63 protein-coding genes, 1 tRNA gene and 1 rRNA gene (1 of these 65 only partly in view) are annotated in these 53190 nt (G+C 54.8%); 31 read left to right on the top strand and 34 right to left on the bottom strand.

Translation table 11 applies throughout. The features are described 5' to 3' along the window. From porA to MVC73_RS01600, 4 genes are all read left to right on the top strand, one after another. Window positions 1-1030 carry the 3' portion of a pyruvate synthase subunit PorA gene (porA, locus tag MVC73_RS01615; RefSeq protein WP_297506237.1) on the top strand. Its footprint begins 155 nt before the window's first position, so the window shows 1030 of its 1185 coding nt (coding positions 156-1185); its start codon lies off the left edge, out of view; the stop codon is at window positions 1028-1030. A gap of 10 nt (window positions 1031-1040) precedes the next feature. Then, window positions 1041-2036, top strand: a complete 996-nt coding sequence (gene porB / locus MVC73_RS01610) for a pyruvate synthase subunit PorB (RefSeq protein ID WP_297506235.1) — start codon at window positions 1041-1043, stop codon at window positions 2034-2036. Window positions 2037-2131: 95 nt separating this feature from the next. Next, complete coding sequence (locus tag MVC73_RS01605; protein WP_297506233.1) at window positions 2132-3022, top strand: Mrp/NBP35 family ATP-binding protein; 891 nt, start codon at window positions 2132-2134, stop codon at window positions 3020-3022. 120 nt (window positions 3023-3142) lie between these two features. Further along, complete coding sequence (locus MVC73_RS01600) at window positions 3143-4477, top strand: hypothetical protein (protein WP_297506231.1); 1335 nt, start codon at window positions 3143-3145, stop codon at window positions 4475-4477. Here MVC73_RS01600 and MVC73_RS01595 read toward each other — a convergent pair. The 4 genes from MVC73_RS01595 to MVC73_RS01580 all read right to left on the bottom strand — a co-directional run bounded on the left by MVC73_RS01595 (window position 4474) and on the right by MVC73_RS01580 (window position 7165). After that, window positions 4474-5208: a DUF2110 family protein gene (locus MVC73_RS01595; RefSeq protein ID WP_297506229.1), complete on the bottom strand. Its 735-nt coding sequence runs from the start codon at window positions 5206-5208 to the stop codon at window positions 4474-4476. The two genes, MVC73_RS01600 and MVC73_RS01595, sit on opposite strands and share 4 nt — an antisense overlap. Before the next feature lie 39 nt (window positions 5209-5247). Next, the gene (gene tfe, locus MVC73_RS01590; RefSeq protein WP_297506227.1) at window positions 5248-5808 is read right to left on the bottom strand and encodes a transcription factor E; all 561 of its coding nucleotides are present in this window, start codon (window positions 5806-5808) and stop codon (window positions 5248-5250) included. 122 nt (window positions 5809-5930) lie between these two features. Then, window positions 5931-6218 (bottom strand): hypothetical protein, encoded by a 288-nt coding sequence (locus MVC73_RS01585; protein WP_297506225.1) that lies wholly within the window; start codon window positions 6216-6218, stop codon window positions 5931-5933. 74 nt (window positions 6219-6292) lie between these two features. Further along, window positions 6293-7165 carry an ADP-dependent ribose-1-phosphate kinase gene (locus tag MVC73_RS01580; protein ID WP_297506264.1) on the bottom strand — a complete coding sequence of 291 codons (873 nt, stop codon included), beginning with the start codon at window positions 7163-7165 and terminating at the stop codon, window positions 6293-6295. Window positions 7166-7266: 101 nt separating this feature from the next. On the opposite strand from MVC73_RS01580, the gene MVC73_RS01575 reads away from it, so the two are divergent. Beyond that, complete coding sequence (locus MVC73_RS01575) at window positions 7267-7863, top strand: regulator of amino acid metabolism, contains ACT domain protein (protein ID WP_297506223.1); 597 nt, start codon at window positions 7267-7269, stop codon at window positions 7861-7863. Here the strand turns inward: MVC73_RS01575 and MVC73_RS01570 are convergent. After that, window positions 7847-8122 carry an acylphosphatase gene (locus MVC73_RS01570; RefSeq protein ID WP_297506221.1) on the bottom strand — a complete coding sequence of 92 codons (276 nt, stop codon included), beginning with the start codon at window positions 8120-8122 and terminating at the stop codon, window positions 7847-7849. The genes MVC73_RS01575 and MVC73_RS01570 overlap by 17 nt on opposite strands. Window positions 8123-8191: 69 nt before the next feature. On the opposite strand from MVC73_RS01570, the gene cutA reads away from it, so the two are divergent. Both cutA and MVC73_RS01560 read left to right on the top strand, forming a co-directional pair. Then, entirely contained in the window at window positions 8192-8506 is a 315-nt protein-coding gene (gene cutA / locus MVC73_RS01565; protein ID WP_297506219.1) for a divalent-cation tolerance protein CutA, read from the top strand. Next, window positions 8503-9090 (top strand): DUF99 family protein, encoded by a 588-nt coding sequence (locus MVC73_RS01560; protein WP_297506218.1) that lies wholly within the window; start codon window positions 8503-8505, stop codon window positions 9088-9090. Before cutA ends, MVC73_RS01560 begins: the two co-directional genes overlap by 4 nt. 89 nt (window positions 9091-9179) lie before the next feature. On the opposite strand, the gene MVC73_RS01555 is transcribed toward MVC73_RS01560, so the two are convergent. Then, window positions 9180-10016 (bottom strand): universal stress protein, encoded by an 837-nt coding sequence (locus MVC73_RS01555; protein ID WP_297506262.1) that lies wholly within the window; start codon window positions 10014-10016, stop codon window positions 9180-9182. A 61-nt stretch (window positions 10017-10077) separates the two neighbouring features. Between MVC73_RS01555 and MVC73_RS01550 the strand changes: the two genes are divergently transcribed. The 7 genes from MVC73_RS01550 (at window position 10078) to MVC73_RS01520 (ending at window position 17632) form a co-directional block, all read left to right on the top strand. Next, window positions 10078-10776 (top strand): ABC transporter ATP-binding protein, encoded by a 699-nt coding sequence (locus MVC73_RS01550; protein ID WP_297506216.1) that lies wholly within the window; start codon window positions 10078-10080, stop codon window positions 10774-10776. Next, entirely contained in the window at window positions 10773-12611 is a 1839-nt protein-coding gene (locus tag MVC73_RS01545; protein WP_297506215.1) for a hypothetical protein, read from the top strand. Before MVC73_RS01550 ends, MVC73_RS01545 begins: the two co-directional genes overlap by 4 nt. Further along, complete coding sequence (locus tag MVC73_RS01540; protein WP_297506214.1) at window positions 12604-13827, top strand: ABC transporter permease; 1224 nt, start codon at window positions 12604-12606, stop codon at window positions 13825-13827. Before MVC73_RS01545 ends, MVC73_RS01540 begins: the two co-directional genes overlap by 8 nt. Before the next feature lie 43 nt (window positions 13828-13870). Continuing rightward, window positions 13871-15067: a glycine cleavage system aminomethyltransferase GcvT gene (gene gcvT, locus MVC73_RS01535; RefSeq protein ID WP_297506260.1), complete on the top strand. Its 1197-nt coding sequence runs from the start codon at window positions 13871-13873 to the stop codon at window positions 15065-15067. 87 nt (window positions 15068-15154) lie between these two features. Then, window positions 15155-16234: an ATP-binding protein gene (locus MVC73_RS01530; protein ID WP_297506213.1), complete on the top strand. Its 1080-nt coding sequence runs from the start codon at window positions 15155-15157 to the stop codon at window positions 16232-16234. A 30-nt stretch (window positions 16235-16264) separates the two neighbouring features. Continuing rightward, the gene (locus MVC73_RS01525) at window positions 16265-17089 is read left to right on the top strand and encodes a DMT family transporter (protein WP_297506212.1); all 825 of its coding nucleotides are present in this window, start codon (window positions 16265-16267) and stop codon (window positions 17087-17089) included. Window positions 17090-17407: 318 nt separating this feature from the next. Next, window positions 17408-17632, top strand: coding sequence for a hypothetical protein (locus tag MVC73_RS01520; RefSeq protein WP_297506211.1), 225 nt, complete (start codon window positions 17408-17410; stop codon window positions 17630-17632). Between the two features lie 281 nt (window positions 17633-17913). On the opposite strand, the gene MVC73_RS01515 is transcribed toward MVC73_RS01520, so the two are convergent. Continuing rightward, window positions 17914-17991: transfer RNA gene (locus MVC73_RS01515), tRNA-Pro, on the bottom strand. Window positions 17992-18061: 70 nt separating this feature from the next. Here MVC73_RS01515 and MVC73_RS01510 point away from each other — a divergent pair. Beyond that, the gene (locus MVC73_RS01510) at window positions 18062-19117 is read left to right on the top strand and encodes a glycosyltransferase family 2 protein (RefSeq protein WP_297506210.1); all 1056 of its coding nucleotides are present in this window, start codon (window positions 18062-18064) and stop codon (window positions 19115-19117) included. Between the two features lie 38 nt (window positions 19118-19155). Next, window positions 19156-20841, top strand: coding sequence for a DUF4910 domain-containing protein (locus MVC73_RS01505; RefSeq protein WP_297506209.1), 1686 nt, complete (start codon window positions 19156-19158; stop codon window positions 20839-20841). On the opposite strand, the gene MVC73_RS01500 is transcribed toward MVC73_RS01505, so the two are convergent. The 4 genes from MVC73_RS01500 to MVC73_RS01485 form a co-directional block, all read right to left on the bottom strand. Further along, window positions 20822-21154 carry a transcriptional regulator gene (locus MVC73_RS01500; protein ID WP_297506208.1) on the bottom strand — a complete coding sequence of 111 codons (333 nt, stop codon included), beginning with the start codon at window positions 21152-21154 and terminating at the stop codon, window positions 20822-20824. The two genes, MVC73_RS01505 and MVC73_RS01500, sit on opposite strands and share 20 nt — an antisense overlap. Before the next feature lie 68 nt (window positions 21155-21222). Further along, the gene (locus tag MVC73_RS01495) at window positions 21223-22698 is read right to left on the bottom strand and encodes a TrkH family potassium uptake protein (RefSeq protein ID WP_297506207.1); all 1476 of its coding nucleotides are present in this window, start codon (window positions 22696-22698) and stop codon (window positions 21223-21225) included. Further along, window positions 22695-23882: an NAD-binding protein gene (locus MVC73_RS01490; protein WP_297506206.1), complete on the bottom strand. Its 1188-nt coding sequence runs from the start codon at window positions 23880-23882 to the stop codon at window positions 22695-22697. The genes MVC73_RS01495 and MVC73_RS01490 overlap by 4 nt, the downstream gene beginning before the upstream one ends. A gap of 24 nt (window positions 23883-23906) precedes the next feature. Next, window positions 23907-24548: a metallophosphoesterase gene (locus tag MVC73_RS01485; RefSeq protein ID WP_297506205.1), complete on the bottom strand. Its 642-nt coding sequence runs from the start codon at window positions 24546-24548 to the stop codon at window positions 23907-23909. A 457-nt stretch (window positions 24549-25005) separates the two neighbouring features. On the opposite strand from MVC73_RS01485, the gene MVC73_RS01480 reads away from it, so the two are divergent. Then, window positions 25006-25800, top strand: a complete 795-nt coding sequence (locus MVC73_RS01480) for a nitrilase (protein ID WP_297506204.1) — start codon at window positions 25006-25008, stop codon at window positions 25798-25800. Here MVC73_RS01480 and MVC73_RS01475 read toward each other — a convergent pair. Beyond that, window positions 25793-26572 carry a class I SAM-dependent methyltransferase gene (locus MVC73_RS01475; RefSeq protein WP_297506203.1) on the bottom strand — a complete coding sequence of 260 codons (780 nt, stop codon included), beginning with the start codon at window positions 26570-26572 and terminating at the stop codon, window positions 25793-25795. The two genes, MVC73_RS01480 and MVC73_RS01475, sit on opposite strands and share 8 nt — an antisense overlap. 85 nt (window positions 26573-26657) lie before the next feature. On the opposite strand from MVC73_RS01475, the gene MVC73_RS01470 reads away from it, so the two are divergent. From MVC73_RS01470 to MVC73_RS01460, 3 genes are read left to right on the top strand one after another with little or no spacing between them, the layout of a single operon-like run. After that, on the top strand, window positions 26658-26912 hold the full coding sequence (locus MVC73_RS01470; protein WP_297506202.1) for a hypothetical protein: 255 nt from the start codon (window positions 26658-26660) through the stop codon (window positions 26910-26912). Beyond that, window positions 26903-27598, top strand: a complete 696-nt coding sequence (locus MVC73_RS01465) for a hypothetical protein (protein ID WP_297506201.1) — start codon at window positions 26903-26905, stop codon at window positions 27596-27598. The genes MVC73_RS01470 and MVC73_RS01465 overlap by 10 nt, the downstream gene beginning before the upstream one ends. Next, window positions 27582-27971 (top strand): hypothetical protein, encoded by a 390-nt coding sequence (locus MVC73_RS01460; protein ID WP_297506200.1) that lies wholly within the window; start codon window positions 27582-27584, stop codon window positions 27969-27971. Before MVC73_RS01465 ends, MVC73_RS01460 begins: the two co-directional genes overlap by 17 nt. On the opposite strand, the gene MVC73_RS01455 is transcribed toward MVC73_RS01460, so the two are convergent. The 6 genes from MVC73_RS01455 to MVC73_RS01430 all read right to left on the bottom strand — a co-directional run bounded on the left by MVC73_RS01455 (window position 27968) and on the right by MVC73_RS01430 (window position 31606). Next, window positions 27968-28708, bottom strand: a complete 741-nt coding sequence (locus tag MVC73_RS01455) for a hypothetical protein (RefSeq protein ID WP_297506199.1) — start codon at window positions 28706-28708, stop codon at window positions 27968-27970. The two genes, MVC73_RS01460 and MVC73_RS01455, sit on opposite strands and share 4 nt — an antisense overlap. Then, window positions 28695-29501: a DUF1648 domain-containing protein gene (locus MVC73_RS01450; RefSeq protein ID WP_297506198.1), complete on the bottom strand. Its 807-nt coding sequence runs from the start codon at window positions 29499-29501 to the stop codon at window positions 28695-28697. The genes MVC73_RS01455 and MVC73_RS01450 overlap by 14 nt, the downstream gene beginning before the upstream one ends. Next, window positions 29479-29862 (bottom strand): PadR family transcriptional regulator, encoded by a 384-nt coding sequence (locus MVC73_RS01445; protein ID WP_297506197.1) that lies wholly within the window; start codon window positions 29860-29862, stop codon window positions 29479-29481. The genes MVC73_RS01450 and MVC73_RS01445 overlap by 23 nt, the downstream gene beginning before the upstream one ends. Window positions 29863-29867: 5 nt before the next feature. Beyond that, complete coding sequence (locus tag MVC73_RS01440; RefSeq protein ID WP_366938911.1) at window positions 29868-30590, bottom strand: YhfC family intramembrane metalloprotease; 723 nt, start codon at window positions 30588-30590, stop codon at window positions 29868-29870. Beyond that, entirely contained in the window at window positions 30590-30928 is a 339-nt protein-coding gene (locus MVC73_RS01435; protein WP_297506196.1) for a heavy metal-binding domain-containing protein, read from the bottom strand. Before MVC73_RS01435 ends, MVC73_RS01440 begins: the two co-directional genes overlap by 1 nt. A gap of 87 nt (window positions 30929-31015) precedes the next feature. Beyond that, entirely contained in the window at window positions 31016-31606 is a 591-nt protein-coding gene (locus MVC73_RS01430) for a YiiX/YebB-like N1pC/P60 family cysteine hydrolase (protein WP_297506195.1), read from the bottom strand. Window positions 31607-31790: 184 nt separating this feature from the next. On the opposite strand from MVC73_RS01430, the gene dph2 reads away from it, so the two are divergent. From dph2 to MVC73_RS01405, 5 genes are read left to right on the top strand one after another with little or no spacing between them, the layout of a single operon-like run. After that, window positions 31791-32831 (top strand): diphthamide biosynthesis enzyme Dph2, encoded by a 1041-nt coding sequence (gene dph2, locus MVC73_RS01425; RefSeq protein ID WP_297506194.1) that lies wholly within the window; start codon window positions 31791-31793, stop codon window positions 32829-32831. Next, window positions 32809-33180, top strand: a complete 372-nt coding sequence (locus MVC73_RS01420; RefSeq protein ID WP_297506193.1) for a hypothetical protein — start codon at window positions 32809-32811, stop codon at window positions 33178-33180. The genes dph2 and MVC73_RS01420 overlap by 23 nt, the downstream gene beginning before the upstream one ends. Before the next feature lie 4 nt (window positions 33181-33184). Further along, complete coding sequence (locus tag MVC73_RS01415; RefSeq protein WP_297506192.1) at window positions 33185-33817, top strand: METTL5 family protein; 633 nt, start codon at window positions 33185-33187, stop codon at window positions 33815-33817. Between the two features lie 58 nt (window positions 33818-33875). After that, window positions 33876-34793, top strand: a complete 918-nt coding sequence (locus MVC73_RS01410) for a hypothetical protein (RefSeq protein ID WP_297506191.1) — start codon at window positions 33876-33878, stop codon at window positions 34791-34793. 11 nt (window positions 34794-34804) lie between these two features. Continuing rightward, window positions 34805-36133 carry an RsmB/NOP family class I SAM-dependent RNA methyltransferase gene (locus MVC73_RS01405; protein WP_297506190.1) on the top strand — a complete coding sequence of 443 codons (1329 nt, stop codon included), beginning with the start codon at window positions 34805-34807 and terminating at the stop codon, window positions 36131-36133. Here MVC73_RS01405 and MVC73_RS01400 read toward each other — a convergent pair. The 10 genes from MVC73_RS01400 to MVC73_RS01355 all read right to left on the bottom strand — a co-directional run bounded on the left by MVC73_RS01400 (window position 36128) and on the right by MVC73_RS01355 (window position 45529). Next, a complete protein-coding gene (locus MVC73_RS01400) occupies window positions 36128-36919 on the bottom strand; it encodes a DUF2226 domain-containing protein (protein ID WP_366938912.1) in 792 nt (263 codons plus the stop codon). The genes MVC73_RS01405 and MVC73_RS01400 overlap by 6 nt on opposite strands. Before the next feature lie 77 nt (window positions 36920-36996). Further along, entirely contained in the window at window positions 36997-38085 is a 1089-nt protein-coding gene (locus MVC73_RS01395) for a mechanosensitive ion channel family protein (protein ID WP_297506256.1), read from the bottom strand. A 2-nt stretch (window positions 38086-38087) separates the two neighbouring features. After that, on the bottom strand, window positions 38088-38726 hold the full coding sequence (locus MVC73_RS01390; protein ID WP_297506188.1) for a DUF432 domain-containing protein: 639 nt from the start codon (window positions 38724-38726) through the stop codon (window positions 38088-38090). Between the two features lie 31 nt (window positions 38727-38757). After that, window positions 38758-40590, bottom strand: coding sequence for a hypothetical protein (locus MVC73_RS01385; protein WP_297506187.1), 1833 nt, complete (start codon window positions 40588-40590; stop codon window positions 38758-38760). A gap of 21 nt (window positions 40591-40611) precedes the next feature. Continuing rightward, a complete protein-coding gene (locus MVC73_RS01380) occupies window positions 40612-41760 on the bottom strand; it encodes a hypothetical protein (protein ID WP_297506186.1) in 1149 nt (382 codons plus the stop codon). A gap of 147 nt (window positions 41761-41907) precedes the next feature. Beyond that, complete coding sequence (locus tag MVC73_RS01375) at window positions 41908-42555, bottom strand: DUF434 domain-containing protein (RefSeq protein WP_297506185.1); 648 nt, start codon at window positions 42553-42555, stop codon at window positions 41908-41910. Window positions 42556-42575: 20 nt separating this feature from the next. Continuing rightward, window positions 42576-43352, bottom strand: coding sequence for an HD domain-containing protein (locus tag MVC73_RS01370; RefSeq protein WP_297506253.1), 777 nt, complete (start codon window positions 43350-43352; stop codon window positions 42576-42578). 46 nt (window positions 43353-43398) lie between these two features. After that, on the bottom strand, window positions 43399-43812 hold the full coding sequence (locus MVC73_RS01365; protein ID WP_297506184.1) for a PIN domain-containing protein: 414 nt from the start codon (window positions 43810-43812) through the stop codon (window positions 43399-43401). A gap of 32 nt (window positions 43813-43844) precedes the next feature. After that, complete coding sequence (gene eif2g, locus MVC73_RS01360) at window positions 43845-45077, bottom strand: translation initiation factor IF-2 subunit gamma (protein ID WP_297506183.1); 1233 nt, start codon at window positions 45075-45077, stop codon at window positions 43845-43847. A 71-nt stretch (window positions 45078-45148) separates the two neighbouring features. After that, complete coding sequence (locus MVC73_RS01355) at window positions 45149-45529, bottom strand: 30S ribosomal protein S6e (RefSeq protein ID WP_297506182.1); 381 nt, start codon at window positions 45527-45529, stop codon at window positions 45149-45151. 132 nt (window positions 45530-45661) lie between these two features. Here MVC73_RS01355 and MVC73_RS01350 point away from each other — a divergent pair, with 132 nt between their 5' ends. After that, window positions 45662-45832 carry a preprotein translocase subunit Sec61beta gene (locus tag MVC73_RS01350; RefSeq protein ID WP_297501038.1) on the top strand — a complete coding sequence of 57 codons (171 nt, stop codon included), beginning with the start codon at window positions 45662-45664 and terminating at the stop codon, window positions 45830-45832. Here MVC73_RS01350 and MVC73_RS01345 read toward each other — a convergent pair. Next, window positions 45829-46482: a hypothetical protein gene (locus MVC73_RS01345; RefSeq protein ID WP_297506251.1), complete on the bottom strand. Its 654-nt coding sequence runs from the start codon at window positions 46480-46482 to the stop codon at window positions 45829-45831. The genes MVC73_RS01350 and MVC73_RS01345 overlap by 4 nt on opposite strands. Window positions 46483-46572: 90 nt before the next feature. Between MVC73_RS01345 and engB the strand changes: the two genes are divergently transcribed. After that, window positions 46573-47142 carry a GTP-binding protein EngB gene (gene engB / locus MVC73_RS01340; RefSeq protein ID WP_297506181.1) on the top strand — a complete coding sequence of 190 codons (570 nt, stop codon included), beginning with the start codon at window positions 46573-46575 and terminating at the stop codon, window positions 47140-47142. On the opposite strand, the gene MVC73_RS01335 is transcribed toward engB, so the two are convergent. After that, the gene (locus MVC73_RS01335; protein ID WP_297506180.1) at window positions 47111-47575 is read right to left on the bottom strand and encodes an Lrp/AsnC family transcriptional regulator; all 465 of its coding nucleotides are present in this window, start codon (window positions 47573-47575) and stop codon (window positions 47111-47113) included. The two genes, engB and MVC73_RS01335, sit on opposite strands and share 32 nt — an antisense overlap. A gap of 147 nt (window positions 47576-47722) precedes the next feature. Between MVC73_RS01335 and MVC73_RS01330 the strand changes: the two genes are divergently transcribed. Genes MVC73_RS01330 through MVC73_RS01320 form a run of 3 tightly spaced genes read left to right on the top strand, consistent with a single transcriptional unit; the run spans window position 47723 to window position 50041 of the window. Beyond that, a complete protein-coding gene (locus MVC73_RS01330) occupies window positions 47723-48778 on the top strand; it encodes a Clp1/GlmU family protein (protein WP_297506179.1) in 1056 nt (351 codons plus the stop codon). Between the two features lie 43 nt (window positions 48779-48821). Next, entirely contained in the window at window positions 48822-49655 is an 834-nt protein-coding gene (locus MVC73_RS01325) for a geranylgeranylglycerol-phosphate geranylgeranyltransferase (RefSeq protein ID WP_297506249.1), read from the top strand. 5 nt (window positions 49656-49660) lie between these two features. Beyond that, window positions 49661-50041 carry a ribonucleoside-triphosphate reductase gene (locus MVC73_RS01320; RefSeq protein WP_297506178.1) on the top strand — a complete coding sequence of 127 codons (381 nt, stop codon included), beginning with the start codon at window positions 49661-49663 and terminating at the stop codon, window positions 50039-50041. 4 nt (window positions 50042-50045) lie between these two features. On the opposite strand, the gene MVC73_RS01315 is transcribed toward MVC73_RS01320, so the two are convergent. The 4 genes from MVC73_RS01315 to scpB form a co-directional block, all read right to left on the bottom strand. Further along, entirely contained in the window at window positions 50046-50846 is an 801-nt protein-coding gene (locus MVC73_RS01315; RefSeq protein WP_297506177.1) for an OB-fold nucleic acid binding domain-containing protein, read from the bottom strand. Then, window positions 50843-51220 (bottom strand): replication protein RepA, encoded by a 378-nt coding sequence (locus tag MVC73_RS01310; protein ID WP_297506247.1) that lies wholly within the window; start codon window positions 51218-51220, stop codon window positions 50843-50845. The genes MVC73_RS01315 and MVC73_RS01310 overlap by 4 nt, the downstream gene beginning before the upstream one ends. A 1-nt stretch (window position 51221) precedes the next feature. Beyond that, window positions 51222-52295, bottom strand: coding sequence for an OB-fold nucleic acid binding domain-containing protein (locus MVC73_RS01305; RefSeq protein ID WP_297506245.1), 1074 nt, complete (start codon window positions 52293-52295; stop codon window positions 51222-51224). Between the two features lie 135 nt (window positions 52296-52430). Then, window positions 52431-53003 carry an SMC-Scp complex subunit ScpB gene (gene scpB / locus MVC73_RS01300; protein ID WP_297506176.1) on the bottom strand — a complete coding sequence of 191 codons (573 nt, stop codon included), beginning with the start codon at window positions 53001-53003 and terminating at the stop codon, window positions 52431-52433. A gap of 91 nt (window positions 53004-53094) precedes the next feature. Here scpB and rrf point away from each other — a divergent pair. Beyond that, window positions 53095-53190, top strand: a 5S ribosomal RNA gene (rrf, locus tag MVC73_RS01295); the annotation flags it as partial.

Raw genomic sequence — 53190 nt, 5'->3', positions numbered from 1 at the left:
GTTCATAAAGGTCGAGAGCGAGCACTCAGCTATCTCTGCCTGTGTTGGAGCTTCAGCGGCTGGAGTTAGAACCTTCACGGCAACGGCATCACAGGGTCTGGCTCTGATGCACGAGGTTCTCTTCATCGCCGCAGGAATGCGCCTCCCCATAGTTATGGCCATTGGAAACCGCTCACTCAGCGCTCCAATCAACATCTGGAACGACTGGCAGGACAGCATAAGCCAGCGTGACACCGGATGGCTCCAGTTCTACGCTGAAAACAACCAGGAGGCACTCGATTTAATCCTAATAGCCTTCAAAGTCGCTGAAGACGAGAGGGTTCTCCTCCCGGCAATGGTCGGCTTCGACGCGTTCATATTGACCCACACGGTCGAACCTGTTGAGATTCCCGACCAGGAGGTCGTCGACGAGTTCCTCGGCGAGTACGTTCCCAAGCACGCCTACCTCGACCCGGCCAGACCGATAACCCAGGGTACACTTGCCTTCCCGGCCCACTACATGGAGGCAAGATACACCGTCTGGGAAGCCAACGAGAACGCCAAGAAGGTCATCGACGAGGTCTTTGAGGAGTTCGAGAAGCGCTTTGGTAGGAAGTACAGCAAGGTGGAGGAGTACAGAACTGACGATGCTGAGATAATCTTCGTCACAATGGGTTCCCTCGCCGGAACCGTCAAGGAGTACGTCGACCACCTCCGCGAGAAGGGAATCAAGGCCGGTGCCGCGAAGCTCACCGTTTACAGGCCGTTCCCCGTTGAGGAGGTTCGCGAGCTGGCCAAGAAGGCGAAGGTTCTTGCTTTACTGGAGAAGAACGTCACCTTCAGCGTCGGCGGAGCGCTCTTCCAGGACTTCAGCAGGGCCCTCGTAAACTGCAAGGAGAAGCCCATACTGATAGACTTCATCCTCGGCCTCGGCGGCAGGGACGTCACCTTCAAGAACCTTGACGAAGTCCTTGAGATCAGCAAGAAAGCCCTCGCCGGAGAGGAGTTTGATGAGGTTAACTGGATCGGCCTGAGGAAGGAGATACTGTGAGGTGAGGAAGATGGCCGTTAGGAAACCCCCGATTACCACTCGCGAGTACTGGGCACCCGGACACGCCGCCTGTGCCGGCTGCGGTTGTGCCACCGCTCTCAAGCTCGCCACCAAGGCCTTCAGCGAGGCCATGGAGGAGAAGTACGGCGATCCAAACGCCTTCGCCATAGCCCAGGCAACGGGATGTATGGAGGTTGTTTCGGCGGTATTCCCGTACACCGCCTGGAAGGCCCCGTGGGTTCACGTGGCTTTCGAGAACGCCGCCGCGGCAGCCAGCGGTGTTGAAGCTGCCTGGAAGAAGCTCGGCAGGAAGGGTAAGATACTGGCGATAGGCGGTGACGGCGGTACCGCTGATATAGGCCTTCAGGCTTTAAGCGGTATGCTCGAGAGGCGCCACAACGTGGTCTATTTAATGTACGACAACGAGGCCTACATGAACACAGGAATCCAGCGCTCAAGCTCAACCCCCTATGGTGCCTGGACAACAACTTCACCGCCCGGAAAGTACTCCATCGGTGAGGACAAGCCCAAGAAGTGGGTGGCTTTAATCGCTGCGGCCCACCAGATACCCTACGTGGCAACGGCTAGTATAGGGAACGCCTTCGACTTTGTCAGGAAGATGAAGAAGGCAGCAAAGGTCGATGGCCCAGCCTTCGTGCAGGTTCACTGCACCTGCCCGACCGGATGGAAGAGCCCGCTTGAGAAGGGCGTTGAGATAGCCCGCTTAGCTATCGAGACCGGAATGTGGCCACTCTTCGAGATTGAAAACGGCGACTTCTTCAACATCAAGATACAGTCACCGGGAGGAGGTGCTAAGGTCAAGCGCGAGGGAGGAAAGGTAGTGGCAATAGAGTTCAAGAAGCCCATCGAGGAGTACCTCAAGTTGCAGGGCAGGTTCAAGCACCTCTTCAAGAGGCCCGAGGCAATAGACGAGCTCAGGGAGCAGATCAAGGCCATGTGGAAGGTTCTTGGTGTTGACGTATACCTCCCCAAGCCCGGGGAGTGACCTTTTCTTTTCCATCATTTCCCATAATTGGGTACTGTTACCAACTTTCTAAACATTTTTAAGCGCTTAGGTAAACCTAAGTCGGAGGTGGTTTTATGACTATCAAAGCTCCGACCCTCAACATAGGCGGACTGGGCGCAGACCCCCTCGAACAGAGGATAAAGGAGAAGCAGACCAAGTGGAAGTACAAGATAGCGGTTTTAAGCGGTAAGGGCGGTGTTGGAAAGAGCACTGTCGCTGTAAACCTCGCCACAGCACTGGCGAAGATGGGATACTTCGTCGGAGTGCTGGATGCAGACATACACGGGCCGAACGTCGCCAAGATGCTCGGCGTCGAGAAGGCCGACGTTCTGGCCGAGAGGATGGAGGACGGACGCTTCGAGATGCTCCCACCGATGGCAGACTTCATGGGTCAGGTGACCCCGATAAAGGTAATGAGCATGGGTTTTCTAGTTCCAGAGGACCAGCCCGTAATCTGGCGTGGGGCACTCGTGACCAAGGCAATAAAACAGCTCCTCGGCGATGTTAAGTGGGGCGAGCTGGACTTTATGATAATCGACTTCCCGCCCGGAACCGGGGATGAAATACTCACAGTTGTTCAGAACGTTCAGCTTGATGCGGCCATAATTGTCACAACTCCCCAGGAGGTAGCTCTGCTCGACACAGGGAAGGCAGTTAACATGATGAAGAAGATGGAGGTTCCCTACATAACTGTCGTTGAGAACATGAGCTATCTAATCTGCCCGTACTGCGGGAATGAGATTGATGTCTTTGGAAAGGGCGGTGGAAGAAAGCTCGCCGAGAAGGAGGGCGTTGAGTTTTTGGGAGAAATCCCAATAGACCTAAAGGCGAGAGAGGCAAGCGACACGGGAATACCAATAGTCTTATACGGAGATACTCCAGCGGCAAAGGCTTTCATGGAGTTGGCGAAGAGGCTCGTCGAGAGGCTCAAGGAACTGAAGGGCGAGGATTCTGGGGAGGAGTAATCCCCTCAAAACGAAAAGCCCTTAAGCTCTTTTCTCCTATTTTCTCCGGCACGGCTCAGGCCGGGAAGTCCCGAGGCGATGGGGCCGTGCTGGGCCAGGCTACGTTGAGGGAGGGAGAGCATGAAAAGGGCCCTCACGGCTTTGCTCCTGTTGCTGCTTTTCGTCCCCCACGTTTCTGCCACGGGGGTACACTACTATCCGAACAGGGAGGCTTTTGAGGCCTTTCTCTCCTCGAACTCCACCTATACCGTCATTCCGGGAGAGGACTACTGGTCAAAGGGGTGGGCCCACTACGTTGACTCCAAGCTGGGCCTAGTAAAAAAGAGGGGAAACGGAGTAAGGGTTCTCGTCGGGAACGTTAAGGACAACCCCGAGATAGCAAGACTCTGGAACAGGACGGGTCTTCCGACTTCCCTCTCCTTTTCGCCCTCGATAATAGTTCTCAACGGCACGGTAATTATTACCGGAACGGAGGATAACATCTACCTAACCGAGAGGGCCTTTGCCGGACTCTGGAGCCCCTCAGCGAATTCACTTGCAATCTTCGGCCTGCTGTTCCTCGGGGTGTTCCTTCTCTTCCTGGCCTCCTTCGCCAGCTCCAGAGATCACACGGCAAAGTTCTTTACCCTGTCGGGGGCGCTGGTCTTCACGTGGCTCGCGCTCTCCAAGCCATCACCAATCCCGGACAGCTTCGGCCCTCTCTTCTTGAGGGGACTTGAGGTCTGGGCCGGGGCAGGCCCGGAAACCCCGCTTGAAGCCTTCCTGGGAAAGGCCTTCTCACTCGTTCCCCCTGTGGAAGAGAACCTCTGGTTTGCACACTGGGTCCTAATAATAACCGCGACCGGGCTCTTCTTTTACACCGCCCCCAAGAGGGAGAGGGAGCTGGGCTTCATAGCCTTCGGCTCGGCCTTTACGGCCCCCCTCCTGAGGGATGCAATTTCATCTCTGGACGTCTCCGCTCTCGCGGTAACGGCCCTCCTAACTGTTCTAGCAATAGCCGTTAACTCCGCTTTCTCCCCCGAATCGGGGAGCTTCCACATCCTCCTGATGGCCATCGCAACCCTCTTTGCCTCCATCTTCAACCCCCTCTTCCTCCTGCTCCCGCTGGTCTTCGTGGCCACCTTCCCGAAGAGGATGAAGAGAAACGCACTCTACCTGCTCCTCGTCATTCTGGGAGCCGTCGCCCTTGCCGAGCAGTTTCCCCTGTGGCTCGGGCTTCCTCAGGTTGGCTTTCCGGCCCTTGAGTTCGCGAAGGAGTCAGCACTCCCCCTCTTGGTGGTTGCCTACCTCTCCACCGGCTGGAAAAAAGGGTTCAGGATGAAGGGGCCGACTGCATTCCTAACGCTTCTCTCGGTCGTTTTCATCATACTGACTTCAGCCGGCCTCTGCGGTGCCCACTATGCCTACCTCTTTCTGGCCCTCCTCGTTCCGAGGGCTATCCATTCGCTCTCTTAGTCCCCGAACTTTATTGCCCCGAAGAGGGCCCCCTTCAGGTGTGGGCCAAGGGCCTTTATTATGCCGGGAGCTTGAGTGCCCTTCTTGAGGACGAGCAGGGTCTCCATGAGGCCGAGCTCCTCCATCCTCTTGACGTCCCTTCCGTGGCCGGTTTTCACGAGGGCCTCCTCGACTTTCTCGCTTATCGTCCCCGTTACGAAAAGCTTGTCTAGGCCATCGCTGATCCACGACTTTATGCGCTTCAGCTGGCTTTCCGTGAAGGCAACCTCCACTTCCCTCGCCCCGAACTCAACCTCCGTGACCCTGACATCAACCGGCAGGTTGTCAACCCAGCCGAACTTCCTTATCATCTGCCTGACGGGAATATCACCGAACTGCTCCTTGAGGTAGTAGAGGGGAAGGAGTGCGTCCTTTGGCCTGGGGCTGAATATCCCAATGTCCACGTAGGCCCCGTAGCCCACCTTTCCGAGGTCAGTAAAGCGCCCCCGGTAAGATTTGCCAGCTTCCACCGCGCTCAGTTTGTAGGGAACTTCCCCGAACTCCTGCCTGACAAGGTTCGCGCTTACCTCCTCGTCCTCGCCGTTGAGGGTAATCCTGACCCAGTTCTTCTTAACGGCTGAGAGCTTCCACTCCACCTCAAGGTCTCCGATGAGCGCTCTGAGCTTTCTATCGAGCTTTGAAAAACCGCTCCTGTCACCGTAAACCTTCTCCAGAATAACAACTTCCCTCATTCAAACCATCCCCGAAGTTCATTAAGAGGCCGTTCACCCTCAGGATTCCTTCTTTTTGCCCTTCTTTGAGCGGGACTTCTTGGGCTTCTTTCTCAGGCCGAGTTCCTCCTCCAGCTTGGCTATGCGCTCCTTCAGCTCCTCGACTATCTTGGTGTTGTCGTACTGCATGAGCATCTTGCCACATATCGGGCACTGGAACTCGTATTCCATGGCCTCGTCAAAGGTGAGCCTTGGATGCCCCTCAGTGCCACACCAGTAGTAGATTTCGCTGGTTTCCTCCTCCAGCATCTCCTTGAGCTTCTTGAGCTCGGCCATCTTCTTGGCCCGTATAATCTCGGGCAACTTCTTGGTCTCAAGTCGCCAGTAGTAGTAATACCAGCCGGTTTCCGGGTCTCTGATTCTCTTGAAGTCAGCGAGCCCCTGGTCGTTGAGGGCGTAGAGGATTCTCCTGACGGTGTTAATCCTTATCCCGGTCTTCTCTGCGAGCTCTTCGTCGGTTGCCTCCTTGACCTTTTCGAGAGCCTTAACTACCTCAACGGCCTCCTCACCGCCGATGTCCCGTGCGATTTCGATGAGTTCTTTGTTCTTCCTCCTCGCCACTGCGACGACCTCCGAGAATTCGAAGGAATCCTTAACGGACAAACCCCAATAGAAGTCTATGTCTCAACGGTTATATATACCTTTCCTGTCAAAATGACAACTATGATGAACAGAAAAGGGCGTCAATCGCTAAAGTATTCATTAAGCAGTTCCTTGGCAGAGGGTTTGTAGAGTTCTATGACCTCTATATCCTCTATGACGTTCCCCTCCCTCAGTTTGAGCTTGACCTTTCCTCCATAGACCTGGAGGTCATCAAGCATGCCGTATACTGCATCCTCTGCTTCCAGTGGCGTTTTGAACTTCATAATGTACTCCTCTCCGTTTTGGAGGATTAGCTTTACCCAGTACTCGTTCTTCCTCTTGAAGGGCCGGGTAATCTTCGGTTTGAAGTTATCAATGACAATCTCCAAGAGCTTCACCTCCACCCTAAGGACTTTTGGACTCTCTAAGGCTTTTAGGCCGTTGGCTTTTAAGGATTTTCCTGTCACCACGGGAGCTCAAGCCCCAGCTCATCGGCCTCCTCCTTAACCCTCTCAAGGGGAACTATCGCGCTCCTAGCGCCGACCTTCTGGACGGTGAGATAGGCCAGCAACATTCCGAGCTTCGCTGAGTCGAAGAGCGACCACCCCTTTAAGAGGCCGTATATGACGCCGGCATCGAAGGAATCGCCTGCTCCTGTAGAGTCAACGACCTCCGCGCTCAGCCCCCTGACTTCCCTCACCTCTTTTCCCGCCCTGACGATTGCACCGCCACCGTTGAGGGTTATTATCAGGTTTTTGGCGTTGCTGAGGAACGGGTCAAGGGAGCCGTACTTCCTGCGGTACTCGTCCTCGTTCATCAAGAGGTAGTCTATCATTCCCTCCACATCCCGGGGAACGGTCGCCTCGCCGATGTCAACGGAAATCCTTATTCCCTCGGTGTTCGCGAAGCGGACGGCCTCTTCTATGAGCTCCGGCGGATTCGAGGACAGGTGGAGAAACCTCGCCTCGCGCGCATAATCGGGCTTGAACCTCCTGAGGGAATTGGCTCCCAAGTGTTTGACTATCCTCTTGTCGTCCCCATGAACCATCGCAACTGCAACTCCTGAGGGAAGGCTCACAACGTCAATCCCCCGGGTGTCAACGCCCAGGGACTTGAAGTAGTTGAGGTGGGCCCTCCCTATCTCATCATCTCCAACGACCCCGATGAAACCTGTTCTGAGGCCAAAGGTGGCCAGCCAGCTTATCGTGTTTCCGGCAGCACCGCCGAGGCCAAAGTGGGCATCTCTGGCAACGACCTTCTCGTGGAACTCGGGAAACCTGTCGAGGAGGAATATTATGTCGTAGTTGAGGTTTCCCATACCGATGACGTCCAGCATGCTCATCCCCCCATACCAGTAGACGCCGGTCGTTATAACCTTTGCCGGGGAAAGATTTAAATATTCACTCCTACCCATAAATGAGTAAGAGGTGAACAAAAATGATGCTTATACTTGAGGCCTACTTCAAGAATTACCCCGCCAGAAAGAAGGTCGCCGAGTTCCTCTTCGAGAACGGGCTCAGCGTGAGGAACGGCAAGATATACCTGAAGAACGTCGAGATACCGATAAGCGAGCTGGCCAGGGCCATAGGCGTCAACAGGAAGATAATCTACCACACGATTGAATACATCGAGAAGACGTACCCGCTAAGGCTGATATTCCAGAAGCTCAGCCCTCTCCCGGGACTGATAAACGTGGCACCGCTCATGGGCTGGGAAGTCCTTGAGATAGAGGTGGAGAAGGGCTTCTACGAGAGTGCCTTCGGCGATGTGATGACGCTAATAGCAAAGAACAGTGTCCCTGTTATGGAAATCTTCGGAAGGAACCTCAGGGAAGAGCCCAGCAAAATATTCATCGTCATAGACGGAACCCTGCCGGTTGAGACCTTCGCCAAGATAAAGGAGATAAGGGGCTTCCAGAAGCTCATACTGCACACGCCGGAGAAGGAGAAGGAAAAGCTGGTCTGCAACTACTGTGAGGTCAAGTACTGCCCGAAGAGGATTCTCCTCGACAAGCTGACTACCCGATCACCCTGAAGCCCTCAAGTCCCTCCGGTTCTTCCCACTCCACCTTTACCCTCGTCACCCTCGCCAGAGGCGGTCCCTGATGTGCCCAGCCAATTAGTGCCTCCACCCTCTCGGGATCGCCCTCTATGACGGCCTCGACGCTTCCATCCGGAAGGTTCCTAACCCAGCCACTCACCCCGAGCTTTCTAGCTTCCCTCTGCATGCTCCACCTGAAACCAACTCCCTGAACCCTACCGTATATCCTCAGATGGGCCCTTACCCTCTCCATACCACACCCCGGCGAGTTTATTCCACAAGTGATTTAAGCTTTACCCGCCTACCAACTGGGGGATGGCCTATGGAGGCGATAATCGTTTACACGACCTTCCCGGACTGGGAGAGCGCAAGGAAAGTTGTGAGGGAGCTCCTCAAGAGGAAGCTCATAGTCTGCGCAAACCTCAGAGAGCACGAAGCGATGTACTGGTGGGAGGGTAAGATTGAGGAGGAAAAGGAAGTCGGGGCAATCCTCAAGACAGAGGTCAGTAAGTGGAAGGAGCTCAGGGATGCCTTGCTTGAGCTCCACCCCTATGATGTCCCGATGATTGCAAGGATAGACCTCGACAAGCTCAACAGGGAGTACTCGGAGTGGATGGCGAGGGTGCTTTTCGGATGATACGGAAGGTCAAGCCCCAGATAAGGGTTGTGGGCTTTGACGACGGCACTTTTTCCTTTTCTTCAAAGCTCATCCGCGGTAAAACGATTCTCATCGGGGTCGTGATGAAAGGAGCGGTTGAGGTAGTTGGAGTCCTGGCCCGCTGGATAACTGTGGACGGGAAAGATGCAACCGAGGCGATGATCAGCGCCGTCACCGAGTCCCGCTTCAAAGACCTCCGCGTAATCCTCCTGAAAGGCATAACCTACGCGGGCTTCAACGTAGTCGATGTCGAGAGGCTTTACAGAGAGACTGGACTGCCAGTCGTCGTCGTTGTGAGGAAGAGGCCGGACGTAGATGCCATGGAGAGCGCCCTGAGAAAGCACTTTCCTGATGCAGTGGAGAGGATAGGGCTCATAAGGAAGGCCCCGCCCCTCGTGGAGGTCATCCCGGAAAAGCTCTACCTCCAGGCAATTGGAGTTGACGAGAAAACCGCGCGGGAGATAGTCAGGGTGACCACCAGAAGTGGTCTCATTCCGGAGCCCCTCAGGCTGGCCCACATGATAGCCTCGGCCGTGATGACCGGGGAGAGCAAGAGGGAGTAGCTTTATAAAACGTGGGGAAAAAGAAGGAGAGGCCGATGATGCCAACAGGGTAGCTACCGAGTTGATGAGGAAGCCGTTCCAGTCTGAGGCTAGTCACATGGAACGAGGAGCACCGGCAGTTTGGAGTCCCTTATGACCCTCTCAGCCGTTGAGCCGAGGATTAGATCCTTGAGAACGCTCCTGCCCTTCTTGCCCAGCACTATGAGGGTAGCACCCTTCGCCAGGGCGGTTCCTATTATCGCCTGACTGGCGGTGCCCACCATAACCTCAAGGCTGAACTTACCGTCAAGCCCGCGAGAGAGCTTCTCCAGGTTCTTCTTGGCGACCTCTATGTTGTGCTCCAGCTCCTTTATCCCTCCGTAGTCGACAGAGTGAAGGAGTACTCCGCTCTCAACGTGCTCAAGGAACCTTTTGACCACCTGGGCAACCCTCAGGGAGCACTTCGAGAAGTCAACCGCCACGAGGGGCTTCCTGAAGAGGCCGGAGCACTCGACCGGCAACTTAAAGGACTCCCCCTCCCTGACGTATTTGAGGAGAAGTACTGGCTTCTTCGTTGTTCTCGCGAGGTTTGAGGCCGTGCTCCCCATGAACATCTGCCTCCAGGCGTTCTCCCCTATGCTTGGGGTCACGATGAGGTCAACGTTCTCCCTCTGGGCGGTCTCTGCAATCTCTATGGAGGGTATCCCTATGGTGACGTGGGTCTTCACGTTGATGCCCATCTCCCTCAGTTCCCTGGCTATGTCCTCCAGCTTCTCCCTGAAGACTCCCTCAAGCTCAAAGGCCTCGAACTCCGTCACTGTTATGTCGATGACGTGAATCAGATGGAGTTCCCTGGCGCCGAGCTTGAAGAGCTCGGGGATGCAGTGCCTGAGCGCGTGAAGGGAAACGTCCGAAAAGTCCGTGGGGTAGAGAACCCTCTCGAACATGGAGCCCACCATGGGATAATACGGCAGGAAACTATATTAGGGTTTTCTGGAAGTATGGGCGATGGAGATGAAGAAAGCAGTGCTGAGGGCGATCAACCTCCACAAGGTTTACAGGATGGGCAAGGGGGTAAGGGTTCACGCCCTCAGGGGAGCGAGCATAGAGGTCTACGAAGGGGACTTCGTGGCGATAATCGGGCCGAGCGGGAGCGGTAAGACGACGCTCCTCAACATACTCGGGCTCCTCGACGTTCCTGACTCCGGAGAGGTGTTCATAGACGGCATCCCCGTTGTAGGTCTCGACGATGACGAGTTGAGCGAGATAAGGCTGAGGAAGATAGGCTTCGTGTTCCAGCACTACAACCTCATCCCAATCCTCACGGCCCTTGAGAACGTCGAACTACCGATGATCCTCGCGGGAGTTCCGCCGAAGAAGAGGGTCGAGAGAGCCAGAGAGCTCCTCAGGATGGTCGGCATTCCCGAGATGGAGGAGCACAAACCAAACGAGATGAGCGGTGGGCAACAGCAGAGGGTTGCGATAGCTAGAGCTCTGGCAAACGAGCCGAGCATCGTTCTTGCGGACGAGCCAACTGGAAACCTCGACACCAAGTCCTCGGAGGAGATAGTGAACCTCATGCTGAGGCTCAACAGGGAAAGAAACATTACCTTCGTTGTGGTCACCCACGATATGGATGTGGCAAAAAAGGCCGATAGGGTTTTGAGGATAAGGGACGGAAAGCTCTACGAGGTGAAAGAACTTTGAAGAGGCTCGTGGTCATCCTGATAGTCCTGCTCACCCTGATTCCCCCCGTTCACGCCTCATCTCTTGCCGAGCCGGACTACATGAAGACATTCCAGGGCTACCTGGGACTAGGAGAGTCCGTAATAATCGGCAACTACACTATAACCGTCGTCAACTTCCTCTACAACCCGAACACATGGCCACCGCTGGTTCTCTTTGAGATAAGGGACAACAGGAACTTCAGGAGGGAGACTTTCTCCCTATCTCCCGGCGAGAGCTACCCCTACGAGGATATAAAGGTCTCGCTGATATACATAGAGAACCCCCTCTCGAACAGCCCGAGGGCTCTCGTGGCGGTCTACTCAAAGCCCGCAACTGTCTTCTACGGTGTCGCCCACGAGAACACCACCTTTTCCTACGGCCCTCTCCAGCTCTCGGTGCTTGAAATCAAAAACGAGAGCGTTTTGATGCGCTACCACAGGAACGGAACTACTGACTACGCCTACTTTGGAAAGGGGGCCCATTTATGGTACAGCACGGACATACTGATATACAACATCACCAACGATAGCGCCACGATGAAGATACTCGTGCCCAAGTACATAACCTACTCGATAGTCGAAGGCACCGTGGTTATTGTGAAAAACGTCAGCTTCTCGCCCGTCGAGGTCGGTGGACCCTTCCAGCTCAACGTCACCGTGGAGAACATCGGGAACAGGGTGGCGAGATACGTTAAGGTCTACCTCTACTCGAAGTCCTACCTGCAGGGACAGGAGAACGTCCAGATGGTTCTCCTCCCGACGGTTAACGTGCCCACATTTGAAAGGGAGATACCCTTCGCATCCTACCGCCAGGGACCCATCCAGTACACCGGAATGCTCCAGCCAGGCCACGAGAAGACGCTTCACTTCACGCTCATAGCCTCGAAGGCCATAAAGCCCGACGTTTATCCGCTCTACATCAGCGTCGAGTACAGCGATGAGAACGGGGTCACCAAGAGAGAGGAGTTTGAGATCGGGATACCCGTAAACGACATCATGAGGCCAAAGGTGGTAATCGAGAACTTCACAACCGAGCCCAACCCGGTAGAGCCTGCATCGAACTTCACCGTTCTCCTGAAGGTAAGAAACGCCGGCAACGCTCCTGCATATCACGTCAGGGTCGAGCTCCTACCAACTAAGCCGAAGGAGGGAAGGCAGACATACACCCTCTTTCCAACAGGGGAGACGGAGGAGCAGGCCAGCATATACCCAATCAGAAAGCAGAGCGTCATCTACTTCGACGAGCTACCCGTGAACGGAACCGGTGAAGGGGTTCTGGTCTTCGCCGTCAAGGAGGTCCCGACGGGGGTTTACCCCCTCTACGCTGTGATAACCTACGAGGACGAGAACAGCGTCTCCTACAAAGAGGAAGCAACCTTTGGAGTGCAGGTCGAGGGAAGACCGAGGCTTAAGGTCTACATCGGCAACGTCTGGATAAGCGACGGAAAGTACAACTTCGAGATTGACGTCGCGAACGACGGGAAGGCACCGGCGAGGGGCGTAACCGTATCGGTAAGCTCCCCGGTTTTAAGCCTCTTCCCCCTCGGCGAGCGCTACGTCGGTAGCGTCGAGTCAATGGACTACGACAGCGTGAACTTCGTGGTTCTGAACTCAACCGTCAGCGCGGGCCGTTACCCGATAGTCGTTAAAGTTACCTATATGACGATAAACGGGAGCTTTACGAGTTTCAACCAGACCATAAGCCTCCAGCTACCGGCCAACATCTCGGCCAGAAGGAAGTACGACTACTACTACATAGCCGGCGCGCTTTTCGTCCTGGTGATACTCATAGCCTGGAGGCTGAGGCGTGGATAGGGAGATACTGAAGATAGCCTTCAGGAACCTCCACAGGAGGAAGATAAGGACATTCTTCACAATGCTCGGCATAATCATCGCGATAGCCTCAATAACGGCCCTCGTTTCGATAGCCGAGGGCTTCCAGCTCTCCATAAGCAGAACCCTGCAGAGCACAAGCAACGTCGTAATAGTCCTTCCGGGCATGGGGGCCTCGATATGGACCATCGGGACGAACACCCTCAACGAGAGCGTCGTTGACGAGCTGAGAAAGATAAACCACGTCGAGGCCGTAAATCCCGTGCTCGTCAAGTTCACGGTGATGGAATACAGGGGCTGGGAGATACCCGTTACCGTTATGGGGATAATCCCTAGGGACGCCCAGAGGTTCTACGCCCTCACCGGGCCACAGCTCCAGAGGGGCCAGTTTATACCGCAGGGTTCCCGCTTCAAAGCCCTCCTTGGCTATTCCCTGGCGAACGGGAGGGTTCAGAAGGAGGGTGGGGGTTATCTGAACTGGGAGATACTCCCGGGCCAGACGATAAAGATATACGACGAGAACGGAAGGGCCTGGGAGTTTAAGGTCTCCGGAAACTTCCAGGAGAGCGGAGAGAGCGTCATAGGAGGCTTCATAGACACCAGCGTCTTCGTCCCCCTGGGAACCCTGCAGAGGATGTACAGCGAGCAGGGGCAGGTAAGCTTCATCGAGCTCTGGGTGGATGATGTCTCCTTTGTGAACCAGGTTAAGGAACAGGTTCAGAAAATCCTCCCGAGTGCCACTGTTATAACCGAGAGCCAGGGCATAGAGGTCGTCGTCCAGATAGAGACGATGCTGAACAACCTCCTCATCGGCATAGGGAGCATAGCACTCTTCGTCGGTGCATTGGGCGTGATAAACACGCTCCTCACATCGGTCATGGAGAGGACGAGGGAGATTGGAACCTACAGGGCCCTTGGGGCCAAGAAGAGGTTCGTCCTTGAGATGATACTCCTTGAGGGCATGATGATGACCCTGATCGGGGGAATCATAGGCTTTGGGTTCGGCGTTCTGATGGCGGAGATAGTCGTTGGACTGTTAAGGGCAAAGACTCCCGGACTCCCGGGCCCGGTCGTCGACGCAAGAGTAGTCGCTGTCGCCTTCGGGGTCACCGTGATAGTGGGCCTCCTCGCCAGCATTTATCCGGCCAAGAAGGCAGCGAAGCTGAACCCGGCAGAGGCCATAAGGCACGTGGAGTGAAAAGGGTTATAACGGCCAGACAGAAGTTTTAACGGTGATGTCTATGGTCAAGAGGGTTCACATCTTCGACTGGCATAAAAAGCACGCGAAGAAGGTTGAGGAGTTCGCGGGCTGGGAGATGCCCATCTGGTATTCAAGCATAAAGGAGGAGCATCTGGCTGTCAGAAACGGCGTCGGAATCTTCGACGTCTCCCACATGGGGGAAATCTTCTTCCGCGGTAAAGACGCCTTGGAGTTCCTCCAGTACGTCACAACCAACGACATAAGGAAGCCTCCCGCAATAAGCGGAACCTACACCCTCGTCCTCAACGAGAGAGGCGCAGTTAAGGACGAGACGCTTGTCTTCAACCTCGGGAACGACACCTACATGATGGTCTGTGACAGCGACGCTTTCGAGAAGCTCGACGCATGGTTCAACGCGATAAAGCGCGGAATAGAGAAGTTCGGCGAGATAGACCTTGAGATAGAGAACAAGACCTACGACATGGCGATGTTTTCAATACAGGGGCCTAAAGCTAGAGACCTCGCCAAAGACCTCTTCGGAATTGACATCAATGACCTCTGGTGGTTCCAGGCGAAGGAGGTCGAGCTCGACGGGATAAAGATGCTCCTCTCGAGGAGCGGCTACACGGGCGAGAACGGCTTCGAGGTCTACTTCGAGGACGCCAACCCGTACCACCCGGATCCGGCCAAGAGGAGCGAGCCGGAGAAGGCCCTCCACGTCTGGAAGACCATCCTTGAGGCCGGAGAGAAGTACGGCATAAAGCCCGCTGGACTGGGAGCGAGAGATACCCTCCGCCTTGAGGCCGGCTACACCCTCTACGGAAACGAGACCAAAGAAAAGCAACTCCTCAGCACCGACATCGACGAGGTAACCCCTCTCCAGGCCAACCTTGAGTTCGCAATATTCTGGGACAAGGAGTTCATAGGGAAAGAAGCCCTGCTGAAGCAGAAGGAGAGAGGCCTTCCGAGCAAGATGGTGCACTTCAAGATGGTCGACAGGGGAATTCCGAGGGAAGGGTATAAAGTCTACGCGAACGGCGAGCTCATAGGCGAGGTAACGAGCGGAACCCTCTCACCACTCCTCGGCATAGGGATTGGAATAGCCTTCGTGAAGCCGGAATACGCGAAACCGAGCGTGGAAATCGAGGTCGAGATAAGGGGCAAGCTCAGGAAAGCGGTAACGGTTACTCCTCCCTTCTACGACCCCAAGAAGTACGGCGCCTTCAGGGAGGAGTGATTTCCCCATTCTTTTCTCTCATGTTTTCTCGCACGCCCAAAGGCTTATAGGTAATGGGGGCGTTACCTGGTAACGGGGGCGTTACCTATGCTGTTCGACCCGAGGCCTAAGAGGAGCATTGAGGAGTTATTCGATAGGAGAGAAGAGTTTGAGGCACTCTTATCAGCTGATGAGCCCTTAACGCTCCTCCTCGGGATAAGAAGGGTTGGTAAAAGCTCCCTCCTGAGGGCAACGCTCAACGAGATTGAGAGTGGTGTTTACATAGACGCCAGGAAAATGTACTTCGATTCAGGTGGCTGGATAACGGCGGATTCCCTGAGGAGGGAGCTTGAGAGGGCCCTCAACTCCCTGGGCAAGGACTTTAGAAGCATCCTCATCGAGGCCATGAAGACCGTTAGGGGCGTGAGAGTGAAGGGGATTGAGCTCAGGTTCGAGAAATCCCTTCAAATTTCCGACGTCCTTGAGGCCCTTAATGAGGTCGGGGCTGTTATAGGTGTGGACGAGGCCCAATACCTCCGCTTTTACGGTTCCCGCGGGGGACGGGAGTTTTTAGCACTCCTTGCCTATGCCTATGATAACCTTGAGAACCTCAGGTTCATCCTGACGGGTTCGGAGGTCGGTCTCCTCCACGACTTCCTCGGCCTTGACGAGTACGAGAGCCCCCTTTACGGAAGGAGCTACGGGGAAGTAAGGCTGATGCCCTTTTCGAGAAGTCTCTCCGTCGAGTTCCTGAAACAGGGCTTCGCGGAGGCGGGTGTTGAAGTTCCGATGATGGACATTGAAAGAGCAGTTGAAGTCCTTGACGGAATCCCTGGCTGGCTTGTGGACTTTGGGAGGGCTTATATCAGGGAGAGGAACCTTAAATCCGCGATTGAGAGCGTCTTAAAGAGGGCCGAAGGCTTCCTCAGGGGAGAGCTCAAAGAACTTGAAAGGAGAAGTCCCCGCTACGTCCTGATCCTTGAGGGCATCGCAAAAGGCTACAACCGCTGGGAGCTCCTCAGGGAGTATTTAGCCGTAAAGGGGCAGGAAGTCCCAAAGGCGAGGCTTGCAAAACTCCTGGACAGCCTGGAAAAGATGAGCTGGATAGTTAGGGAATGGGTGGATGGCAGGAGGAGGTACCGCATAGTTGACCCGGTCATTGAGCGGGTTCTGAAGGAGAGCGGATAGATTTTTATTCCTCCCGCTCCATCTCCAGACATGCCCAAAAGGCACGCTCTCCTCGCGGTGCTCCTCTGGTCAACTGTCGCTTCCGCCTTCAAGCTCTCGCTGAGGTATTTGACACCACTCCAGTTGCTATTCTACGCCTCTCTAACTTCCCTCGTAGTCTTTGGAATACTCCACTCCCGCGAGTTCTCTATAAGGAGGCAGAACCTCCGCTCGGCCTACCTCGGCCTTCTCCTTGTTCTCTACTACACCGTCCTCTTCTCGGCCTATGACATGCTTCCTGCTCAGGAGGCGCAGGCCTTGAACTACACCTGGCCTCTGATGCTCGTCCTTCTCTCGGTTCCGCTCCTCGGGATGAGGCCCGGAATAAGGGTGGTTACCGGGCTCTTCCTCGGCTTCTTTGGTGCCTTTATCGTGGCCACGAGGGGAAACCTGAGGGGGCTGGACTTCTCGAATCCAGCCGGGGTTGCCCTAGCCCTCGGGAGCGCGGTGATATGGGCCTCCTACTGGGTGCTGAACCTTAAGGATGATAGACCTCTGGTTGAGAAGACCTTTTGGAACTTCCTCTTCGGCTCCGCCTACGTTTTTCTAGCTTTGGCTTTCTCGGGCGGGCTTACCCTTCCGCCCCTTAAAGGTCTTATCGGAGCGGTTTACGTCGGCCTATTCGAGATGGGCGTTACCTTCCTCATCTGGTACAGAGCTATAGAGGATGAGATGGAGTTCGCCTCGAATTTGGCCTATCTCGTGCCCTTCCTGAGCCTTTTCTTCATCTCGCTGGCGGTGGGGGAGAGGATAGAGGCCTCAACGGTCTTCGGGCTTTGCCTCATCGTGGGAGGAATCCTTCTGGGGAAGGGCTAAAGAACGAAGTGAAGTTGAACCACTCAGTACTGGTAACGGAAAACGTTTATTAGTTTTTAGCAGTTAAGTATCTTGGGGTTGCCCGCCGAGTGAGGTGCTTAACCTCGTGAGGTGGGCTTGGCGAACGCCTCTCCTTATTGGGCGCCCGAGTGAAGCCCGGGTCGAGGGCGCGATGACGGCCCGGACCTTCGTGAGGGGGCCATCGCCACCAGAGAGCCGGCGGGGTTGGGTTGGGCTACGGTTGAGGCCCGCCGGATTGATGAAGGAGGCCGAGGCCCCGAGCGGGGCCGATGACTTTTGTTTGTTGGAGGTTTGTCCATGAGCCTTTCAGGAGAGATAAAGAGAGCCTTGAAGAGTATTGAGGAGAAGTACGGCGTTAGCTGGCAGAGGTTTTATTACCTCGCCGAGGTGAGCAACAACTGGGAACCCCTCCTTGAGAAGGCCGATGCTGAGGAAATCCTTGAGGATTTAGCAATGCTCTTCGAGCTCGATGAAGAATACCAAAAAGCTCATCGGAAAAGCTTCCTCAAACCCCCTCGATGAGAAATGGCATGTATAGTCATCAAAACTCTGCCAAGCCAGGAATTCTGTCAAAATTCTCCTCAGAAAAGGGTGTTTAATACTAAAAAGCCCCAAACAGTTTCAATTTCATTATCGGTGCTCAGGGGCAACTTCTCAAGTTAAACACGCACAAAAGACCAAACTTACACATAAAAATTCTCCAAACTCAAACCCTTAGGAAAAGCACCTAACCTCTCGCCGGCGCTGAAGCTTTTGGAAAAGCTTTACGAACTCTGATGATAGCTAGCCGGGCAAAGTCCCGATGGTGGGGCCGCCGAGATTTGAACTCGGGTCTCCGGCTCCCGAAGCCGGAAGGATAGACCAAGCTACCCCACGGCCCCACTACCCGCTCATAAGGGAATTCGCAGGACTTATAAAGTTTACGGAGTAGGAGAGCCGGCAGGTGGGAAGATGAAGGTAAGCGTCATAGTGCCGACTTACAACGAGCGCGAGAACCTCCCGGAGCTCTTTGAGAGGATTTCGAGGGCACTGAAGGGCTACGATTACGAGATAGTTATTGTAGATGACGATTCACCCGACGAGACTTGGAAGCTGGCCCAAGAACTCTCGGGGAAGTACAACGTCAGAGTGATAAGGAGAACAAAGGAGAAGGGCCTCTCTTCAGCTGTAATAAGGGGCTTCAAAGAGGCCAGTGGAGACGTCTTCGTCGTTATGGACGCCGACCTGCAGCACCCGCCGGAGGTCATCCCGAGCCTGCTGAAGGCGATAGAAGCGGGGGCTGACATTGCAATAGCCAGTCGCTACGTCCCCGGTGGGAGGGTGGAGAACTGGTACTGGTACAGGAAGCTCATCTCGAAGGGCGCAATAATGCTCGGAAGACTGGCCCTGCCGAAGATAAGGAACGTTCGTGATCCGGTGAGCGGTTTCTTCGCCCTCAGGAAGGAGGTTGTCGAGGGGGTTGAGCTGAACCCGGTGGGATTCAAGATACTCCTTGAGATACTCATCAAGGGGCGCTATGAAAAAGTCGCTGAGGTGCCCTTCACCTTCGGTCTCAGAAAAGCCGGCGAGAGCAAGCTGAGCGGGAGAACGATGTTCAACTACCTCAGGCACCTCTACCGGCTGATGCGCTGGGAAGGCGAGCTAGACAGGCTCCTCAAGTTCAGCCTGGTCGGTCTCTCCGGAGTATTGGTTAACGAGGGCTTCCTCTGGCTCTTCGTCCACCTTGGCATCGACAAGTATATAGCCAATATACCCGCCACCGAGCTAGCGATACTCAACAACTTCCTATGGAACGACCTCTGGACGTTCCGTGACCTCAGGAAAAGACCCCTCCCCCAGAGGCTCCTGAGCTTTCACGCAGCTGCCCTCACCGGGGCGCTCTTCCAGTGGATTATCTACGTGGTTCTCGTCTGGCTCGGAATGAACTACCTCCTGGCAAACCTCGTGGGAATAGTGCTGTCCTTCGTAGTCCGCTTTCTCTTCAACAGGCACGTCACGTGGGGGTAAGCATTTAAGCTCCTCCCCCTATTTTTCCCGGTGGTATTATGAGGCGGTTCTTTGACCGGGCGAAGTTCAGTAGGGAGAGCGTTCTCAACTACGTCAACGAGATTGGGAAGTTCCATCGGATACAGGGGTCAAGGGAGCTCGTCGATACAGTCCTCGTCGTGAAGGAGTTTGTTGGGGAGCTCGGGGTTGAGGTTGAGCTCCACAGGGCTTCCTACGACGGGAGGAGCTGGCACCTAACCCTTAAATCTCCAATAGCGTGGGAGCTTGTAGAAGGAAAAGCCCGGCTCGGGGAAAAGACGCTGACGACCGGGGAGAGCCCGCTCCTTGTGATGGCCCACTCCCCTCCGGGGGAAGCCGAAGGGGAAGTCCTGCCAATCCTGAGGGAGGAAGACTGGGAGAGGGCAGAGGAGAAGGTTGTCCTCGTCGGGAGAGATTGGAGAGAGGCATACAGGAAAGCCAACGAGGCCGGTGCAAAGGGCTTCATAGCATACAGGGAGAAGGGCGGGAAGGCATTCCCCTACATCGGCCTGTTCCTGACGGAGGATGACATGGAATGGGCCGAAATACCTGCCATCGCCGTCCCCGAGGAGGTCGCGAAGGAGCTAACCAGAAAGGCCCTGAGCGGGGGAGTGAGGGCGAGAATAAACGTCGAGAGCGAGGTGAAGAAGAGAGAAGACCTGCCAATGCTACTCGCCAAGGTCGGGGAGCCCCCTTACATCCTCTTCACGGCCCACATCTGCCACCCGAAGCCCGGGGCCAACGACAACGCTTCCGGAAGCGCGATGCTGATGGAGCTCGCCCGCGCCCTGAGCAATGCCAGAAGTTCATCCCGCTTCGGCTTCGCCTTCCTCTGGGTTCCCGAGTACCACGGAACACAGGCCTTTGTGGATTCCCTCGGGGTTGATGAATACTACACCTCCATAAACCTCGATATGGTCGCCGGAAGCCCCGACCGTTCCGGCTCCACGCTTATGCTTGTCAGAACGCCCCTTTCAAGGTTTTCAATGGTCTCAGGGCTTCTGGAGGCATACCTTGAGTTGTCGAACTCCAGGGGTTCGAGCTTTTCTGGAAGCCCGATGCCGGTAATGCCCTTCAGGGCCTATCCCTACGAGATGGGGAGCGACCACGACGTCCTGAACTTCTTCGGCGTTCCGGCGGTGATGCCCATAACGTGGCCCGACCGCTTCTACCACTCCAGCGAGGACAGCGTTGAGAAGCTCAGCAGGGAAACCATCGGGATCATCGGGCGGGCCGTTCTGGCCACTGCTCTAGCCTTGGCTGAAGGAGAGGAGAACGAACTCAGGAGATTCGCTAGGGCCTACTCCCTGAAAGTTCTCGGGGAGCTGTCAATGGAGCGTGATACGGAGGAGGCCGAGAGGCTCGTTCTCAGAGGTCTCGCCCGGGACTCGGTTTACCTGGGAATCAACGTGGGGCACGACTTTAGGGAAGAACCCTGGCTGGAGTGGAAGTCCAGAGGGATTCTGAACGAGAGGCTCATAAGGGCCAGAAACGCCGACTGGAGGGCCTTCAAACAGCTGACGAAGGAGAGGAAGGTTTACACCCAACTCCACGAGTTGCTCATGCTCGGAGAGATCCTCCCGAGGGAGAGGGCTTTAATGGCACTTGAGGAGGAATACGGCAGAGTTGAGAAAGAAAAGCTTGAGAATCTGGTAGAACTCCTCGCGGGGGCCGGAATAGTCTCGCTCAGCTCCCAGAGCCCCTGAGCTCTTCCTCCAGCTCGTTTATCCTTTTCAGTATGGTGGCCTTTATGTGCTCCAGGAGCTCACCTGGGGAGACGGCGCTGTAGGTGTATCCGAGCCAGCCTTGCTGGACGAGCTCGCGCCTCAGGATGCCCTTCCGGTAGAGGCTCAGCACGTGCTCCCTGACCGAGCGCTCGCTTATCCCGAGCTCGTTCACTATCTCGGTTACCCTCATGGGCCTCCTCTTTTCAAGGAGGAGGCGGTATATCCTCAGCTCGGTCTTTTTGACCCCCAGGGAACGGAGCAAGGCCTCAAGCCTCTCGTAAACGTCGCTCATCCCTGTCACCCAACTGTTTGTTCACACCTATGAAAATTAGATTGCACAGGTGTTAATAAGCCTTTTCATTACCACTTCCAGTAGGCCCGTGTAAATAGAACGAGAACAGTTACTATCTCAAGCCTGCCGAGCCACATAAGGAAGAACATCAGCAGTCTTGTGGAAGGGGGAAAGATGAGGTAGTTGGCCATTGGCCCAACGGCCCCGATGCCCGGTCCTATGTTTCCAAGGGTCGCCGCAACGGCGCTCATTGAATCGGCTATGCTGAGCTGTGCCCCCGTGGTAGTTCCGTTGAACATAACGAAGAGCGACGCGAGCAGGAACACCAGCAGGTAAAGGACTATAAACGCTAGGGCACCCCTGACGGAGTGCTCATCAACGGGCTTCCCGCCAAGTTTAACCGGCCTTAAAGCATTTGGGTGAAAGGTCTGAAAAAGCTCCCTCCTGAGGGCTTTCAGCCCTATAACCCACCGGACTACCTTAATTGAACCTGCAGTGGAGCCACTGGAACCGCCAATGAACATGGCGAAGAAGAGCACCGTCTGAGCAGGTAGCACCCAGCGGGCGAAGTCCATTGTAGCATAGCCTGTGGTGGTTACTATTGACGTTACCTGAAAGAGGGCCTGCCTGAGGGCGGTGAGGAAAGAGAACCCATACTGTCCTATGAGCATCGGAACGAGAAGGAAGGAGAATGCAAGGAGAAAGAGGATGTAAGCCCTGAACTCTTCGTTTCTGAAGATCCTCCAGTCCCCTCTAAGGAGATACCAGTAGAGGGCGAAGTTCGCCCCAGCGAGCACCATGAAGATTATAACAACCCACTGGACGATCGGAGAGAAAGCTCCCAACGAGGCGGAGAGGGGGGAGAACCCACCGGTGCTCATCGTCGTGAAGGAGTGAAGGAGCGCCATGTATGGGGTCATCCTTGGGGCCATCCCCAGGTAATGGAGGAGGCTCAGCAGGGTGGTTTCAAGGAGCGTCAGGGCCAGGTAGATGGCCCAGAATATTCTTGCGGTCTGCCTTATGTGGGGGGTAAGCTTCTGGAGCTGTGGGCCCGGAGCCTCAAGGCTCATGAGCTCGGCACCGCCGACACTGAGCCTTGGAAGTATTGCTATTGCCAGAACCACTATACCCATTCCGCCGAGCCACTGGGTAAACTGGCGCCAGAAAAGCACCGAGCCGGGCAAGCCAGAGAAGTCGTCGAGGACTGTGGCACCAGTAGTAGTAAAACCGCTCATGCTCTCAAAAAGCGCATTTACCGGATTAGCGAGGGAAGTTTTCCCGAAGAGGATGTAGGGCAAGGCCCCCAAGATTGCAACGACCAACCATGCGACAGAGACCAAGAAAAAGGCCTCCCTAGTCCCTATTTCGGGATTTTTGTCGAGAAGACGGAGGGAGAGACCAATAGATAGACTCAAAAAGAGGGGAATGAGGAATGGCCCCACCGGGGTGCCCTCTTTCAGCGCCAGAAGAAGTGGAGGAAGGAAGGCAAGGCCAAGGAGGGTTGTTATCTCACCTAGAAGGGCAAGTGTAGAGCGCATCCTCATATTTCTATCTCCCCAAGCCTTTCGTTTTCAACGACCAAGATGACTACGTCCCCCCTTCTCAAGCGGAACTCATCGGTCGGGATTACGATTTCACCCTCCCTGATAACGGGCCCGAGCACAGCACCAACTTCCTTAGGCCCCTTACCGACTAAGGCATCATTAACCTCAACGGCCAAGACGGTGACTCCGGGTATCCCTGAGACAACACCAAGGACGTGCTCGCCCTTCGTGGCTAGGACTATTCTGTCCGCTGTTTCAACCTCTGGACTGACGACAAAAATGCCGTTCTTTTCAAAGATATCGCCAAAAAACGCCTCGTGAACGACAGAGAAAACCCTTTCAATGCCAAGCTTCATAGCCAAAAGTCCAGCAAGGAGGTTATCGCTGTCGTTTCCTAGGGAAGCCACGGCCACTTCGGCTTCACTCAGCCCCTCTTCCCTCCAGAGGGAAACGTCGAAGACGTCTCCCTGAATCACCATTGCCGATTCCAGCTTTTTAGATGCGTAAAGTGCCCGTTGGGGGTCTTTTTCAACGAGCTTGACGTCGTACCCCTTGTTTGACAGCATGGAGGCCAGTAAAACTCCCGTTTCACTTCCCCCCATGATCAGGACGTTCTTCGGCCTTCTAGGATGATAGGAGCGCTTTATCTCTTCGATGGTGCCCACTATAAGCTTTCTCCCACCAACTTCCACACTCCACGTGTCCTCTGGAACAGAAACCGCATCGCCAACGTAGAGGTTGCCGTAGATGTTCCTGAGAAATCTCAGCTCGGGGTAGTCGACAACGTTTATTATGCTCCTCGCAACAAGAGGAACGGCACACACCATAAGATCGACGCCGAGGGCCTTCCTGCCCCTGCCCCATACATGGAGGTAGTCCATGTTCTTAACGCGGGCTATCGTCTTTGGGTTCGAGAGGGTTTTTGCAAGAGAGCAGACTATGATGTTAACGTTGTCGTTGTCGGTGGTCGCTATAACGTAGTCCGCTTCCCCAACTCCCGCCTCCTCCAGCGTCTCCGGGAGCGTGGCGTCGCCCTCAACGCCGAGGACATCGAGAAAGTACTGAAGCTCCTCAATAAGTTCACCCCTTATATCAACGACCGTCACCTCGTATCTCTTTGAGAGGTGCTCCGCAACGCGCCTCCCAACGCGACCCGCACCAACGACGATTACCTTCATTGCCATCCTACCAACGTACACAGAATGGTTTTAAACGTTGACGGTTCCAATGTAGAGCCCTTCGGGGAGGAAGAGGCTTGCCTCTCTAAATCCCCGGAGGAACGGGACGAGCTTTACACCCTCCCTGACGTCAAAACCCTCTACGTAGGGGTTCACAGTCGGGAGAACCAGGAACTTCCCAAGCCTGGCGAAGACCTTGACCTTCTTGGAGACGCCACCGCTCCTGAAGGTATAAGCCGGATGGGCATGCCCGAGGAAGGCCTCCTCGAAATCCATGGGGGGTAGCCTCCTGTGGCCGTGAAGAAAGAGCTTGCCGTCTATCAGGAAGTGGTCGGAGACCTCAACGTTGGGGAAGTTCTCCGTCACTTCTTCAATTCTTCCATCGTGGTTCCCCTTCGCTATGAGAACGTTCACATCACGTATCTGGCTGAAGAAGCGGAGGAGCATCTCCCGCAGGCGGAAGCTCAGGCCGAGGGGCTCCTTAACGTCCCCAAGGATTATCAGAACATCGGGGTTAACTTCGAGGACGAAGAAAGCCAGCTCCTCCTCAAACCCGGTGCGAATCCTCAAACCCCTGGAGAGCTCGAAACCTATGTGGGGGTCGGCAAAAACGAGCGTCCTTCCGAGGGAAGTCCTGAGAAGAAGGGAGAGGTCTCCAAAAGAAAGGGGCATAGTGCAGGCCTCAGATAAGCCCGCGCTCCTTCCTGCGCTGTCTCTTGAGCCTGCGTATCCTCTTCTTAATCCACTTCCACCTCATCCTTCCCTTCTTCTTCCACTTCCTTGGTCTGCGCTTCATGAGCGTCACCTCCCGTATCTCCGGGAGGAGCTTAAAGGGCTCACTTTTAAGCTTTTCCCCTTAGGCTGAAACTCCTCCTTTTTAGGGCAACTAAAGAGCCGGTGAGTTGAGTTCGTGCAGTATCTCTATTCCGAGCCTTAAACCGTCCTAAAATCCCTTTAGCGACTGAATTTTGGTTTAAACCAACTTTGCGTTAATGTATGAAAAGCAAAGTCTATTGATGGCAATTTTCAGCCAGAAAAACCAGAGAAAAGCGCCGAAAACCGCGGACTTCAATGTATGAGAAACCGCCACCCTTATCAAATCCGAGGACAAAGATGTAACGGTGATACCATGAAGGTTGCCTACGTCCAGATGGAGCCGGTCCTTTTGGACCCCGAGAGGAACTACTCGAAGGCGGAGAAGCTCGTTGGAGAAGCCGTCGAGAAAGGAGCGAAACTCGTTGTCCTGCCCGAGCTCTTCGACACCGGCTACAACTTCGAGAGCAGGTCTGAAGTTGCTGAGGTGGCGGGAGAGATACCGGACGGGCCAACAACGAAGTTCCTCGTCGAGCTCGCAAGGGAAAAGGAGGCCTTCATAGTTGCAGGTACCGCGGAGAGGGACGAAAAGGGCAATCTCTACAACTCGGCCGTTATAGTCGGTCCGGTTGGCTGGGGCTACATCGGAAAATACAGGAAGGTTCACCTCTTCAACAGGGAGAAGCTGTTCTTTAAACCCGGAAACCTCGGCTTCCACGTCTTCAACATTGGAATAGCCAAGGTCGGGATTATGATATGCTTCGACTGGTTCTTCCCGGAGAGCGCGAGGACTCTGGCTTTAAAAGGAGCGGAGATAATAGCTCATCCGAGCAACCTGGTCATGCCCTACGCACCGAGGGCGATGCCGATTAGAGCTCTGGAGAACAGGGTTTATACTATAACTGCCAACAGGGTTGGCGAGGAGAGGGGTTTGAAGTTCATAGGTAAGAGCATGATAGCCTCTCCCTTGGCGGACGTTCTGGCGATGGGGAGTGAGGATAGGGAAGAGGTCGCAGTCGTCGAGATTGACCTCTCACTCGCGAGGGACAAGAGGATAAACGAGAGGAACGACATCTTCAGGGACAGAAGGCCCCAGTACTACGTCATCTGAGGGTCTCCAGCCCAAGCTCTTTTCTTGGCTTTTTGAAGTAGAGAACATCGCCAACCTTCGGGTTACCGTGCTCCTCGCGCCTTATTAACCCGTACTCCTTGAAGAAAATGCTCCCTATGGCCAGCTGAGTCGCTATGTCCCAATAGTGAAAGTTGACGTCGCTTATCTTTTTTAAACCGGGTAGGAGGTAGTAGCCCCTCCTGAAGGTGCCCCTCTCGAAGTCGTACCCTTCATGCATGGAAGCAATCGTGCAGTTCTCCCTCCGGCCTTCTATGAGGAACCTCCTGTAACCGGCCCTGTAAAGTATCCAGTAAACCCTGTCCATGTCCTCTATCATGAAAACCCCGTCCTCACTGAGGACTAGGACAACGTTCGCGAAGAGCCTTACCGCGTCAAAGGGATCGAAGTGCGGCATCGTGTAGCCCCAGAGGAGAGCTACATCGTGCTCCCCGACGAGGTTCGCCACTTCCCTCGCGTCCCCCTGAACCGTTCTGAGCTCCGGGCTTATGCCGGCAATCTTAAGCCACTCGCGGGCGAGCCCGAGGTCGTCCCTTCTGGCGTCGAGAACCGTGAGGAGTTTCGCACCGGTTGCCTTTGCAAGTGCTACACCCGCTATGCCCGTCCCGGCGCAGAGGTCGAGAACCCTGCCGTTACGGGGAAGCCAGTCGAGGGACTCGAAAAACCCCTCTATTCCCTCGAACCGCTCTCTGGCCCTTTCATCACTTGGGCCCATTCGCCAGTTCAGGTAGCGGTAGAGCTCTTCAAGAGACATAACCTCACCACCGCTGGAAGTGCGGGAGATAATTTAAGCATATCGAAAGGCTTAAAAATTGTGTCAACCTACATAGGTTGACACGGTGAAGGGTATGGAGCTCGGCCGTTACCCCATGCCAGCAGGAGGGAGGCTGTTCCTCGTCAGAGCGTGGGGCTGGCTCCTGATTGGGATTTCCCTGTGGGTCCATTCAAGGATAGCGTTTCTCCTTGGGATCGTCATGGTAGCTGTCTCAACAGGCAGAAGCGCCGTTATGAAGGATTACGGCCCCTATGCCCCTTCCAAGGTGAAAATTGAAAACATCGAAGGGAGACCCTTGGAGGTGTTTGGATGGTACTGAAAATAGTGGACCATCCGGTTGTTCTCGTGCCCTTCCTGCTTCTTGTGGTGTCTTTCCTAACAGGCGAGAAAGTCAGCTGGATTCTTATGGGGCTTTCTTTCTGGCTTATCATCTACATCTCCTTCACAAGCGAGGCCAGAATAGAGGGCCAGAAGATAGTCATCAGGATTGGAAGACCCATCCCTCTCGCCAAAAAGGAAATCCTACCGGACGAGGTAGTTGAGGTCATAGAACTGCCCGAGGCCTATGGAATCAGGATAATCGGACAGTTTCAAAGGCCCTGGGTTCCCATGGGGCGTCTAGCAACTGGACTATTCGTGGGAATCCTCCTGCTTCTTCGGGGGCAGTCATACGGAATTTTCTGGATTTATATCTCCCTGCTCTCATCCCTTAACTACCTCTTCAGGCCTGTAGATAAGCGAACCCGGGTTATGGCTTCTGGAATCATCTCCTTGGTCTCGGCGCTGGCGTTCCTTTACCTCCGGCATCCCGAGTTCAGCTTGAGTGTTATCGCCTACGGCTTCTTTGATGTCTTTATCTCCATCGGGGATTACGGTCAAGACGCGATCATAATCAAAACCGAAAATGAAAAGATAGTCCTCCTAGGTGAGTCAGCATCAAAGGAGAGATTTCTGAAGGGGCTTAGATCCATCCTAGCGGGTGGTTTGAATGTTCAGACTTCCTGAAGGCATGGAGAGAATCTGGCTCATGAGAGCTAAAGGCATGCGCGAAATCGAGATAGCTCAGTCCCTTGGGATTTCGAGGCAGGCCGTTAACAAGGCCCTAAGGGATGCGAGGTCAAAGCTCTTCGAGGCGTTTTTTGACCTTGCCGAGATTTTCTCGTGGAGGGTCGTTAGGATAAACGCCGAGAAGGGTTTTGCGGTTTTCGAGGGCGAGTGCAACGGCCCGGTCAGGGTTTACGCCTTTTACCTACCGGGTAGGGGGATACGGGCCTTCTTCACCACGGCCTTTCCAGATTACGTGCTGGAGCATGCCGTTGAGATCGGGCTCGTTAGAGAGGGGAACGAAAAGGAGCTGGTGAAGGCCCTTGAAGGCTAATAATAACCCTCCTCATAGGCGCTCGTTAGCGATATGAAGACCGCGTAGAATATTGAGCCCAGCGAAACGAAAAGCAGAAGGATTCCAGTAAGCGGGCTCATGTTTGGCTTTAAAGCCATAACGGCCAGCTGAAGTGTCATTGTTCCAGAAACTATCGTTATTGCCCCGGCAAAGCCTACGGCCATCTTTCCCCTAAATTTCGGGGCCAGCTGGAAGACGACTGGCTGGGAAGCGAAAATCGTGAGTACAAGGAGGAAGAGCTGGACGACAACCATCATTTCAACTCCTGAACCTTCCCCAAGCCTTTCGACGAAGAGAACCAGTGAAACCGTGAGAAAGGTCAGCTGAAGGACAACGTACTTCTCGACCTTTGGCGGTTCTATCCTCCTCCCCGGTTTGTCGGGTGCACTCTTTGAGAGCTCTTCAAGCTCGTACTCGTGCCTTGCGATGGAATAGGCAAGGAACAACGTGATTCCGAGGCCCGCGAGCAGAGCGATCATCAGCCACATCCAAGGAAGGAATGGGGAGAGAACTATCAACAGAAAGCCCGTTATCAGCGTTCCCACTCCGGCGATGAAGTTGGCCTTTCTACGGGCCCGGTCCGAGAGGTAGGTGTAGCCTATTCTGAAGCCTATTCCGGGTTCGTCTCTGGCGGTGAATGTTATCAGGCCGGCAATGATAAGGAAACCACCGAGAAAGAGCCCATAGAGGATTCTGAGGAGGTTATGCTCTTCCATTTCCCCTCACCCTCAGGAGCAGGTAAATGCCGATGAATACCAGCGCCATAAAGAGCAGTGTTGAGTACGTCATCGCCTTTGACGGTAGCTTTCCGAGGTTGTACAGAACCATCGATGAAGAAACCATAATAATTCCGAGGCTCATCAGGGTGTTGAACCACGCCCACGCCCTCCACCCGCTAGTTGAGAAGTTCCCCATCCTCGCGAAGAAGCCCGGGTCTTTTCCGAGCACCGTCAGACCGAAGGGGATAATCCAGACGAGGATGGGCACCAGAAGGGCTCCCCAGAGCTTTGACATAAAGCCGTTGGGGTTTCCGGAGGCATCAAAATGGACCGCCATCGTATCCGGAAGGGTCCTCCAGTTCAGGGCCACGAGAAGGAGATAGAGGCCGAGGAAGGCAAGCTGAATGAGCATGTAGGGCCCGACCTTCACCTCTATCCTCTCCCCTTCGGGCTTTGCAGGGGCCTCAGTGGAAATCTCCTCCATCTCGTAGACCCTTCTGGCGATGGTTATAGAGAGACCCGCCCCAATGAGAACGCCCGTAACGAGGACGAGAGTGAAGGTTGTTATTGAGACGCCAATCACCGCGAGAGTAATCATCACGAGGGAGAGGCCGACGAAGAAAAGGCCGCCGACGGTGTTAGCTTTTCTCCACGCTTCTCCTGACATATAGGTGTAGCCTATCCTGACCCCGATGTAGGGGTTCTGCCTGTCTCTGAAGGCGAGCGTCAGAAGACCCGCCAGCAGGATGCCAAGGGATATGAACAGCTCAACCGCGGTTTGAGAGTTCAAACTCTCCACCTCCCTCAAGCTTTGAGAGAACCCCAACGATTTCGTCTATCTCACGCCTCAGCTCCACCAAAACCTCCCTTCCGAGGTCGGTGAGGCGGTAGTACTTCCTCGGCCTCCCGCCGACTTCGGCCCAGAAGTCCTCAAGGAGGCCGAGCTTTCTGAGGCCCTTAAGGATGTCGTACAAAGCTCCCTCACTCGGCACGAGCTTCCCCCCGCTGAGAACCTCAAGTCTTTTCCTTATCGCGTAGCCGTGCAGTTCCCCTTCTCGCTCAAGTAGAGAGAGGACAAGGTAGGAATAAAGGCCGGAGCGGAGTTCCTTTCGGAGCTTCTTGAGGGCCTTTTCCTTCCGGTTTCCGAGCAAGGGCCTCACCAGATTGGCTTTTCTTCCACTTCTGGCTCGCTGAGTGCCTTTAACGCCCCGTAAGCAAACACCAGAATTCCAACAACCGCAACGATTGCCTCAAGGAGGTAGATTAGGACATTTGATTCGTGAGCAGCCTGAATCAGCTGAAAGTATGCCGCGCCCGTATCAAGTACCGTGTGCAGGCCAATCATATAGAGAAGCCCCCTCTTCCCCAGACCTTTTTGGGCGTAGTAGGCTAAAAGAACCGCGGTTCCAACGTGGAAGAGGGTTACAAAGTAGCGTTCGGAGAGCGAGAGGAGTGCCGTTGGGAGTGGGACTTCGGGGGAGCCCCCGTGAATGGTAACCATGAGGACACTAACCCCCGCCACGAAAAAGGCCTCGGTCACGCCAAAGCCGAGGCCGACGAAGACGGCCTCACGGAGCTTTCTTTCCTTCACGAGATAGTACTTGACACCCTCCTGTACGAGGCCGGCAATCAGGCCGAGCCATAGTGCAACGGCCACGGTGAAGGCCGTTCCCCTCGAGACAACGTCGGCGTTCGAGCGGATTCCGATTCCAAGGAGGGGGAGCTGTTGGAGGGGGTTCTGGACGAAAATCGCGATGAAGAAGGCAGCAAAGCCGAGGAGCAGCTCACCCCATCTCTGCCTCCTGAAGCCGATGAGATAAACCGTCGCCCATGCCAAGAGACCTCCAAGGATGGGAAAGGGAAAAAGGTACATGCTCATCACTCCTTCTCGATGACAACGGCGGTTCCATAGGCGTAGACCTCGGCGAGGCTTGAACCGACGTTCGACGTCGCAAAGCGGACGTTAATGACTGCGTTAGCCCCCATATCCTTGGCGTGGAGCGCCATCCTTCTCAAGGCCTCCTCCCTAGCCTCGGCCATCATCTCGGTGTATTCCTTCACCTCACCGCCCTTGATGTTCCGGAGGAGGGCCATTATGTCCCTCCCTATATGGGTGGCCCGGACGATGCCACCGCGCGCGATGCCCTTGACGTCAACTATTCTGTAGCCCGGTATCGTCTCGGTGGTGACGACAATAACCCCCTCGACGGTCTCCATATCACTCACCCCGATGCATCGAACTTCGAGGTATAATCCGCAGAGGAAGTATAAAAGGGTTTCGGAATGAAACAGAAAAAGGGGAAATCAGGCGTCGCTGTGGTAGTAGATCACGTAGGTGTCACCGTCGTCGTATATCTCCTGGGGTGCGACTCCCCAGAGGTACTTCCAGCTGAAGCCGGGGTGGGCGTCGATATCGGGTCCTCCAACGGCCTTATAAGAGGCCCAGACCAGCTCCGAGCAGTAGTAGCTGTCGCCGTAAACCTCCTTTGTCCACCACTTCCAGTCGTAGGGCTTTCCTAGCTGCTGGAAGGCGAAGTTAACGGCCGCGAGCCTTATCTCGTTGGTCGTTCTGACGCGGAGAACCGCGACCGTGTCGTACCTCTTAAGGAAGTCGGAGAGGTAGACCATTCTGACCGCGCTCGGGTTGTCCCATGCCTCTATGACAACCCAGTCCCCTGCGTTGGAGTCGTAGTAGGCTATTATCCCGGTGTGCGTCCAGTAGCCGGGGATTATGAGGTCGCTGAGGGGGTTGTGGCCTATCACTATGTCCCCCGGGATTATGCCGCTCGGATAGGGGTGCCAGTGGTCTGAGCCCCCAAGACTACTGGAGGCCGCCACGGGATTCGCCAGCACTACAAGAACGAGCAGTCCAAGTATGGGTGCAACCCTCTTCATTTGATGCACCTCCCAATATCTTGCAAAAATTCCAAGGGGCATTGAGGTTAATAAATGTTGTGCAACGTCTGTTAATGTAATCCAACGTTCGCATAACGCCATTAACGGACCTGAAAATTCAGAAGTAACGGGTTGTAAGCGATGAGCATTTAAACGCCCGCCACCAAGGGAGAGCGGTGATCGGATGCACGAGATACATGCCCGGGAAGTCCTTAAGGAGCTCAGGCTCATCGGTGCAGGGAGGGTTCTCATACAGTCCCCAGAGGGGTTGAGGAGAGAGGCCGAGGCCCTGGGGGGCTTCCTTGAAGAGAACGGAATCGAGGTCATGCTTCATGGGGAGGTGAACTACGGCGCCTGCGACCCGGCCGATAGAGAGGCCAAGAGCCTCGGCTGTGATGCCCTAATCCATCTGGGCCACAGCTACATGAAGCTCCATCTGGAGGTTCCGACTATCTTTGTTCCTGCCTTTGCGGAGGTTGAGGTAGTTCCCGCCCTTGAGAAGAACCTTGAAGAGATCAAAAAGCTTGGAAAGAGGATAGCCCTCGTGACGACGGCTCAGCACATACACCAGCTTGAAAAGGCCAGGGTGTTTTTGGAGAACAATGGCTTCGAGGTTCTCATCGGGAGAGGGGACTCAAGGGTAAGCTGGCCGGGACAGGTTCTGGGGTGCAACTTCTCAAGCGCGAGGGTTGGTGGCGAGGGGGTGCTCTTCATAGGAGCCGGCTACTTCCACCCGCTCGGCGTCGCCATAGCCACCAAAAAGCCGACCCTGGCGGTAAACCCTTACTCCGGCGACGCCACGTGGATGAAGGGGGAAGCGGAGAGGCTGATAAGGAAGCGATGGGCCCAGATTGCCAAGGCAATGGACGCCGAAAGCTTCGGGGTTGTGACGAGCACGAAGAAGGGCCAGCTCCGCCTGAGTGAAGCCCGGAGAATCGTGAGGCTCCTCCGCGAGCACGGGAAGAGGGCCGAGCTCCTCGTGATGAACCACATAAGCTACCCGGCCCTGGAGGGCTTTTCTTTTGACGCCTACGTCGTCGTCGCCTGCCCGAGGGTTCCCATAGACGACTACGAGAACTGGAGGAAGCCCGTCCTCACCCCGAGGGAAGCGGAGATACTGCTCGGCCTCCGCGAGGACTACGAGTTCGACGAAATACTCGGTGTTGAGAGAACCGAAGACGAGCCACTGGGGGTAGCGCTTCATGGATACAGGAACAGTCTTTAGCATCGCTAACTGGTTCCTCCTCTGCTACTGGTCGCTCAAAACCGTTATGGCTCTCTTCACTTACCTGAAGCCCCGATGGATAACCCTGCTCCTTCTCTCAGTTGCTATACCCCTGGTCTCAATAAAGCTCGGCTTCGTGGTGGGGTTTCTAATGACACTTGCTTATTTCCTTGCCAAGGGCCTGAAAGCTGGAAGCGCTCTCTCCGCGTCCATTCTGGCCTTCATCCTCTTCTTCGTTGGTGCGGTCTCCGTGACGATAATCTTCGGCATAGCGGGAACGGCCTTAAAGGTTCCGGGCTATCAGATGAACGGAACCCTCAGGGAGCTGGTTGAGAGGGTCTACGGGTGATTCCATGAAGAAGAAGCAACTGGCGATCCTGCTCTCCCGGCTGGAGGGGTTTGAGAACCCGAAGGCGGAGCTCGAACAGTACAGAACGCCCGGAAACGTCGCTTCCGAGCTCCTCTGGCTGGCCCACTCCCTCGGGGAAATCGAGGACAGGGTTATAGCCGACCTCGGAGCCGGGACGGGGGTTCTCTCCATAGGAGCGTGCCTTCTGGGGGCTAAAAAGGTTTACGCCGTTGAGAAGGACGGCAATGCGGTTAGAGTACTCAGGAGGAACCTCGAAAGGACGGGAACCTCGGAGTGCGTTGAGGTCTTTGAGGGAGACGTCTCGGAGTTCTCAGCCAAGGTTGACACCGTCATCATGAACCCCCCCTTTGGAAGTCAGATAAAACATGCCGACAGACCCTTCCTCAAGAAGGCCTTTGAAATTTCATTCTCGGTGTACTCAATCCACCTGGCAAAGCCGGAAGTTAGAAGGTTTATCGAAAGATTTACATATGAATACGGTTTCAGGATTACCCATCGCCTAACGGTTTTCCTCGAAATTCCAGCCCAGTTCCACTTCCACAGGAAGAGGTTGGAGAGAATACCCGTTGATATCTACCGCTTTGAAAAATCCTCAAGGGACATTGGAGCTATTTAAGCGAAAAGGCTATATTTGAGGCGGAGATATTTAAATCAGAGAAATACGGGTGTGCACAATGGAGGAGGTGCCTGAAATAAGGGAGACCCTTAAAACATGGGATGTTGGAAGGGTTGCCGAGGTAGTCGCTGAAGACGAGAGGGCCCTAGTGGAGGTACTTGGCGTATTGAGATCAGGGGACGGAACCCTCAAGATAAGGGCATTGACTGCTCTTATCGAATCCACGAGGGGATCGAACTGGAAAGAGAGAAAACGCGTTCTGGAGCTTGGGCTTGATGAGATAATAGCCGCCGCCGGAAGCGACGACGACAGGATTTCGAGCAGGGCCCTCGAACTTCTGGCCATTCTTCTCAAAAACAACCCGCTAACCGATAGAAGACTTGCCCCGATCATTGAGGTAATACTCAAAAAGTCCACCTCAAAGAGCCCCCGGGTCTGGTCGAGTATTATGGAGGTCATAGAGAGCATAAAGATTCCATACGTCTCCAAAAGGACAACCTCTCTGCTCCTCAGAGCCCTAAGGGATGGAACTGCAGAGGAAATTGCCGTGGCGTCGCTCGTTCTCATAAGGTCGGGAGCGGTCGAGAGAAACGACTGGAAGCTGCTGGTTGAAAGGATTGCCGACCTGATAAACAGCAACAGCGAGAGGCTTATAGATGCCGGTCTAACCGCGTCTATAAGGCTGACGAAGCTACCCGTGGTGTTCCCTATGGATGCAGTGATAAAAGCCGTTTTGCCTGCCCTTAGAAGGCTCCTCTCATCGTGCAGCGATCAGTTCATAAAGGTTAAAGCCATTGACGCCTTCGACAGGCTCCGGGAGATGGTCACCCGCTACTATCGCCTGCATCCCCGCGAGGCTCAGAGGGTCGCAGAGGAGCTGGCCCGGTTGGGCCTTGTTGAGGAAGCTTACCTGGTATCGTCAAGTGCCGGCACTTTCACAGGTGAGTTCTTTTACGGCAACAGAACGGCACTATAGCGGTGTGCTGGATGGGAAAATTGAAACTCAGCGACAGGCAGCTCCACGCCCTCATCGAGGCCGTCAAGCTCGGGGAAGAGATAAAGCCAAGCCAGAGCGCGAAGAGGAAGGCCTTCTCAAAGTACAGGATTGAGGGCTGGGAGAACTCAAAGCTGACTGGCATTTTCTACTCCATCCAGAGGAGGCTCGGCCTCATAGACGAGGTTATAGAGGAGCTGGTTGGAGTCTCGCCTCTTATCCTCGATCCCTGGCTGAGGGCAACCCTCAGGGTGGCCGTTGAGGTGGCCGTTTTCAGGGAACCGGGCGAGAAAACGTTGCAACACCTGAAGGGCTTGGCCCAGTTCCTCTCCAGAAAGACCCACCCCTTCGTGGGCTATTACTACTACGACCTCCTGCCGAGGGTCGTAAACTACGTCCCAAAGCTGGACACCGAGGAGAAGAGGCTGAAGTGGGAGTACCTCTTTCCAGAGTGGTTCATAGCGAGGATGCGCTCTCTCCTAGGCGACGAGGCGGAGGAGCTCCTCAAGGCCCTCAACGAGACCCTCCCGACGAGTTTGAGGGTGAACAGGCTGAAGGCGAGCGTTGAGGACGTTGAAAGCTACCTGAGGAGAAAGAACGTCCGCTTTAAGAGAAGTGAGAGGGTCGAGACGGTCATTAGAATCCTCGACTCCTTTAATCCGGGGTGGCTTCTCAACAAGGGCTGGGCGATAGCTCAGGAAGAAGCCCCTGCAGTTGCGTCCCTCGTCCTATCCCCCAAGCCCGGTGAAACGGTCGTTGACCTCGCGGCGGCTCCGGGGGGTAAAACCGCCCACATGGCGGAACTGATGGAGAACAGAGGAAAAATATACGCCTTTGACGTCGACAGGGCGCGGGTAAGGCGCATGAAAGAGGTTCTCAGAAGGACGGGAGTCGAGATAGTTGAGGTTATAACCTCCGATGGAAGGAATGCACCGGAGATAATAGGCGAGGAGATTGCCGACAGGGTTATGCTCGATGCCCCATGCACGAGCGACGGAACGATAGCGAAGAACCCAGAGCTCAGGTGGCGTCTCCGCGAAAAGAACATTCCCAAAGTAGTCGCCCTCCAGAAGGAGCTAATCGAGAGCGCTTGGAAGCTCTTGAAGCCCGGAGGAAGGCTTCTCTACTCGACATGCTCGATGCTTCCCGAGGAAAACGAGGGCGTTGTGGAGTGGTTTTTGAAGAGGCACGAAAACGCCAGACTAGTGCCCGTAGATGGCCCATACAGCCCCGGTTTTCTTGAGGGCACGATGAGGGCATGGCCCCACAGGCACAAGACCATAGGCTTCTTCTACGCCCTGATAGAAAAAGGTAGTTTATGAAAAGAGCACCCTGCTTATCACAACCCTCTTCCCCAGGTCCTTCGAGAGCTCCCCTGCCTCACGGTATATCGCGCTCTCAAAGTCGTTTTTAATGTTTCCAGTCACCTTCCCCCCGGTATAGAGCTTTACCGTTGCGTGGACTGCGGAACCGGAGCCGAGGGCGTACCTGACCTCCTTTGCCTCTATTTCAAGCCCCGATAGCTCGATACCCGAGGCCTTGGCCAGTGAGTTTATTCTCTTGGCCATCCCCCGGAGGTATGGGTCAAGCTCAACCGGAGCTTTTATTTTGACTTCAAACCTCCTGCGGGGTTTTTCAACCGAAGTCTTATGCCCCACCACTTCCGGAGGTTTTGAAAGAGCTTGGACTCCTGTCGGGCCTCCCACGGTATCCTCTGACCTTGGCGATGAGTGAAGTCTTGAAAGGGGCATCTTCGGGGTATTGTTGTAAACGTCGATGTTATCGACAATGGACATCTTCACATCCACATCACTAAGGGGGTATACATCAACAACGAGCGGTCCTTCAGCCACCATCTTGTTGACAACATCCAGCGCTCCGCTTCCAACGAGGGAGGCACCCGAAGATACGTCAACGGTTTCCACAGCGAGCACCTTCTCGTCATCGATGAGAATGGTGGCATAATAGGGCCTTCCTCCAGCCTTTCCGAAGATTTTCAGGAAGGCACCTTTGCCCCTTGCCAGGGCTTCCTTCACCAGTCGGTCGAACTCATCCCGGTTTCTGCAGAGACGGTTCTCCTCCAAAGGTGTCACAGATGGAAGTCGCATAAATATCACCAATGGGCTAATATGTCCATCATTGTATTTAAACTTTAGCACGGCGTGAGAAATGAAGGGGGTAGGAGCTACTTCTCAATCCTGACCTTGAGCTCTTCCGCGAACCAGTTGACCCTCTGCGGGAAGGGTATCTCGATTCCCTCAGCCTCAAGGGCCTCCTTTATCTTCTGAAGGAGGTGGAACCTTGAGCGCAGAAGGTTCTGCCCGATCCAGAGGGAACTGGGAACCCACGCCCATATCGTCAGGTTCACGGAGCTGTCGCCGAGCTCCTCAACATAAACCTTCGGCTCGGGCTTTGCCAGGACGTAGGGCTCCTCATCGAGAACCCTCAGTACGGTGTCGATGGCCTTCCGGATATCGGACTTGTAGGAAATCCCCACGACTATCGTTGTCCTCCTCACTGGATACCTCTGGAGGTTTACTATGCTGCTGTTGAAGAGAGATGCATTTGGTATCCTTATCAGCGTCCCGTCCCACTGTCTTATCCGCGTCGATAGGATGTGAATGTCCTCGACTATGCCCTCAACGCCCGACTCGGGAAGCCTGACGGCGTCGCCAACTTGGAGGGGCTTGTCGAAGTACATGAAAATTCCTGAGATGAAGTTTGAAATGACCGCCTGAGAGGCGAAACCGAGGACGATACCGGTTATTCCGGCCGCGGCTAGGAGGGTTGACAGCTCACCGCTTATCCCCGCTATGTTCAGGGCAATGAAGAAGGCGAGGGTTATGACGGTGTAGTAGAAGAGCTTTGCCTTGAGCTGAACCTCGGGGAGCTTGCTCTGCGGTGCCCGGGAGATTAGGTAGTCCTTGGACTTCTTCGCGAGGAGGTAGGAGAAGTAAAAAATCAGGAGGGCTATGAGGAGGTTGCTCAGGGTAACGCCCCAGAGCTTGTAGGAGAGTATCCCCAGGGCATTGAGGGACTCTATAACGGCTATGAAAACTATCAGGTTGTAGAGTGCAGAGGCGCTTTCCTCGTTTATTATCCAGACGTAGGTGGTGTTCCTTGAGGCCTTTATTACCTCAGCCTTGACGATTCTCGCCAGTATAACCCCGAGAACCAGAATGGCGACGGCCTTGATTATTGAGAGCAGTGTTATTGATATGCTCCCCCCGTCCATCCCGGAGATCAGGGTTATGTTAAGGGATGAAACGTCCATCCTCACCACCTCATCAGGAAGTTGGGAAGGGGGAGTTCCTCCTTTGTCGGAATCAGGTTTTCTTCCGGTGGCTTCCCGGTGTTGTTAACCTCGGGGATTCCCGACCTGAACTCAACTATCATCAGAGGGTAGAATGCCCTGTCTTTCGTATAGTACATAACGCTGTCCTTTATGAAGAACACTATGTGGTCGAGTTCCCGCCATACCCTGCTCCTGTTGGTGAGAACAACCTTAACGACGCCGGGAAACTCAGGCGTTGATGTATAAACGCCCGACTTCCAGTACCTTGCTATCGCACCGATCTGAGGTGTCCCGTAGAGGGCGTACTTCTCCTTAAAGAGCTGGAACCTGTCTATGACCTTTTCCCCTATTGAGACCAGAACCTCGATGGGGGCCTCAAGGTAGAAAACGAAGGAATCTCCGGGAGGAACGATGACCTTTTCCAGAAGGTCTATCATTAGGAGCTTCACACCGTAGCCCTCGGCCGGAGCCGGCAGAACGTCAATATTTCTCCCGCCCTTGAATATCGCGGTAACCTCATCCCTCCTATAGCGGAAGAGGCCCGGACTCTCCTCAACGATGTGGATTTTAACGTCCCCAACCTTGATGAACTGGGTCCTCAGCTCGTACCTTCCAAACATGTGAAAAGATTGAGAAAAGAAGATTTAAAGTTTAGCTCAACCTTTCGAGCCTCAAACCGGTTACCTTAACGTGGACGTAGAGTGCTTCTCCCGGGTAAGCTATCGATGCTGTTATCTCAACTGGGATTGGCAGCTGTGGTGCTACAACCGTTTCCCCGTTCGCGGACATTTCCAGAAGGGATCCGCTCCACTTCACACTGTACACAGGGAAGTCCATTCCAGCGAGCTTCACGCTTCCAGCGGGCTGCACCGTGTAACCCTCACCGCTCCTTGTTAGCGAGTCCACCTCGACAACATCGCCGTAGATTCCGCCGGCAAAGCCGTTGTAGAGATCCCATATCTGGTCAAAGGGACTCTCTCTTATCTCGGCGCCACATGTCATGTCCCCGTTCATCTCCCCGCTCTCCTCATCGTAGGTGTAACTGCACGAAGGCCCTTCTATGACTACCTTCTCAGGGGAGTTGCTCTCGGTTAGCTGAAGAACCGAGGGCATCCACAGAACCCAGCCGGTGTACTCCTCAAGCTCGTCCGGGGAGAAGTAGACCTCGAACCTGTACTCGGAACCGTCGTCCATCCTCACTACGGCGTAGGCCTTGTAACCGTCATCCGCCTCAGTATAGCCACGCTCCATCGTGTAGTGAACTTTCTGACCGGCCAGTTTATAGGTGACCTCATAGGTGAGACCCTTGAGCACGTATGTGTCCTCCCCGATTTTTATCGGCTTGCTGGCGTCCCAGGCGAGCTTCCAGTTGTCTGAGGAAGGCCTCTCCGACTGGGTGGAGGTGCCGGTTTCAGTTGAGGTCTCGGTGCTGGTTTCGGTCTCCTCACCGGGTGATGTTGGCTTCTCTATGGAAACGGTCAATCCTCCTATTTTCTCCTCAAGCTTTACCTCATCGATCTTCAGCTTTGAATAGATCTTGGTTCCCGAGCTCAGGTCAACGAAGTTCCCCTCAGCCTCTACCGGCACGGGCAGAGAAGGCGCTATAGTTGCCCTCCCCTGCATGCTCACTCCACCCATGGAATAGCTCCACTCAACGTTGCTGACCCTGAAGGACTTGCCGTCGAGGGTTACGCTACCATCGGGGGAAATCTTGTAGTGGTAGCCCATCCCCATGAAGGAGAAGGTGTACTCGTCCTTTTTGAGGAGGTCGTGTCCTTCCAGACCGCTCCAAGCGCCCGAACTAACGACCGCGACCCAGCCCTGGAAGAGGTAGTTCCCAAGCCCGCTCAGAACGTCGTTTATGTCTCCCTCCGTGTAGGGCAGCTCGGAGTACTGACCCATGGCCGGTGGATTGCTCCAGTAGAAGTACCCCCCACCGCTTCTGGCTTCCACTACAACAGCCTTTCCCGTTCCGATAGCCTCGAAGTTCGGCAGGGGCTGGAGGAAGTACCTGTCGGTGTCGTTGGTTCTCTCCTTAACTGCCACTATGTACTCGAAGGTGCCGTTGGCCGGGCCGTTGAGGGGAGTTATCTTCCCGTAGTAGGCGAAGAGGTTGAACTCCCCGAGGTCTTTCTTTCCCCCGTTCTCCTCCGAGTAGACGTGAGCCTTGATGTAGCCCCTCTTCTTAACTACCTTGTAGCTCCTCTCCCCCTCGCCGGTCTTTATTGTGAAGGTGTACTCGATCTGGGTTATGTAGTAGGCCTTCCCATCAACCGTCACGGGGTTGTAGGCGTTCCACGGCGTTTCCCACGTTGCAGATGCCTGAGTTGCCATTCCCGAGGTCACCGTGGATGAAGTCGAAGGGGCAGCTGAGCTTTCATAGGAGCTGGAACTTCCGCCTCCTCCACCTCCGAGGCATCCGCTGGAAACAACTCCAAACAGCACAACCGCAACCAACAGCAGTGCCAGGTTACGTTTTTCCATACCACAGACCTCCCATCGTATTCAACCGGAAGCGGTGGCCCGATAAAGCCAAAAGCCACCAGTTTCGCCCGAGACCAGGAGAACCCTTCCGTCATTGCTGAGCTTCACGTAGCCGATATCACCGGGCACTTCGACGCTGAAGACCTCGTGAAAATCCTCAAGAGAGTAGCAGTGTAGGCTCTTCCCATCGCCCATTACCACAAAGTTCTCGTTAGCGAAGTAGGGGAAGCCGGGAAGGGTTCTGAGCTCTGTGAGATTCCACGTGAGGACGGAAGTGTCCTCAAGGGGCTCGTACCTGAAGAGGTACTTCGCTGTAGGGACAAGCGTCCAGCGCATCAGAGTTGTCATCCTGAATGTGTAGCCTTTCCTCTCTGCCAGAACCTCCCCGCTGAGCGAGTAAACTCTGAGCTTTCCGTCCTCGCTCGCGATGAGTTTATCCCGGTAAGCTATGACGCTCCCGCTGTTAATCTCAAGGAGCTTCTCGCCCTCCTTCAGCACGAGGGATTTATCGCCGATTCCCAGAACGACCACTCCAGAGTCGGAGACCGAGTGTAGCTCGTATTCATCGGAGCCTAGATTCAGCCTCTTTCCATCGCAGTAGAGCTCCTGCTTTCCCGCGTTGGGCGTTATGAGGTAGCAGGTGTGGTTTCCGCTCGGCGAGCGGGCGATGCCGTCGGCAACGCTACCCGCCCAGCCGTGCCTCTCTTCACTCCTCTGGCCTCTCCATGAGTAAACCCTCACCCCCGCGAAATCCGCGTAGCTGGCAAGGACGTAGGTCTCTCTGCCCTTCACGATAACGCCGGCAATAACCGGCTTAACGGGGTCTTCCCCCTGGACGTCGAAGGCGACGCTCTCGCCATCGGGCTTGACGAGGTAGAGGTAGGCCCTTTCCCAGTCAATCACCGCTGAAAGGCTCCCGTCGGGGCCCATGTCCATGAAGGGTATGCCCGAGGTTGAGACGTTCCAGACGAGCTCCATTTTCCAGCTCCTTGGAGGGGCTGTCGTGGTCGCTGGAGTCATTGCCGTTGAAACCGGGGGGGCAGATATCTGAGAGGATGCAGAAGAAGCCGTTGAAGGGGCACTCTGTGCATTCCCGCCACCAAGACAGCCCGTAATAACAACCATCCCGAGGAGGACTGCAATCAATGTGACGGTAGAGACTCTCTTCATGATGTTCCCACCTCCCCCGGAGAAAAAAGAAAAGCGGGGCGAGTACCATTAGATTAACTTTAGGCGTCCAACCTATTAAAGACTTTCCAAAGTTCCAAGATAACTTGAAGTTTTTAAAAAGACATCTAAGCGTTAAACGCTATATGATTACGTTCTCCCGAGAACCTCTGAAAGAGGTAGTGGCCTTTTTCCAAGCAATTTCCCAGTATAGTGGGCAAGGTCAAAGACGTGAGAAACCTTCGAGATTATCCCGATGTCGGCTGTTGCAACGGTTTCAAAACCCTTCAGCTCGAAGTCCGGGCTTTTCACGAGGTAGACATCCCCGGGAAGGCTGAACCGCTCCATGGCTCCCTCCGTGATTGCTTTAACCGCACCGCTCCTCGGGACGTTCTTACCGTAGAAGAACACGGCCCTTCCAACCTTCAGGCCCTTCAAAGCTCCCACGACTTCTCTTATCAGAGCCCCCGTCCGCTCGCCGAGCCGGTAGCTCCCCTGGTATTTCAAATCCCTCACGAGGCCATCCTCGCAGAGTATGGCCTTCCCCTCCAAAAGAGACTCCAGCGTTATGAGGACGTTGAAGCCGTCTATGGCAAGGATTTTGCCCCCGAGTTCGTCAGGTTCTAGGAGCTTTCCCCTCACTTCCTCGACCCACGAGTCTGGAAAGACGCATCTCGCGAGAAGGTGCCTCTCTTCAAGGGTCAGCCTGTAGTGGTTGGCCACAAAAGAGAGGGCGCTCTTCTTCCGGTAGCCCCTGTTGAGTAGGTATTTGAGGTCAAGGTAGGCTTCCCTCAGCATGGGAATAGAAGGAAGGAACTTCAGATAATCTTTTCGAGCGTCTCCCCGTTCTTGCCCGTGTGTATCCTCAGCCTGATCTTTCCCCTTAGGAGGGAGCTCTTCACCTTCTTCGTCAGTATCTCGTCCACCTGGAAGATTCCTGCAGGATGTTTCATCCATATCTCGATGAGTACCGGGTGCTCCTCGTCGCCCTCCTTTATCTCCACCCTCTCTATCGCCAGGGCCGAGACGGCGTGAATGTCAACCTTGTCCTTCTTGTAGGCCAGCCTGCTCCTCCCGGCCTCCATATCGCAGCCGTCAGCTATGGTGACCAGAGAGCCCTCGATGGTCGTGCAGGGAACCGCTTCATCGTGGGTGTAGATTGCGTTTAATGTGAGCGCCTTGAGGAGGAGCGGGTCTCTCTCCTCGAACTTTTTCACGAGCTCGTCAACTATCGGCTCGGCAAGGAGGACGCTGAACTCGTAGTGGTTCACCCTGTGTATCATGTTGCCGATGTCGTGGAAGAGCGCGCCAAAGGCAACGATGAACTCGCTCCACCAGTGGGGCTTCCCAAGCTTCTCAGCGGTCGTCTGGATGCCGAACTTCTTGATAATCCTGAGCAGCTCAAGGGCCCTCCTCGTTGTAAGGAGGACGTGAACCGGGCCATGGTCGTTAAACTGGTAGACGTTGAGAACTATGTAGTTGGTGGTCTCGAAGTAGTAGCGATACCTGGAGAAGGCCTCCTCGTAGGCCCTGTAAAGCCCCTCATCTCGAAGAAGCCCGCGTATCTCCTCAAGCAGTTCCTCCTCGCTGTACATTCTTCTCACCCAATGTGGTGGAGAAGTAGAGGTTTTAAGGCTTATCTCACTCCAGCATGCCCTCAAGCTCAAGAATCTTCTTCGAGCGCAGATAAACGACCGGAATCCCCCTCTCCCTAAGGCGCTTCTTCAGGCCCTTGTCGTTGGTGCAGACGATAACCCTCTCGTTCCTGCTCGCGAACTCAAGTATCTGGTCGTCTATCGGCTTCTTACCGAACTCACCAATATCAACCTTCTCAAAGCGCTCCGCCAGCTTCTTGGCCATCCTAACGGCGAGAAGGTCTTTTCCCCTCGATTTTCTCTCTATGACCTCCAGCTCCTGAAGGACAACGTTTGGGACGAGAATTTTGAAGCGGACGTCGAGGATCCTGTGGAGTTCGGAGATAATATCAACACCGAACTGTCCCGGGACGAGGAGAAAGTTGGTGTCTGGAATTACGAGCCACTCCTTTCTTTCCATGGGAACCACCCAAAACAGAAAAGGGGAGAGACTCAGTCCCTGATGAAGCCGTAGCCTATCAGGCGCCACCTGCTTCCCACTTGCCTGCTTATCGCCACCCTGTCGCCGGGCTCGGCGCAGACAGGTATCTGGAGCTTGAGCTCGATCGTATCTTTTCCGAGGCCGGTGACGAGGCCCATCGTCCTGGCCGTCCCAACGTTCAGGAGGAGAACCTCCTTCCTCTTTATTGGCTCGACCTTCAGTTCCTCAGCCGTTCCAACGACCCTCTCAAGGAGGTGAACCTCAAGGGTGAGCTCATCCCAGACCGGCGGAAGCTTGCCCGGCTTCCCGACGACGTTTCCGGCCATTAAGTCGCCCTTCGTGAGGTAGGGATCGAGCTTCGTTCCGACACCCACCAAACCGCCGGGGTAGGCCTCCTCAACGAACCTTCCACCGGCCTGCAGGGAGACTATCTCAGTAGTTATGGGCTCGTACTTTATCCTCCCGTGCTCCTCGTAGGGAACTCCGGGCCTTATCTCAATCTCGTCGCCAACCTTGAGCTTGCCCTGAATTATCGAGCCCCCTATGACACCGCCTATGAGCTTCTCCGGCGGGGTTCCCGGTTTGTTGACATCGAAGCTCCTCAAAACCAGCATCTTGGGTGGCTTGTTCGGGTCGCGCTTGGGAGTTGGTATGAACTTCTCTATTGCAGCGAGGAGCACGTCAACGTTCGCACCGTGTAGTGCCGAAATCGGAATTATTGGAGCGTTCTCAGCTACTGTTCCCCTAACGAACTCCTTGATCTCCCTATAGCGCTCCATCACCTTTTCCCTGTCGACGAGCTCTATTTTGTTGAGGGCTATGACTATGTTCTTGTTTCCGACTATCTGAAGGGCCATTAGATGCTCCCTCGTCTGGGGCATGACCCCCTCGTTCGCAGCTATGACCAGAACGGCGCCGTCCATAAGCGAGGCTCCGGCGAGCATCGTGGTCATCAGTGCCTCGTGACCCGGTGCATCTATGAAGGAAACGCGCCTCTCGAACTCGGTTTCATGGCCACAGTAGGGACAGATTGGCGAAGTTGAGTACCTGCCACAATGGGGGCACTTCCTTATCTCGGCATCTGCAAAGCCTATCTTTATCGTGATTCCTCTCCTCAGCTCCTCGCTGTGTGTATCTGTCCAGATTCCGGTTAGGGCTTTCGTCAGTGTGGTTTTACCGTGATCAACGTGACCCACCATGCCTATGTTAACCTCAGCCTGCCTAAACTCCTTCTTCTTTGCCATCTTCTCACACCCCTAACCATAGAAAGCGGGGTCGTTTATTAAGGTTTACCCGAGGGATAGAAGAAAAGAGGTCAGAAGACAATCTTCATGTTGACCTGCACTATGTTCGGACTTATGGTGTTTCCGTGGACTGTCTTCTTCCTCCTCTCGCCCCTCTCAGTCGGCCTGAAGCCGGGGCCCCTTGAGAGGAGTATCCTGACCCTCCTCGGGCCGTGAACGTCAGGCCTCATAGGGAAGCCGTCCTTATCGGTTCCACCGGTTATCCTGAGCCTCGCGTCTTCGGGGATTTTCTCGTCGCCGAATATCTCCCTGAGGTTGAGGCCGAGCTCCTTGGCTGGAATCTCCTCACCGATGCGCATTCCTATGAGCTTCTCTGCCTCGCCACCGGTTATCTCAACCTGCCTGGCTATACCGCTCTTGGGGTTCGATATAACCAACTTGAAAGTTGCCATTTCCTCCCACCTCCACTCATCAGCGGGATTCATTGGGCACTGCCCTTTCCCGACCGCTCTTGAGCGGAGCGTTTAAAAACCTTACCGTGAAGCTTAAATAACTCCTAAAGAAAGAGACCTCAGGTGAGAGCCATGGCAAAGGAAAAGACAACACTTCCCCCGACCGGAGCGGGACTTATGAGGTTCTTCGACGAGGACACGAGGGCAATAAAAATAAGCCCGAAGGGAGTGATAGGCCTCACGCTCGTCCTTATAGCGATAGAGTTCCTCCTCTACGCCTTCGGACCGAGCATATTCGGTTAGAGGAAGCTCGTCTTCTTTAATCCCCTTGCGTTCAGCTCCTCATTTATTATTGCCCTCACGACTTCCTCAAGCTGTGTCTCAATCAGGGACTCAACGTCGCCCTTTATCTTGTCTATGTCGTGTCTTAGCCCCTCAAGGAGTCTTATGTACTCCCTCGCCATCTCAAGCTGTCCCTCCTGGCGGACGAGCTGTTCCTTCAGGTGGTCGAAGTCCTCCCTCATTACCTGATACTTCCTCAGCTCCCTCTGGAGCTCCTCTATCTGTCTCGTCAGCTGGTAGTTCTCCTCCTTGAGCTGTTCTATCAGCTTGTCCTTCGCCTCAAGCTCGCGCATCAGGTTGTTGTACTCCTCGGCTATCTGGTGAAGGCGCTCTATCTCCCTCAGCGGCGGAACCTTGCCGTCGCCGAGGATTATGACGTGGGGACCAACGTTGACTATATCCCCTGGCTTTATCTTCATCTTCTTCTCGCTCGTGAAGATGCTCTGACCCTTGCCGAGGTTTTCGACCTCCTTCATCCTCAGGATGAAGTAGAACTCATCTCCTTCAACCTCGACGTTTATGTCGGTAACGTAGCCCAGTATCTTTCCCTCGGTTAGGGAGATGACGAACTTGTTAACGAGCTGATTCGCACGACTGCTCTCCTCCGGCATAACCACCACCGCACAACTTTGAACGTCAATCTACTTAACCTTTCCGCCAACCCTTATAAACAAATGACGAAAGCAGGAGGGGGTGAAAGAATGATAATCTTCGCGGGGCGCTCCAACGTGGGAAAGAGCACCCTCATATTCAGACTCACAGGGAAGAAGGTAAAGAGGGGAAAGCGCCCCGGGGTCACTAGGAAGCCCGTTGAGGTGAACTGGAGGAACAGGAAGGTCGTTGACCTGCCGGGTTTTGGCTTCATGAGCGGGCTCCCCCGGGAAGTCCAGGAGAGGATAAAGGACGAGATAGTGGCCTTCATAGAGGAGAACGCGGAGGAGATAGAGCTCGCGGTTCTCGTCGTGGACGGAAAGTCCGCACCGGAGATAATAGAGCGCTGGGAGAAGAGGGGAGAGATACCGATTGACGTCGAGTTCTACTCCTTCCTCAGGGAGCTCGGGATACCGACGATAGTCGCGGTTAACAAGGTTGACAAGGTCAGGAACCTTGAGAGAACCCTGAACTTCCTCGCCGAGAAGTTCGGAATCCCCCTGGAGGAAGCCAGAGACGTTCTCGTTCCCGTCTCCGCAAAGTTCGGGCAGAACATCGAGGAGCTAAAAAGAAGAATCGAGAAAGCCCTCAGAGAACCTCAAGGACGAGGTGGGTGTTAGTTTCCCTCACGCCGTCGAGTGACGCTATCTCCTCAAGTATCTCGTCGAGCTTCGTCTTGTCGGCCTCGATTATGAGGTCAATGTCTCCAGTTACGCGGTAGATTTTCTTTATCTTGAGCTCCTTGAGCCTCTCGTAGACCTGCCTCCTCTTGGTCGGCTCAATCTTGACGAAGACGAAGACGTCGCCCTTCTTCTCACCTAGCAACTCAAGGGCCTTGTCGGTGAGGTCTATGAAGCCCCTGCCCGTCCTTATGTAGCCGAGCTCCTTGAGAACCTTCAGGTGGTTGCTGAGGGCCTGCCTGGTTATTCCAAGCTCCTTTGCAAGCTCGTCCTGCGTCTTCTCGACTGTGTGAACCTCTATCGTCTTCCCCTCCTCGTAGAGCTTCCTCAGCAGGCGAAGCTGTCTGGGGGTAAGGGTTCCCTCCTCAACCATTCAATCACCTCCTTGAACTTTTTCAGAGATAAACGCGATATAAGTCAAATTTTACCTACCCATTCAACAAGTGATGAGGCCCAACCTTATAAGTCTTTCTGGTTCGGGAGGCATCAAGTTTTTTAATCTCCGGGAGAAGGTGAGAGCATGAACAAAGCGACCTACACAGTCGAAGTTCCGCCGGACAGGGTTGAGCTCGTTGAAGAGCTCTCTTCGAGAGCACCCGTAAAGGTCATGATAGTGGGTGACACAGACAGCGGGAAGACTACACTGGCAACTTTCCTCGCGAACGAACTCATCTCCCTCGGGCACGGCGTTGCAGTGGTTGACGCAGACGTCGGGCAAAAGGGCATACTTCCCCCCGCAACGATAAGCCTTGCCTTCCCTGAGGGGCCCTTCGAGAGCTTTACCGAGCTCAAAGGGATTGCCCACTACTTCATCGGGGCGGTCTCGCCCTCGCAGTTCGCGGGCGAGATGGCAGTTGGCGTTAAGAGGCTCACGGGTATGGCCCTTGATGATGCCGATGTTGTGATAATAGACACTACGGGGTTTGTTTCTGGCATCGGAGCCGAGATGAAACGCCTCAAGGCAGAACTCGTCAGGCCGGACGTTATTGTCCTTCTAGAAAGAGGAAACGAACTAGATGGACTCGCACGATCCCTTTCGAAGTACGGGGACGTTGTAAGGCTAAAGGTTAGCGAGCTCGCGAAATCCCACAGCAGGGAGGAGCGCAGGGAAGTCCGCTTCGCCAAGTGGAGGGCCTACTTTGAGAGCGCTTCCCTCGTGGAGGTTAACCTTGAGGAAACACCCGTAACAGGAACCTCGCTCTTCAACGGGAGGCCTCTCACTGTTGAGGAAAAGGCCCTCCTTGAGGAGCTCTTCAGGTGGGTTGTTCTGGCTGGCTGGAAGGGGAACCGCTATACGGTCGTCAAGGCCGATGTTGAGGCGGTGCCACGCCACTACAGCAGGGCCCTTCAGGCGGTCGACTTCGAGAGGCTAAGTAACCTCCTCGTGGGCTTCATCGATGGAAACGGCCTCTGCCCCGGCCTCGGGATACTCAAGTGGGTGAACTTCACAGCCAAGACTGCCCAAGTTCTCACACCTCTGACTTCCCTCGACGGAATTGAGGAGCTCAGGCTCGGGAGAATGCGCGTCCTTGAGACCGGGGAGGAGCTCGGGCTTCTCCGGAGGGACGAGCTGTAGAAAGGTTTTAAAAACTGCCGGAAAAATGAATTAGGTGGCCCTAATGGAAGCGAAGGCCTTCATCGAGATAACGAGACCGCACAACTGCATCTTAGCGGGGGTAGTTGGCCTCCTAGGCTCCATCGTAGCCGTAGGCCACTTCCCCTCGCCCCTTAAGGGCCTTCTCGTCTTCCTCGTGGTCACCCTCGGGTGTGCTGGGGGCAACACGATAAACGACTACTTCGACTACGAGATAGACAGGATAAACAGGCCAGAGAGACCCCTCCCAAGGGGGGCGATGAGCAGAAGGACGGCCTTCTGGTATGCAATGCTCCTCTTCGCCGCTGGCCTCACCCTTGCCGTCTTCATAAACATCTACGCCTTCATCCTGGCGGTTCTGGCGTACGTGACGATGTTCCTCTACGCATGGAAGCTCAAGCCGATGCCCTTCATAGGCAACCTGGCTGTTGCTTCGCTGACCGGGGCAACCCCACTCTACGGGGCAGTTGCCGTTGGTAGCATAGGTCTGGCCGGCTACCTGGCCCTCTGTGCCTTCCTCGTTAACATTGCCAGGGAGGTCATCAAGGATATAGAGGACGTTGAAGGCGACCTCGCCAAGGGTGCCAGAACCCTCCCGATAATATGGGGCAGGAAAAAGGCCTCCTATGTGGGGGCGTCCTTCGCGATCGCAACGGTTCTTGCCTCTTTCCTCCCGATAAAGGCAGGAGTTGGGCTGAGCTACCTCGCGATGCTCCCAGTGGATGCAATAATCCTCTACTCGGCCTTTTTAATACTCCGCTCCCAGGATAGGGAGACCGCCCACCGTGCCCAGAAGCTTTTAAAGGCCAGCATATTTCTCGCGGTTATGGCGTTCCTCTTTGCGTCCGTTGTGAGGTGATAAGTATGGAGTTCAAGGATAAAATCCTCGCGGAGCTGGAAAAGAATGGGCTGTGGACGGTCGTCACATTCAAGACCCCTCACGGCCCGGGGACAACCATGGAGAAGCTGGCAAAGGCCGTCGAAGAAGGCAACTGGAGGGTAACCTTCAAGGCCAACTGGTGGACGGCTGACATACCCTACGGACTGGTCAGGCTCGACCTTCAGAAGGACGGGAGGGAGAAGATACTCCTCGGAAAGTGGATACTCGGGGAAAGGTGCGAGCTGATAAGGCTCGAAACCATGGATCTGGAAAAGGGAAAGGAGGAGTTCTTCAGAATGGTTGACAGCATAACCTCGACCCTCATTCACGACCCGGTGATAAGGACGATGAGGGAACAATATTGAAAAATCAGAGGGGCTCGTAGAAGCCTATCTCGGGCTCGTATATCTCCCCCTCCGCGAGTAGCTGGGCTATGGCCTCCTCTATGATTTCCTCGTCGAACTCCTTTGAGAGTTTCTTGACTATGAACTTGTGGGAGAGGGCCTTCTTCTTTTCCCTCAGCAGATCCATGACGGCTTTCTTGGCCTTCTCAAGCTCGGGGTTAATGACGGGGGTCTCTTCTTCCTCTTCCTCCTCGAAGAGCTCCTCCTCAAGGGTTCTCTGTTCAAGCATCATCGTGTAGAGCTCGTCTATCGTCTGGAGCATATCCTCGTCTATTCCTTTGTTCTTGGCGATAACCTTGGCCTTGGCGGTTATCCCGTAGCGGTCGTATATGTCAAAGGCTATCTTCGCCTTCTTTGCGTGCTCGACCTTCTCCTTCAAGGTCTCGAAGCGGTGGAGTATCCAGAAGTTCGGGGAGACCTTGGAAACGCCTTCGACAAGTATCTGCTTGTCGTCGCGCCACTCCGCAACTTTGCCTATTATCTGAACCAAATCACCTTTCTTCACGAGCTTTATGAAGCGGGTATCGTCGCGGAAGCCAAGAACCCATATCGTTCCCGTTCCGTCATCAATCTGGAACTTTCCGTAGGTCTCGTCGTCGCTTATGACCGGCTCCCTGACAACCGTTGCGACTACCTTAACGCGGTAAACCTTTCTGGCGTCCTTGGTTATCAGGTAGTTCGGCTCGAAGTCGCCCTCGCTCCTCACGTAGTAGCCCTCGATGATGTCCCTGATGTAGACCCTGCTCGCGGGAAGGCGCTTCTTCATTCCTCCTCACCTCCAAAGAAGTTGATTATCCCCTCGACCTTCGGGAGGTACTTCCTCTCAAGCTCCCTGATTTCCTCAAGGGCCTCAAGATTGGCCTCGCTGAAGTCCTGTATTACCTCGCCGAAGATGTGGACGCCCTCGTCGTTCCTGATGACCCTGCCGATGACCCTCACAATCTGGCCGTTCGCGGGAAGGACGTTTTCCTCGCTCTCAACGAGTATCACTCCAGTCCCGTCGTCGATCCAGAAGGTGTAGTCCAGCTTGTCCACCTTGAAGGCCTTTCCTATGAGGGAGACGCGGGTGTCTTCCTCCCTTATCTCCGCTATTTTTCTCTCAACGGCGGGCTTTCTCCTCCTAAAGCGAACCTCCTCCATTTCACTCACCACCCTCAAGGGACTTTATGGCCCCGTACAGCTCGCGTCTGGCGAGCTCTATCTCGCGCCTTTCGTTGATTTCCTCCCAGCTTCTGGCCTTCAGCAGGGTTCCGAGGAACTTGTCCTCAACGACGCTACCGCGAACTATTATCTCCCTGCCGAGGAGAGTGTAGTAGTCCTCCTCCGCTACCTTCCTTCCAGCTTCCTTTACAGTCAGTCCGCCCTCGACGAGCTCCTCTATCTTGGCCTCAATCTCTTCCGGCGACTCCCCTAAAAGCTCAGCGGCGTCGTCGCCGAAGAGGGTAACCCTGATGTAACCCGTAGAGTCGTCAAGGCCGAAGTCAAGGACGACCATCTTCACTGGCTCGACCTCGCCGTGCTCGGGGCAGAGCCACGTGTTCGTTGCCGGGTCGTAGTCAACCTTTCTCCTGCACTCCGGACAGGCGTCGTAGACGAGAACCCTGTAGAGCTTCGCCACGGTGCCCCTTATCTCGACGAAGCGCTCGCCACCCTGGAGGTCCTTTATCTTCACCCTCCTGTAGGAGTAGCTTCTGACCTCTTCTAGGGGAGGTATCTCCTCAACGCGCGGGTCCTCGGGGTTCTTGATTATCCTCGTCCTGAAGTTGGCGTGAAGTTCGACCCCCTTCATCCCCTCCCTGACGGAGGGGTCTATTATCTTGATGACGTCACCCGGGCTGAGCTCATCGTAGTACTTCGAGACCAGTGCATCCCAGAGGACGAGCCTCGCCTGACCGGTCGAGTCGTAAACGATGAGGTTCGCGACCCTGCCCTTTGAGCCGTCCTTCTTGGTGTACTCCCTCGGCGGGAACTTCCTGAGAACCCTCGCCACGATGTTGACCCCGGTCATACCGGGGACGAGGTCGGCTACGTGGAGAAGCTCCTCGCCCTCTGTGAGCTTGACCCCGAGTTCCTCGGCAAGCATCACAGCGGCGGCGTGCTCGGAAATCCCCTCCCTTTTGGCTATCTCCGCTATTCTCTTCTCAATCTCGGCCTTCGAGAGGCCCCTCTGCCGGATGATCTGGTTCACAATCTGCTCTTTAGTAAGGCCTGACATAGCACTCACCCTAATGGTAATCCGACGTTCCCGTATTTAAACTTTTCTTTCGGGCCTTCTTTGAGGCAGAAAAGAGTTTATTTCTGCCCAAAACAGAAAAGTGGAAAACTATGGCCTCAAGAAAACCGTAAACGTTTACTCAGACTTTTCTTCCTTGCCCTTACCTTCGAGTTTCTCTATGAGGTCGCTGTACTCGGCGTGGACGACCTTCCTGAAGGCCTCCTTGATGACGTTGGGGTCGTTCTCGGGGAAGCCGTAGAGCTCGGCAAACTTCTGGGTTGTGCCCAGGAGCTTCGTCCTCTCGTAGGGTTCCGCGTAAATTAAACCCATCTCTACGAGCTTTTTGATGTGCTCATAGGCCTGACTCCCGCGGAGCTTTATTATCTTGCTCTGCTCTATTGGCTGAAGGTAGGCTATGAGCGCGAGCGTCTTGAGCTCTCCCGTTCTGAGGTCGGGCCTCGGCATCAGGTGTATCACCCTCTGGCTGTACTCCTGCTTGACCTGCATCACGTACTTGTCTCCAAGAACCTTGACCACCTCTATGGCGCTCTTCCTCTCGGCGTATTCTGCAGCTATGAGCTCTATAAGCTTCTCAAGGTAATCGAGAGAGCGTATTCCGAGGGCCCTTGAAAGCTCCTTGAGGCTGAGGGGCCTGCCAGAAACGAAGAGGGCAGCCTCAACAAGTGCCTTGTCCTCGATGAGTCCCATCTCACCACCCGGAGGACTTCGGCTTCCGGCGTTATTAAGCTTGCCCCCAAGACCGCAAAATTTATAAATTCGTTTCGGGAGGGGTTATTGGCACGGCGGCCATAGCGGCGGGGCCACACCCGGTCTCGTTTCGACCCCGGAAGTTAAGCCCGCCAGCGTTCCCGGGTGTACTGCCCTCCGGGAGGGG

This window comes from Thermococcus sp., assembly GCF_027052235.1.
GTDB lineage: Archaea > Methanobacteriota_B > Thermococci > Thermococcales > Thermococcaceae > Thermococcus.
Note: the sequence above shows the minus strand (reverse complement) of the source record. Positions and strands in the feature narration are given on the sequence as shown.

Bases quoted from the DNA above. Each gene is read 5' to 3' on its own strand.
- eif2g (WP_297506183.1), bottom strand. From the start codon at position 45,077: ATGGCAAAGAAGAAGGAGTTTAGGCAGGCTGAGGTTAACATAGGCATG.
- MVC73_RS01355 (WP_297506182.1), bottom strand. From the start codon at position 45,529: ATGGCAACTTTCAAGTTGGTTATATCGAACCCCAAGAGCGGTATAGCC.
- MVC73_RS01520 (WP_297506211.1), top strand. From the start codon at position 17,408: ATGAGCCTTTCAGGAGAGATAAAGAGAGCCTTGAAGAGTATTGAGGAG.
- MVC73_RS01500 (WP_297506208.1), bottom strand. From the start codon at position 21,154: ATGAGCGACGTTTACGAGAGGCTTGAGGCCTTGCTCCGTTCCCTGGGG.
- MVC73_RS01480 (WP_297506204.1), top strand. From the start codon at position 25,006: ATGAAGGTTGCCTACGTCCAGATGGAGCCGGTCCTTTTGGACCCCGAG.
- MVC73_RS01505 (WP_297506209.1), top strand. From the start codon at position 19,156: ATGAGGCGGTTCTTTGACCGGGCGAAGTTCAGTAGGGAGAGCGTTCTC.
- gcvT (WP_297506260.1), top strand. From the start codon at position 13,871: ATGGTCAAGAGGGTTCACATCTTCGACTGGCATAAAAAGCACGCGAAG.
- MVC73_RS01475 (WP_297506203.1), bottom strand. From the start codon at position 26,572: ATGTCTCTTGAAGAGCTCTACCGCTACCTGAACTGGCGAATGGGCCCA.
- MVC73_RS01345 (WP_297506251.1), bottom strand. From the start codon at position 46,482: ATGCCGGAGGAGAGCAGTCGTGCGAATCAGCTCGTTAACAAGTTCGTC.
- MVC73_RS01365 (WP_297506184.1), bottom strand. From the start codon at position 43,812: ATGGAAAGAAAGGAGTGGCTCGTAATTCCAGACACCAACTTTCTCCTC.
- MVC73_RS01335 (WP_297506180.1), bottom strand. From the start codon at position 47,575: ATGGTTGAGGAGGGAACCCTTACCCCCAGACAGCTTCGCCTGCTGAGG.
- MVC73_RS01395 (WP_297506256.1), bottom strand. From the start codon at position 38,085: ATGGACGTTTCATCCCTTAACATAACCCTGATCTCCGGGATGGACGGG.
- MVC73_RS01560 (WP_297506218.1), top strand. From the start codon at position 8,503: ATGATACGGAAGGTCAAGCCCCAGATAAGGGTTGTGGGCTTTGACGAC.
- MVC73_RS01410 (WP_297506191.1), top strand. From the start codon at position 33,876: ATGGAGGAGGTGCCTGAAATAAGGGAGACCCTTAAAACATGGGATGTT.
- MVC73_RS01465 (WP_297506201.1), top strand. From the start codon at position 26,903: ATGGTACTGAAAATAGTGGACCATCCGGTTGTTCTCGTGCCCTTCCTG.
- MVC73_RS01525 (WP_297506212.1), top strand. From the start codon at position 16,265: ATGCCCAAAAGGCACGCTCTCCTCGCGGTGCTCCTCTGGTCAACTGTC.
- MVC73_RS01485 (WP_297506205.1), bottom strand. From the start codon at position 24,548: ATGCCCCTTTCTTTTGGAGACCTCTCCCTTCTTCTCAGGACTTCCCTC.
- porB (WP_297506235.1), top strand. From the start codon at position 1,041: ATGGCCGTTAGGAAACCCCCGATTACCACTCGCGAGTACTGGGCACCC.
- MVC73_RS01440 (WP_366938911.1), bottom strand. From the start codon at position 30,590: ATGAGCATGTACCTTTTTCCCTTTCCCATCCTTGGAGGTCTCTTGGCA.
- MVC73_RS01605 (WP_297506233.1), top strand. From the start codon at position 2,132: ATGACTATCAAAGCTCCGACCCTCAACATAGGCGGACTGGGCGCAGAC.
- dph2 (WP_297506194.1), top strand. From the start codon at position 31,791: ATGCACGAGATACATGCCCGGGAAGTCCTTAAGGAGCTCAGGCTCATC.
- MVC73_RS01370 (WP_297506253.1), bottom strand. From the start codon at position 43,352: ATGTACAGCGAGGAGGAACTGCTTGAGGAGATACGCGGGCTTCTTCGA.
- cutA (WP_297506219.1), top strand. From the start codon at position 8,192: ATGGAGGCGATAATCGTTTACACGACCTTCCCGGACTGGGAGAGCGCA.
- MVC73_RS01400 (WP_366938912.1), bottom strand. From the start codon at position 36,919: ATGCGACTTCCATCTGTGACACCTTTGGAGGAGAACCGTCTCTGCAGA.
- MVC73_RS01530 (WP_297506213.1), top strand. From the start codon at position 15,155: ATGCTGTTCGACCCGAGGCCTAAGAGGAGCATTGAGGAGTTATTCGAT.
- MVC73_RS01325 (WP_297506249.1), top strand. From the start codon at position 48,822: ATGGAAGCGAAGGCCTTCATCGAGATAACGAGACCGCACAACTGCATC.
- MVC73_RS01510 (WP_297506210.1), top strand. From the start codon at position 18,062: ATGAAGGTAAGCGTCATAGTGCCGACTTACAACGAGCGCGAGAACCTC.
- MVC73_RS01420 (WP_297506193.1), top strand. From the start codon at position 32,809: ATGGATACAGGAACAGTCTTTAGCATCGCTAACTGGTTCCTCCTCTGC.
- MVC73_RS01320 (WP_297506178.1), top strand. From the start codon at position 49,661: ATGGAGTTCAAGGATAAAATCCTCGCGGAGCTGGAAAAGAATGGGCTG.
- MVC73_RS01550 (WP_297506216.1), top strand. From the start codon at position 10,078: ATGGAGATGAAGAAAGCAGTGCTGAGGGCGATCAACCTCCACAAGGTT.
- MVC73_RS01375 (WP_297506185.1), bottom strand. From the start codon at position 42,555: ATGCTGAGGGAAGCCTACCTTGACCTCAAATACCTACTCAACAGGGGC.
- MVC73_RS01495 (WP_297506207.1), bottom strand. From the start codon at position 22,698: ATGAGGATGCGCTCTACACTTGCCCTTCTAGGTGAGATAACAACCCTC.
- MVC73_RS01430 (WP_297506195.1), bottom strand. From the start codon at position 31,606: ATGAAGAGGGTTGCACCCATACTTGGACTGCTCGTTCTTGTAGTGCTG.
- MVC73_RS01595 (WP_297506229.1), bottom strand. From the start codon at position 5,208: ATGAGGGAAGTTGTTATTCTGGAGAAGGTTTACGGTGACAGGAGCGGT.
- engB (WP_297506181.1), top strand. From the start codon at position 46,573: ATGATAATCTTCGCGGGGCGCTCCAACGTGGGAAAGAGCACCCTCATA.
- MVC73_RS01555 (WP_297506262.1), bottom strand. From the start codon at position 10,016: ATGTTCGAGAGGGTTCTCTACCCCACGGACTTTTCGGACGTTTCCCTT.
- MVC73_RS01435 (WP_297506196.1), bottom strand. From the start codon at position 30,928: ATGGAGACCGTCGAGGGGGTTATTGTCGTCACCACCGAGACGATACCG.
- MVC73_RS01490 (WP_297506206.1), bottom strand. From the start codon at position 23,882: ATGGCAATGAAGGTAATCGTCGTTGGTGCGGGTCGCGTTGGGAGGCGC.
- MVC73_RS01385 (WP_297506187.1), bottom strand. From the start codon at position 40,590: ATGGAAAAACGTAACCTGGCACTGCTGTTGGTTGCGGTTGTGCTGTTT.
- MVC73_RS01315 (WP_297506177.1), bottom strand. From the start codon at position 50,846: ATGAAGAAGCGCCTTCCCGCGAGCAGGGTCTACATCAGGGACATCATC.
- MVC73_RS01460 (WP_297506200.1), top strand. From the start codon at position 27,582: ATGTTCAGACTTCCTGAAGGCATGGAGAGAATCTGGCTCATGAGAGCT.
- MVC73_RS01350 (WP_297501038.1), top strand. From the start codon at position 45,662: ATGGCAAAGGAAAAGACAACACTTCCCCCGACCGGAGCGGGACTTATG.
- MVC73_RS01330 (WP_297506179.1), top strand. From the start codon at position 47,723: ATGAACAAAGCGACCTACACAGTCGAAGTTCCGCCGGACAGGGTTGAG.
- MVC73_RS01415 (WP_297506192.1), top strand. From the start codon at position 33,185: ATGAAGAAGAAGCAACTGGCGATCCTGCTCTCCCGGCTGGAGGGGTTT.
- MVC73_RS01305 (WP_297506245.1), bottom strand. From the start codon at position 52,295: ATGTCAGGCCTTACTAAAGAGCAGATTGTGAACCAGATCATCCGGCAG.
- MVC73_RS01310 (WP_297506247.1), bottom strand. From the start codon at position 51,220: ATGGAGGAGGTTCGCTTTAGGAGGAGAAAGCCCGCCGTTGAGAGAAAA.
- MVC73_RS01570 (WP_297506221.1), bottom strand. From the start codon at position 8,122: ATGGAGAGGGTAAGGGCCCATCTGAGGATATACGGTAGGGTTCAGGGA.
- MVC73_RS01405 (WP_297506190.1), top strand. From the start codon at position 34,805: ATGGGAAAATTGAAACTCAGCGACAGGCAGCTCCACGCCCTCATCGAG.
- MVC73_RS01580 (WP_297506264.1), bottom strand. From the start codon at position 7,165: ATGCTGGACGTCATCGGTATGGGAAACCTCAACTACGACATAATATTC.
- MVC73_RS01455 (WP_297506199.1), bottom strand. From the start codon at position 28,708: ATGGAAGAGCATAACCTCCTCAGAATCCTCTATGGGCTCTTTCTCGGT.
- MVC73_RS01380 (WP_297506186.1), bottom strand. From the start codon at position 41,760: ATGAAGAGAGTCTCTACCGTCACATTGATTGCAGTCCTCCTCGGGATG.
- MVC73_RS01600 (WP_297506231.1), top strand. From the start codon at position 3,143: ATGAAAAGGGCCCTCACGGCTTTGCTCCTGTTGCTGCTTTTCGTCCCC.
- MVC73_RS01575 (WP_297506223.1), top strand. From the start codon at position 7,267: ATGATGCTTATACTTGAGGCCTACTTCAAGAATTACCCCGCCAGAAAG.
- scpB (WP_297506176.1), bottom strand. From the start codon at position 53,003: ATGGGACTCATCGAGGACAAGGCACTTGTTGAGGCTGCCCTCTTCGTT.
- MVC73_RS01390 (WP_297506188.1), bottom strand. From the start codon at position 38,726: ATGTTTGGAAGGTACGAGCTGAGGACCCAGTTCATCAAGGTTGGGGAC.